The following is a 56,311-nucleotide window of genomic DNA, read 5'->3' as shown; positions in this document are numbered from 1 at the left end:
GGGGGCGGTTCATGATCGGCAGTGTAGGTGTGCATACGCACAGCGTCAAGTTCAATTGCAGCACTGCAGTGTTGCAAAAACGGCAAGCGGCGGTTTTTTGGCGAACATGCGCGCACACGCGAGCGAATCCGCAGCGGCGGACAAGCGGCTTGCCGAACCGAAATGAAGTATGGCGAGAGGCTAAAGCGCGAGAACGGTCACGCCCACTTCCACCCGATGCGCGCCGCCGCCGAGAATCATCCCGCGCAGCAAGGACACGTCGCTGTAGTCGCGGCCGATCGCGAGCGTCACGTGATCCCTATCCGCGAGCACGTCGTTGGTGGGGTCGAGATCGATCCAGCCGCTCTCGGGACAATGCACCGACACCCACGCATGCGACGCATCCGCGCCGATCAAACGCGGCTGCCCCGGCGGCGGATCGTTGCGCAGATAACCGCTCACATAGCGCGCCGGCAAACCGAGCGAACGCAGGCAGCCGATCATCACCTGCGCGAAATCCTGGCACACGCCGCTCTTCAATTCGAAGGCGCGCTCGGCCGGCGTGTCGAACATCGTCGCCGAAGGTTTGTATGCGAAGTCTTCGTGAATCCGGTGCATCAGATCGATCGCCCCCGCGGCGATCGGCGTGCCAGGCGCAAAGCTCGGCAACGCATACGCGCGCAGCGACGGCCGCGGCACGATATTCGGCGACGCGAAGCAGAACTCGACCTCGGGCCGGAACTGTCCGCCCACGCGAAAGCGCAGCGCGTCGGCCACGTCTTCCCAAGGCGGCGTCGCATCGGGATCGAGATCGGTCCAGCGCGGCATGAGCGCCACCGTCGTTTCGCTGACGAGTTGCAGCCGCTCGTGCGGCGCATCGAGCGCGAAGTACAGCACGTCGTTGCCGAACGCGTCGATCCGGCTATGCAGATACGACGGTTCCGGCTCGATGCGTTCCTCGTGCGAGACCACGCGTTGCCAGGCGCACGCGATCGGCCGGATGGTCGCGAGATGCTGCGCCGTTTCCACATACGTGGAGTAATGGTAGGTCGTGCGATGCGAGACGGACAGCACGGTCGGCGTGTGCTTCATGACCACACCTGCGACGCCACCGTACTCGCGTGACTGAAATAGCGCGCGCTGATCTCATGCGCGGCGGCGCCGACAAAACCGCCGATCTGATCGCACATCGCAATCAGCTCGACGTAGGCGCCGTTTTCATCGGTTGCGCACAGAGCTTCGAGCGTCGGCAGCGACGCGGCGTGCGGCATCAGTTCCGCGAACGGACGATGCCGCACGCTGCCCGCCGCCACCGCGATCTCATCGAGCTTCTTGCGCAAACGCTCATAGACGCCGTAGATACCGCGCGGATTGGTCGGCTCGATCACCAGCAGATCCAGCAGGGCCGGCACTTCGAAACGGCCTGGATAAAGCGAGCGATACGTCAGCGTGCAGTCGAAGAATTGCAGCAGCAGATCGAAACCGGCGGGCGTCGCGAGCTGCCCCTTATCGGCGACCACGCGGAGAAACGACGTCATCGCCGACACGCGTTCGATGTGCCGCCCGACGAACAGCAAACGCCAGGCTTCGTCGCGCGTCATGCGGTCGCCTTGCGCACCGCTGATCGCCGACAACTGCACCGAGAGATGTTCGAGCGCGTTCATCAGCGTCACGCGGTCGTAACGATCGTAGCGTTCGCCGCGGCCATTCAGGCCGCCGTTGCCCTGTCCGTTGCCGGACCCGTTGCTAGACCCGTTGCTATTGCCCTGCGACGCGCCGCCGCTGAAACCAGGCGCCGGCATCAGCATGTGCAACGCATCGCGAAAGTCGTTGCGCGCCGCGAGAATCGTGCGCCAATGATCGTTCGACAAACGCCCGCGCACTTCACCATTCGAGCGCGCCTGACACTGCAGGTTCTGCCCGATGCTCGACGCGCCGGTGCTCTCGCTCAGATTCGCGACCAGCGCGCGCTCGAAAGCTTGCGGCGAATGCGGCGAGAACATGTCGCCGGACTGCACGAGCCCGCAGTAATTCGCGAGCTCGACGAGCGTGGGGAACATCGCGTCGGCGTCGTTGCCTTCCAGCGAGCCGAGAATCAGCCGCAGCAGCCGCACGTTGTTTTCCGCGCGCTCGCCATAACGCCCGGCCCAGTAGAGGTTTTCCGCCGCGCGGCTCGACACGGTGCGATGCTTGCGCGCGAGATCGGCGGGCTGCATCGGCGAAGGCAGCAGCGTGAAGGTCGAGGTCGGCTGGCTCGACAGCACCCACGTATCGACACTGCTGCCGCCGTATTGCATCGAGACCGTCGGCTGGCGCTCGGCGGCCATGCGCGTGAAGCCGCCCGGCATCACGTGCCAGCCGCCGTTCACGTCGGCGATCGCATAGACGCGCAACACCGACGGACGGCGGCCAATGGTGCCTTCCTCGTAACGCGGCGTGCAGGAGAAACGTTGCGACTGCTGGATCGTGTAATTGTCGGGCATGGCTTCGATACGTTCGCGCCATGTCGAAAGCCGCTGCCTGCCGTGCTCGATGCCGGGCGGCGCGTCGCGCGCGGCGAGCGGCCACGTCGGCACGATCAACGCTTCGTCCAGGCGCGCGAACGCGTGTTCGCGCGCCGCCTCTTCGCCGCACCACCAGGTCGCCACGCTCGGCAGCAGTAGATCCTCGTCGAGCAGCACTTCCGCGATGCCCGGCAGAAACCCGTGCAAGGCCGGCGATTCGACAAAGCCCGAGCCCGGCACGTTGGAGACGATCACGTTGCCCGCGCGCATCACCTGCAACAAGCCGGGCACGCCGATGCTCGAATCGGCGCGCAGTTCGACCGGGTCGCAGAACGCGTCGTCCAGACGGCGCAGCACGACGTGCACGCGTTCAAGACCGGCGAGCGTCTTCAGATAGAGCATGTCGTCGCGCACCGTGAGGTCCTTGCCCTCCACCAGCGTGACGCCCAGATAACGCGCGAGAAACACGTGCTCGAAGTAAGTTTCGCTGAACGGCCCCGGCGTGAGCAAGGCGATATGCGCCGACGTCTCGGCGCCGTCATGATCGTGCCGCATCGTGGCCTGGGCCGCCTGCGCGAGCGTCGCGATCAGTTGCGAATAGGTCGGCGCGAGGCGGCTCACGCGCATCGCGCGAAACGGATCGGCGAACAGCGCCGACACGATCAGCCGGTTTTCGAGCGCATAGCCGAGCCCGGAGGGCGCTTCGGTGCGATGCGCCATCACGGTCCAGTCGCCGCCGGGCATGCGCGCGAGATCGACCGCCACCACTTGCAGGAATTGCCCGCCGGGCGGCGCATAGCCCTTCACCGAGCGCAGATAGCCGGGATGGCCGAACACCAGCGCGGGCGGCAACTGCCCGCGCTCGAGCAAGGTCTGCGGCCCATAGATATCGGCGACGATCGCATTGAGCAGATGCGCGCGCTGCGTCACGCCGCGCTCCATATGCGCCCACTCGGCCTCGCTGATCAGGAACGGCAGCAGATCGAGCGCCCACGGCCGCGGCTCGCCGTTGTCCGCGTAGACGTTGTAGCTGATGTCGTTATCGCGGATCTGCTGCGCGATCGACGCGCAGTGATCGTCGAGCCGCGCGATGCCGTCTTCGCCCAGCCGCTCGAAGAACTGCCGCCACGGTTCGCGCAAGGCGCCCGACGCGTCGCGCAACTCGTCCCAGTGTCCTTCGTGGGCCGGCAACAGCCGCAGCAAGGACGAAGCGTCCGCGCGCGCCGCGGACGTTTCGAAGGGAAAAGTCGATTGAAAGGCCAAGGTCGTGTCGTTCTTTAGTGTGCCGCGGCGTGCTGGATATGCCGCGGCGTGTCAGTCTACCAGGTTACCAATAGCGCAGGTCCAGCGTGAACGGAAACTCGAGGCTGCGCTGCGGCGTATCGACCGCGAGCGGCCCCGGCGTATGCCCCGATGCGAAGAACCGCGCACGCCGCCGGCTTTCCGCCTCGTAAGCGTTGACCGGGAAGGTCTGGTAGTTGCGCCCGCCCGGATGAGCGACATGATACTGGCATCCGCCGACCGAGCGGCCGCTCCATGTATCGACCAGGTCGAACGTGAGCGGCGCATCCACGCCGATGGTCGGATGCAGCGCCGATGGCTGCGACCACGCGCGAAAGCGCACCCCGGCCACATATTCGCTGACGCGCCCAGTGGGTTGCAACGGAACCGGCACGCCGTTGACCGTCAGCACATGGCGGTTATCGTTCAAACCAAGCGCGCGCACCTCGAGCCGCTCAACGGACGAATCCACGTAACGCACCGTGCCGCCCGGCGAACCCTCCTCGCCCATCACGTGCCAGGGTTCGAGCGCGTTGCGGATCGTCAGCGAGACGCCGTTCACCGTCGCCTCGCCCACCAGCGGGAAGCGGAATTCGAAGTGCGGCGCGAACCAGCCGCTGTCGAACGCGAAGCCCGCGCGGTTCAGTTCGTCGAGCACGTCGTCGAAATCCATCTTCACGAAGGTGCCGAGCATGAAGCGGTCGTGCAGTTCGGTGCCCCAGCGCGTGAGCCGCTGCGTGTACGGCGTGTGCCAGAAGCGCGCCACCAGCGCGCGCAGCAGCAACTGCTGCACGAGACTCATGCGCGCGTGCGGCGGCATTTCGAAGCCGCGCAATTCGAGCAGGCCGAGGCGCCCGGTCGGGCCATCGGGCGAATAGAGCTTGTCGATGCAGAACTCGCTGCGGTGCGTGTTGCCCGTCACGTCGATCAGAATGTTGCGCAACGAGCGGTCGATCATCCACGCCGGCAGGTTCGCGCTGTCGCGGCCGCCGAGCAGATCGATCTGCCGCTGCAATTCGCGGAACGCGACTTCCAGTTCATACACCTGGTCGTTGCGGGCTTCGTCGATACGCGGCGCCTGGCTGGTCGGCCCGATGAAGAGCCCCGAGAACAGATACGACAGCGAAGGATGGTTGTGCCAGTACGCGATCAGGCTCGCGAGCAGATCGGGACGGCGCAGGAACGGACTGTCCGCGGGCGTCGCGCCGCCGAGCACGAAGTGATTGCCGCCGCCGGTTCCGGTATGGCGGCCGTCGGTCATGAACTTCTCGCTGCTCAGATAGCTTTCGGCGGCGGATTGGTACAGGTACTCGGTGTGATCGACCAGTTGCTCCCAGTTCGAAGCCGGATGAATGTTCACCTCGATCACGCCGGGGTCCGGCGTCACCTGCAGCACCTTCAGACGCGCATCGCGCGGCGGCGGATAGCCTTCGATCACCACCTGCATCCGCAACTCGGCCGCCGTGGCCTCGATCGCGGCGAGCAGTTCGAGGTAATCGTCCAGTTCGGTGAGCGGCGGCATGAACACATGCAGGAGCGTGCGGCCGCTGCCGAACGTCTCGGCTTCGGCCTTCGGTCCGGCGGCACGTTTGGGATCGCGCGCCTCGACGCAGATCGCCGTGCGAACCGTGTCCTTCGACGACTCGCCGCGCGCGGGCGGCGACAGGTTTGCCGCGTCGGCGTCGGCTGCATGGCCCAGCGCGCCGCTGCCCGCCATGCCGCTCAACAACTCCGCCGCCGATGACGACAACCCCGCCACGCGCCGCGCGTCGGCGGTGGTCATCTTGCGGGAGTCGCCGTCGAACTGCATGCGCAACTGCGCGGCCGAACGCAACGGCACCGGCGGCGCAAACGGATCGTGCGCGTGCTGATACGGATAGTCGGTTTTCGACACCCACGGCAGCGAGTCGAGCGGCAGCCGATAACCCATCGGCGAGTCGCCGGGAATCAGGAACATGTGCTCGTCGCGCAGAAACCAGCGGCCGGTGACCCACCGGGGCGGCTCGTGCGGCACGTCGCGCTCGCGCGCGAGCGGCAGGACATAGCCGGTCGCGCCGCCCAGGCCCGCGTCGAATACGCGCCGCAGACGCACGCGCTCCAGTTCGTCGTCGAGTCGCGCGTCGAGCGGATCGACGTTGACCGGCAAGCGGCGCTCGCGCCACAGGTAGTACCAGACGTCCTCGAAACCGGCGTGGATGCAGTCCTTGTCGAGCTCCAGCTTCGCGGCCAGGTGCGCGAGGAAGCGTTTCGCGTCGTCGGCGGTATAGGTGCCGGGCTCGCGTTCGTCGGCGAACAGCGTGGCGTCTTGCCAGCACGGCTCGCCGTCGGCGCGCCAGTACAGCGACATCGCCCAGCGCGGCAACTGCTCGCCCGGATACCACTTGCCCTGGCCGGTATGCAGAAAGCCGTTCGCGCCGTAGCGCGAGCGCAGCTTCTCCATCAGCGTGACCGCGTAGCTGCGCTTGGTCGGGCCGAGCGCGTCGGCGTTCCATTCGGCGGCGTCGCGGTCGCGCACCGAGACGAAGGTCGGCTCGCCGCCCATCGTCAGGCGCACGTCCATTTCGGCGAGGCGTTCGTCGACCTGCGCGCCCATCTTCAGCACGTCGCTCCATACGTCGTCGCTGAACGGTTTGGTGACGCGCGGCGTCTCCAGCACGCGTTCGATCGACATGGTGTGCTCGAACTCGACCTCGGACTCGTCGACCGCGCCGGAGATCGGCGCGGCGCTGCCGGGCTCGGGCGTGCAGGCGACGGGAATGTGCCCTTCGCCGGCGAGCAGGCCGGAAGTGGGATCGAGCCCGATCCAACCCGCGCCCGGCAGATACACCTCGCACCACGCGTGCAGGTCGGTGAAGTCGACTTCGGTGCCGCTCGGGCCGTCGATGGATTTGACGTCCGGCGCGAGTTGCAGCAAATAGCCGGACACGAAGCGCGCCGCCAGCCCCAGTTGCCTGAGCGTCTCGACCAGCAGCCAGCCGGAATCGCGGCACGACCCCGCCGCGCTCACCAGCGTCTCCTCGGGCGTCTGCACGCCGGGCTCCATGCGGATCAGGTAGCGAATCTCGCGTTGCAGCCGCTGGTTCAGCGCGACGAGGAAGTCGGCGGTGCCTGCCGGCGTGCGGTCGATGCTCGCGACGAATTCCCTGAAGCGCGGCGTCATCGCGCGCTTGACGCGGTACGGCGCGAGTTCGAACGCGAGGTCGGGCGAATAGTCGAAGGGAAACTGCTCGGCCGATGGTTCCAGAAAGAAATCGAACGGGTTATAGACGGCCATCTCGGCGACCAGGTCCACGGTCACCTTGAATTCGCGCGTTTTCTCGGGAAAGACGAGCCGCGCCTGATAGTTGGCGAACGCGTCCTGCTGCCAGTTGATAAAGTGCTCGGCCGGCTCGACCCGCATCGAATAAGACAGAATGGGGGTCCGGCAATGCGGCGCAGGCCTCAGACGCACGACCTGGGGCGACAGCGAAACCAGCCTGTCGTAGCGGTAATGTGTGACATGATTCAACGCGACGCGTATGGACACACGGACTCCTGGACGAAGGATGGCAGCCCGCCAAAAAGCAAGCTTCATGCCGTTTGTGGAACAAGCGCGAAAAACCGCGCGAACCGTCTGCTTTGCTCCGGATGACAGCCTGCTGCAAAGTTTGCCGCGTGCGCCGATCGTCCGGTCGATCGAACAGCGCGTCTTTCCACTGCCTTTTACAAGGCGGCGCACCAAAGCGGCGCAGCGCCGATGCACGATCATGCACGTAATGTGCGTTAAAGCAGTGACCTGTGGCAAATGCGGTACGACGATTGCGACGCTCGAGAAGCGCCGCGGCCGCCGCGCGCCGCCCGCGGCCAAAGCACGCCATGCTCACCATGACCGCCACTCACTACTCGGGCTCGACCCATGAAAACCTTCCACTGCAACCGCTGCTCGCATCTCGTCTTCTACGAAAACGTTCGCTGCGAACGTTGCGAGGCGTTGCTGGGCTACGTGCCTGAACTGGCCGAGATCAGCGCGTTCGAGGACGCCGGCGAGGGACGCTGGCGCAGTCTGCATCCGGGCGCCGAAGGTGCGTTGTTCCGCCAGTGCCACAACTACGCCGTCGAAAACGTCTGCAACTGGATGATCCCCGCCGACTCGCCGGACACGCTGTGCCGCGCCTGTCAGCTAACCCGCACGATTCCGAATCTGAGCGCGCCGGAAAACCGGCTCTACTGGTATCGGCTGGAGGTGGCCAAGCGGCGTCTGCTTTACACGCTGGCCGCGCTCGGCCTCGACGTCAAATCGCGCGAGACCGATCCCGAACGGGGGCTCGCCTTCGAATTCCTCGAGGACAGCGACGACGGTTCGCGCGTGATGACCGGCCACGACAACGGCCTGATCACGCTGAACATCGCCGAAGCCGACGATGCCTACCGCGAGAAAATCCGCAGCGCGATGGGCGAGCCTTACCGGACGCTGCTCGGCCACTTCCGTCACGAGACGGGCCATTACTACTTCAGCCAGCTCGTGGAGAACAACCCGCGCTGGATCGAGCCGTATCGCAAGCTGTTCGGCGACGAGCGCGCCGATTACGGCGAGTCGCTCACCGCCTACTATCGCGACGGCGCGCCGGCCGAATGGCAGGCGTCGTACATCAGCGCGTATGCCACGATGCATCCCTGGGAAGACTGGGCGGAGACGTGGGCGCATTACATGCTGATCGTCGACGTGCTCGACACCGCGACGTCATACGGTGTCGCGTTGCTGCCCGACGACCCGAGCGAACCGACCCTGACCGACCGCACGCCGGTGGAAGACGCGAGCTTCGATAATCTGATGAAGCGCTGGTTTCCGCTCACGTATGCGTTGAACAGCCTGAACCGCAGCCTCGGCATGCCGGATGGCTACCCGTTCACGCTGGCCGCGCCGGTGGTGGGAAAGCTGCGCTTCGTGCATCGGGTGATCGCGGAGGCCGGCGACAAGTCGCAGCCGCGCGAAGCGGCGGCCCCGCCGACGAAGGCCACGCCGCCGTCAGCGCCGTCCGCGACGCAAACTGCTGCGCAGCCGGTGACGCAGGCTGTGGTGCGGACGGACGTGCGGACGGTCGCGCCGCATGCGCCGTTGCCATTGCCATTGCCTTCGGCAAAGCAGCCGGCAACGCCGCTGTCGAACGCGGAACCGGTCGCGCCGACGATCGTGGTGCAGGCAGCGGATCGAGCGGTAGTGTCCGAAGCTTCCGTACTGGCGGCACCGCCGTTGCAATCGGAAGACGCCGCCGCCGTCAAGGGAACACGGCCCAAGCGGACAGCGCGGCGCAGCTAGGCCAAAGAGACGCCTTCATGCGAAGCCTTTCATGCGACACGAAAGCGGCGACATGAATCGTTTCGCCCAATAAAAATGCCGCGGACAACTCGGAGTTATCCGCGGCATCGGCTTACCTTCTTCACGATGTCGACGCGATCGAACGCGCGGGCGCCGGCTACTTTTTCTGCTGCTCGAGGAGCGACTTGAGCTCCGCAACATTTTCCTCGACGCGCTTCGCGATCACCGCATACGACTCGGCTTGCGTCTGATAGGCGGCTTGCGCGAGTTGCTGCATGTCGGCGAGCGACTTGTGCAGACTCTGCTGGATCAACTCCGCCGCTTTCGGCGACGGCGCGCCGCCGGCGGACAACTGCCCCGTCAGCGACTGCAATTCGCTCAGCGTGGTGCGCAACATGTCGGCCTGTTTCTGCGCGAGCGACTGCATGCCCTGGAAGGCCGTCTGATTCGCCTGAACCAGTGCTTCCACGTCCTTGCGTCGCGCTTCCATGATGGCGGGTACGTCGAAGCCGGGGAGCTTGAACTGCTCCAGCATTTTGGTGAAATCGCCAAACGGATTGGCGGCGTCAGGTCGGTCCATGCGAAATCCTCCTTCACGGTTGAGTACTCGCCCGCGGTGCATCGCCGCGATGTGCTTCTCTCACGCATGCACCGATGGCATCGTGTGCGCCGCGCGCCCCGCCGACGCGTGAACGTTGTGGGGTCGGACGGCACATTGCTTCAATCATGCGCCATCCAGGATGATTGCGCCAGCGGGCGCACCCTGGCCTCGATGCCGCGCGCTTCACGGCATTCGCGGTTGCGGTTGCGGTTGCGGTTGCGGTTGCGGTTGCGGTTGCGCGCATGCAAGGTTCGGTAAGCGATCGGCGCCGCTTTGGTAACCCGGCAAACCGGCACGTCGCTTATCGTTGCTCCCATGCCGACGCACTGTTGCGTCGACGCTGTCCAGAGGGAGCGACATCATGAACAAGAGATTTGCGAGCGCGGCACTGGCCGCCCTGTTGACCGTGTCGGCGACGGCCGCGCTTGCCGAGGAAGCCTCACCGCCGCCAGCCATGTTCACCCCTGCGCATGGCAAGACGGAGCGCGGCGACGGCCCGCCGCATGGATCGATGGGTCCGATGATGGGACCGATCGGTCCTGGCTTCGCGGTGATCAATGACCTGGAGCAGTTGCGCCGCCTGTATGCCATGACCGGCCGCGAAGCCGACATCATTGCGGTGTATCACGAGGTATTGAACAAGACGCAAGATCCGATGCTGCGTCACTTCGTGTACGACTCGCTGGCTCGCGAGCAGTTGAAGCCCGCCAATCCTGACCAGGCGATCGCGACGCTGCGCACCAGTCTCGCGGAAGATCTCGCCGCGGCGAACAAGCTGCCGCGCGGCATGCCGCCAGCGATGCAGCCGCCGGCTCAATCGCAGTGAGAAAACATGCGCGATGAGGTTGCGCCGGAACCGTGCCGCAGCCTGTTTGCGTCAGCGCGGCGTCCACGGCAACGCCTTGAAACGAGCCAGGCGCAAACTGGAAGCGCTCCCGCCAACACGCTGCGCAGCCCGTTCGGCGCGCAGCGTTAGCTGTCCCACATAGCCGCTTCACTGCCCACTTTTCATCTTCCGTCAGGTGATTGACGATGAAAGCACTTTAACGTTAGTGCCTGGGTGAAGAAGAATGCGCTACCCACTGAACATGGCCGTTGCCGCCGCCCTACTCATCTTCGTTCTTGGCTGCATCATCAAGCTCGCCCTGAAGTGATGCCCGGAGCCGCTTGCGCGATGACATCGCGCGAAATAATTGTTGAATGGAGTTCGACGAGCGGCTCGCCCATACTTCGTTTCGCTGCCGGCGCGTACAAAACAGAACGCATGAGATCAAGGGTGTTTCACGTGCGAATGAGCTCGACTACGATCAACGATCCCACGGTTGCCCGATCATCGAAAGCGTCATTCGAAGGCCTTCGACGGAGCATCGTGAGCGGTTGTGAAGCGCGGTGGGTTGAGTGATGGGTTTCAGCGATGGGTTTGGGCGGTGGGTCTAAGCGGCTGGTCCCCAGCGATAGTTTTAAGCGGCAAAAGCGCGCGGCGCAGCGAAGCGAACCTCACTGCGCCGCGCGCTTTTTTGCGCTCTCGTATCCCTCGGGGCGAACCTATATCGCGCTCCGCTTATTAGCGAACGACAGCGCCGGAGCCATGAACGGGCATCCCATGCGGCCGCGTGCAGTCACGCCCCGGCAAGCGATTTGCGCTCCGGCTTACGCCACCGCGTATCGTTCGAGCCAATGCGCGTACGGCGCCGGCAGTGTCCACGAAGGCCGTTCGATGCCGAGCTTGCGCGCCGCGTGATACGGCCAGTGCGGATCGGCCAGATGCGCTCGGCCGACCATCACCAGATCCAGTTGCCCGTTCTTCACCGAGCGGTCCGCCAGTTCCGGCGTATCGATACCCCACGCCGACGACACCGGAATCCCGGCCTCGCGGCGCACGCGCTCGGCGATCGGCGCGAGGAACGCCGGCGCCCACGGAATCGCCGCGCCCGGCGTGGAGAAGCCGACGCTCACGCTCAACATGTCCAGCCCTTCGCGCCGGAAATTCCTCGCCAGTTCGATCGACTCCGCCAGCGTTTCCTCATCGCGCCCGTCGTACTCGATCACGCCGAAGCGCGCGGTCAGCGGCAGATGTTCCGGCCACACCTTGCGCACCGCCGCCAGCGTTTCCAGCAGAAAGCGGCTGCGGTTTTCGAGGCTGCCGCCGTACGCGTCGTCGCGTTGATTCGAGTGCGTCGAGAAGAAGCTCTGGCCCAGATAGCCGTGCGCGAAGTGCAGTTCGAGCCATTCAAAGCCCGCGTCGCGCGCGCGCCGTGCTGCGGCGACGAAGTCTTCGCGAACCCGGGCGATGTCGTCGAGCGTCATCGCCTTCGGCACCTTGGGCAGATTGCCGCCGAACGCGATCGCCGACGGCGCGATGGTCTGCCAGCCGCGGCTGTCGCCCTCGGCGATATGGTCGTCGCCCTCCCACGGACGATTGGCGCTGGCTTTGCGGCCCGCGTGACCGATCTGGATGCCCGGCACCGCGCCCGCCGCCTTGATGGACGCGACCACCGGCGCGAAGGCCTGCGCCTGCTCGTCCGTCCAGATGCCGGCGCAGCCCGGCGTGATGCGGCCTTCGGGCGACACCGCCGTGGCCTCGACGATCACGAGGCCGGCGCCGCCGCGCGCGAGACCGGCGAGGTGCACGCGGTGCCAGTCGTTGATCAGACCGTCTTCGGCGGTGTACTGGCACATCGGCGGAATGGCGATGCGGTTGCGCAAGGAGACGTCCTTGAGCTTGTAGGGCTGAAACAATGCGGACATCGGGCTAAACTCCTGTGTATAAGCTCGTACGGTAGTTCGATAAACATCGAACTATGAGTATCGCAGAAACCTTTACCATCTGCACAATGCGCACCTATAACCATCCCGCCGCCGAGGACTTGACGCTCGGACGGCTGTTCCATGCTCTCAGCGACCCCGCCCGGCTCGATATCGTCCGGCGGCTCGCCTTGGTCGAAGAAGCCACCTGCGGCGAGCTCGACGGCGGGCGCCCCAAGTCGAGCGTGTCCCATCACTTTCGGATCCTGCGTGAAGCGGGGCTGGTACGCACGCGCGTCGCCGGCACCGTGCATCAGAATTCGCTGCGGCGCGCGGAACTGGACGCCCGCTTTCCGGGCTTGATGCAGGCGATTCTCGAACAGATCGTGAGGGAGCCGGCGTTGAGTGAGTCGGCTTGAGATGTCGCGGTTTGAACTAGCTGAAGGGTTCGAACTAGTCGAAGGGGTTGAACTAGCCGAAGGGGTCGAACGGGTCGAAGAGGCCGAACTAGCCGAAGGGGTCGGGCGAGCACCGAGCCTTGCGCTCAGCCTCGTCCCATCACGCGCATGAACGCGAAGAACGCGCTCGCCGCAAGCGCGAAGCGGAAGCCAAAGCCAAAACCAAAGCCGCCGGTCACGCCCGCGGCGAATTTCGTCACCAACCCGCACTCGATGAAATCAGCCCTGCGGCCCACAGCGCGCACAGAGACCGCCGGCCCGACATAACCGAAATCGAACAGCAAAGCGCTCCCGAACACCGACGCGATACAAACGTGGGATGCGCGTCGAACAAGGCGCCGCCTTACCCCCCAACCTACCGCGCCGCCGTCGACCCGCGAATCACCAACTCGCCTGGCAGAACCAGCGAACGCGTGGACATCGACGGGTCCGCGAGCCGCTGTGTCAGCAACTGCATGGCGATCTTGCCAATCTCGTACACCGGCTGCGCGATGACGGTAATGCCCGGCGTCACGAGATCGGTCCACGAGTCGTTGTCGAAACCGGCGAGCGCGATGTCCGCGCCGGGCGTCGCGCCGCGCGCCCGCATTTCACGGTAAGCGCCGAGCAGCAGCAAGCCGTTGCTCGCGACGATCGCATCCGGCCGCGACGCCGGATCGTCGGCGAGCCACGCGCCGACATGCCGCAGCGCGCTCTCCGCATTCGGCTCGACGAACTCCGCCCGCACCGGCAAGCCATGCCGACCCAGCGCCTGCGCAAAACCGTCGTGACGTTCGCGGCCCGTGGTACTGGCGTTGCCGAACAGCCCGGCGATGCGCCGATAGCCCCGCTCCACCAGATGCTCGACGAGACGCGCCGCCGCGTCGCGGTTATCGAGCACCACCGCATCCGCGCTGCCCGCGGGACCGGCGCGGTCGATCATCACCACCGGGAAATCGTAGGCTTGCGCCTTGAAGCGCTGCGCGGCGTCGTGAGTCGGCGAATAAATGCAGCCCGTCACGCGCTCCTCTTCCATGAGCCGCAGATACATCGCCTCCTTTTCGCTGTTTTCGTCCGTGTTGCAGAGAATCACGCGCAGCCCCTGCTGATACGCGGCGTCTTCCACCGCGCGGCTGACCTCGGTGAAGAACGGGTTGCGCACGTCCGACACGATCAGGCCGATGGTGGCCGTGTCGCCCGAACGCAGGCGGCGCGCGGCGGCGTTCGGGCGATAACCCAATTGCTCGATGGCGCCGAGCACCCGCTGACGCACCGCATCGCGCACCGGCCCGTTGTTCGACAGGACACGCGAGACGGTCGTGACCGACACTCCTGCCGCTTCGGCAACATCCTTGATTCGTAGATTCATGAAGTGGTATCGATTCCTTGAACCGCTCGGTATTTTCCCTGGATTGCATTCATGCCAGCGAATTCGCCGCGTCGCGGCGAGTACCGGCCAATTGGCGTTTTCCGACCATTCTACCTGGCTTTCCGCGATTTTCACTGAAATCCGTAACACCGGTTCAGGCTTGACGCGCAAAGTGGTATCGATTCCAATAAGCACACTTCAACGATTCGATTTCAGGAGACGCGATGCCGTCGCTGCTTACCGCAGAGCTGGTTCGACTGAACGCACGTGCAAGTTCGAAACACGAGGCGATCGTCCAGGCCGGCCAGTTGCTGGCCGCCGCCGGTTATATCGAGCCCGCTTACGTCGACAGTCTTCAGGGCCGCGAAAAAGTCTCGAACACGTATCTGGGCAACGGCGTCGCGATTCCGCACGGCATGCAGGAAGACCGCCATCTGATCCGGCGCACCGGCGTGGCCGTGCTGCAATTGCCCGAAGGCGTCGAATGGCACGACGGCGAGCGCGCCAATCTGGTGGTCGCGATCGCCGCGCAATCCGACGAACACATCGCGCTGCTGCAACGTCTCACGCGTCTGATCGGCGATCCGCGGCAATTGCAGGCGCTGGTCGAAGCGCGCGATCCACAGGTGCTGGTCGACGCGCTGAACGGCGCCGCCGCCAACGCCGCCGCCGCGGTGATCGACGCGACGCCCGCGGATTTCGAGCAGCGCGTCGAACTGGTGCTGGACTATCCGCACGGCTTGCACGCTCGCCCGGCCAGCGCCTGGGTGGCGACCGCCAAGCGCTATCAGGCCGCCTTGCGTGTGCGCAACGGCAAGCTCGCCGCTGACCCGAAGAACCTCGTCAGCCTGCTGCAACTGGGCGCGACCGCGAATGCGCACCTGGTGTTGTCCGCGCAAGGCGTCGATGCGGCGGACGCGCTGGCCGCGTTGAAACGCACCATCGAAGCGTTGTCGGCGGAAGAACACGAGCGCGCCGCGGCGGCTCGCGCGCGCCGTCAAAAAGCACAGCCGGTATCGTGGACGCCGCTCGACCCGGCGACGGTGTTCGAAGGCGTCAGCGCCGGTCCCGGCTTTTCGATCGGACCGGTGCGCGTGCTGCGCACCGCGCGCCTGGAGATTCAGGACCGCCCCGGCGAGACCGTCGAAGCCACGCATCGGCTCGACGAAGCGCTGCGCAAAACCGCCGACGAACTCGACGCCCTCACCCGCGACACCGCCGCGCGCCTCGGCGCGGCGGAAGCCGAAATCTTCGCGGCCCACCGCGAACTGCTGAACGACACGGACCTGTTCACCGAAGCCGCGCGTCTGCTGCTCGACGGCCACGGCGTGGCCTGGTCCTGGCATCAGGCGGCCGAGCAACAGGCCGCGCGCCTCGCCGCCCTGCCCGATCTGCTGCTCGCCTCGCGCGCCACCGATTTGCGCGACGTCGCGCGGCGCGTGCTGAAGCACCTCGGCGAAAACGTGGCGACCGACACGCGGCTCGACACGCCCGCCATTCTGATCGCCGAAGACCTCACGCCCTCCGACACCGCGATGCTCGACCCGGCCGTCACGCTCGGCTTCTGCACGGTGTCGGGCGGACCCACGTCGCACACCGCGATTCTCGCGCGCACGCTCGGCGTGCCCGCGGCGGTCGCGTGCGGCGCGGCGTTGATGGAGATCGCCGACGGCAGCGACGCGGTGCTCGACGGCAGCGGCGGTCGTCTCTATGTCGGCGTGTCGGCGCGGGACCGCGAGCGCGCGCGGCAAACGCAATTGCAACTGGCCGAGGAAGCGCAGCGCGCGGCGGCCAACCGCGCGCTGCCCGCCGCGACGCTCGACGGCCACGTGCTGGAGATCGGCGCGAACATCACGCGGCCCGACCAGGTGCGCGACGCGCTCGCCAACGGCGCGGACGGCGTCGGACTCATGCGCACCGAGTTCCTGTTTCTGGAGCGCCACGACGCGCCGAGCGAAGACGAACAATACGATTGCTATCGGCGCATGGTCGAAGCGAGCGGCGGGCGTCAGTTGATCATTCGCACGCTCGACATCGGCGGCGACAAGCAGGTGCCGTATCTGAACCTGCCGCACGAATCGAATCCGTTCCTCGGCGTGCGCGGCGTGCGCCTGTGCCTGCGCCGCCCGGACCTGTTCGTGCCGCAATTGCGCGCGCTCTACCGCGCCGCCAAGGATGGCCCGCTGTGGATCATGTTCCCGATGGTCTCCACGCTCGACGAGGCGCGCCAGGCCATCGCGCTCGCCGAAACCGTGCGCGCCGAACTCGACGCGCCGAAGGTGCCGCTCGGCATCATGGTCGAAACGCCGTCGGCGGCGGCGTTCGCGGATCACTTCGCCGCGCTGGTCGATTTCTTCTCGATCGGCACCAACGATCTGACGCAATACGTGCTGGCCGTGGACCGCGAGCACCCCGAACTCGCGCGCATGGCCGAGAGCCTGCACCCCGCCGTGCTGCGCATGATCAAGCAGACCGTCGACGGCGCGCGCCGCCATCGCAAATGGGTCGGCGTGTGCGGCGGCCTCGCGGGCGATCCGCTCGGCGCGTCGATTCTCGCGGGTCTCGGCGTCGACGAACTGTCGATGAGCTCGCGCGATATTCCCGCCGTCAAATCGCGGCTGCGCGCGTCGCGGCTCGACGCGATGCAGGCACTCGCGCGCCGCGCATTGGATTGCGAGGACGTCGACGCGGTCCGCGCGCTGGATAACACCGAGATCAAGGCGGCGGCATGAAAACCGTCGTCACCGTCACGCCGAATCCGGCGCTCGATCAAACCGTGCGCGTCGCCAACCTTGCGCTCGGCGAGGTGAATCTCGCGGCGTCGCTCGAATTCAACGCGGGCGGCAAGGGCGTGAACGTCGCAGGCTGTCTCGCCGACTACGGCATGACGACGATCGCCACGGGCCTGCTCGGCGCCGAGGACGCCGCGGCTTTCGACGCGATGTTCGCCGACAAGCACATCGTCGACCGCTTCGTGAGAATCGCGGGGCGTCCGCGCATCAACGTGAAGCTCGTCGATACCGCGCGCAACGAAACCACCGACATCAATCTCGCGACCTCGCTGCCGAGCGCGGCCGATGTCGACGCGTTGGAGCGGCGCGTGGTCGAACTCGCCGAGCCTGGGCGCTGGTTCGTGCTGGCGGGCAGTCTGCCGCCGGGTGTCGACGTGTCGTTCTATCGACGCGTCACGCGTGCGTTGCATGCGGCGGGCGCGCGCGTCGCGCTGGATACGAGCGGCGCGCCGCTCGCCGACGCATTGCGCGCCGGCGAGCCGGACGGTCTGCCGGATCTGGTGAAGCCGAATCGCGCGGAACTGGAAGCGGCGCTCGGCCGCTCGCTCGCCGACGACGACGCGCTGATTCACGCGGCCTGCGAGCTCGTGGAACGCGGCATCGCGTATGGGGTGGTTTCGCTGGGCGAGCGTGGCGCGCTGGGCGTGACGCGTGCATCGGGCGACCAGGCCTCTTCCTACCAAGGCTGGCGCGCCGCGCCTTTACGCGTGCCGGTGTCCAGCACGGTCGGCGCGGGCGACGCGCTGGTGGCGGGCCTCGTCGCGAGTCTCATCGAAGCGCGCCCGTGGCCCTCGGTCGGCCAACGGGCCACCGCGTTCGCGGCAGGCAAGCTCGCGCGGGTCGGCCCGCACTTGCCCGATCACGCGAGCCTCGACGCCCTCGCCGCGCAAGTCGAACTCGTCACCTTCAGCGTCGCCGCGAATCCGCCGCGCGTCACCCAACATCAAGCCGTGTAAGCCAGAGAGAGCAATGGACAAGCTGATTGGACTGGTATCGTCCCCGCAACAAAGCGCGTCGCCGATGGTCGCGGCGCAAGCCTTGAACCGCGCGGCGCAAAAACGCGGCGCCTCGCTCGCGGTGGAAACGCGCAGCGCGCTCGGCGTTCACGAGCCGTTGAACGCCGCGCAGATCGACGCGGCGCACGCCGTGCTGATCGCCGCCGACGCGGGCGAGCGCGTCGACGAAACGCCGTTCGCGGGCAAGACGATTCATCGCATTTCGCTCGACGATGCGATCCGCGAAGCCGATGCGGTGCTGGCGCGCGTGGCGGCGAGCGTCGGCGCGGATGCGCCGAGGAACGCCGCGGCCGCGCAAACGGCGACTCGCGCGCTCAAGATCGTCGCGATTACCTCGTGCCCGACCGGCATCGCGCACACCTTCATGGCCGCCGAGGGACTCGCGCAAGGCGCGAAGTCGCTGGGACACGACATTCACGTCGAAACGCAAGGCTCGGTCGGCGCGCAGAACACGCTGAGCGACGAGCAGATCGCGGCGGCGGACCTCGTGGTGATCGCCGCCGATACGCAGGTCGACAAGAGCCGCTTTCGCGGCAAGCGGCTCTATGAAACGGGCACTAAAGGCGCAATCGGCAAAGGCGCGGCGCTGATCGAAAGGGCGATCGCTGAAGCGACCGTCGACGGAGCCGCACAGAGCACAGGCGCGGGCGGTGGCGCCCTCGCGGACCAGGTCGCGGCGGCCAAGAAACAACGCTCGGCGAAGTCGTCCGGCCCCTATCGTCACCTGATGACGGGCGTGTCGTTCATGCTGCCGTTCGTGGTCGCGGGCGGTTTGCTGATCGCGATTTCGTTCGCCCTGGGCGGCATCTACGCATTCGACGACGCCCACAAGGGCACGCTCGCGTGGGCGCTGTTCCAGATCGGCGCGAAGTCCGCCTTCGCGTTGATGGTGCCGGTGCTGTCGGGCTACATCGCGTATTCGATCGCCGACCGGCCGGGCATCACGCCGGGCATGGTGGGCGGCATGCTCGCCGCGAGCCTCGGGGCAGGTTTTCTGGGCGGCATCATCTCCGGCTTTCTCGCCGGGTATACGGCCTTGCTGATTAGCCGCAAGCTGAAACTGCACCGCAATCTCGAAGGACTGAAACCCGTGCTGATCATCCCGCTGGTGTCGACGCTCGTGGTCGGCCTGCTGATGATCTACGTGGTCGGCACGCCGGTCGCCACCGCGCTGCACGGCCTCGAAAACTGGCTGCGCTCGATGCAGACCGGCAGCGCGGTCACGCTCGGCCTGCTGCTCGGCGCGATGATGGCGTTCGACATGGGTGGTCCCGTGAACAAGGCGGCCTACGCGTTCAGCACCGGCCTGATCGCGAGCCAGGTGTACACGCCGATGGCGGCCGCAATGGCCGCCGGCATGACGCCGCCGCTCGGCATCGCGCTCGCCACGTGGATCTTCCGCAACCGTTTCGTCACCGACGAACGCGAAGCCGGCAACGCCGCCGCGGTGCTCGGCATGGCCTTCATCACGGAAGGCGCGATTCCCTTCGCCGCGCGCGACCCGATGCGGATCATCCCGGCGTGCGTGATCGGCTCGGCGATTACGGGCGCGATTTCGATGGCGTCGAGCGTCGAACTGAAGGTGCCGCACGGCGGGATTTTCGTGCTGCCGATTCCGAACGCGGTCACGCATCTGGCCATGTACGTGGTGGCGATCGCGGCGGGCACCATCGTGACGGCGCTTGCTGTGGGGCTGCTCAAGCGGCCCGTCGAGGCGGCGGCTGCCGTCTGACGCTCACTCTTCCTGACGACGGCTCGAACATGGCGCAACAACTCAACGAAACGTATCGCGGATTTCATGTACTGATCGAAGCCGTGCCGCACGACGGCCACGGCCACGGCGTGCGCTTGCGCCGCACGATCACGCGGCAGTTGGGCGGTCGCCTGATGGCCGTGCGGGAGCGCGGCGGGACCGGTTTTTCCCACCTCGCGTCGAGCAGCGAGTCTCTGGCCGACGCGTTGCGCGACGCTCGGGAGGCGATCGACCGATTGCTCGGCGGCTGGCATCCGGCTTATGCGCAAGAGCCGGCCCATACGAACAACGCTCCGCGAGTGAACGGACCGGCTGCCGAAACCCGCATCGGCCTGTAAGGCCGGTTCGCGCCTCCCGGCGCGCTCTCGCGCTGCCCGCGCGCATACCCGCTCTCGCGCTGCCCGCGCGCATACCTTGAACACGGTTCGAGGATGGCGATTCGCGGGCTCAAGGGTCTGCGGGACGCCCCACCAAAGATCGCATCCCATGCGATCTCCTCTTGCCGCCTCTTTCTGCTACGCTGACCGCCAACTTTCAGACCGCCGCGCATGCATGCCGGCTGCGTAATCGGTTATTCCATTGCTCGTAAGGGGTATCGACCACAAATGTTTCGCATTTGTATGGTTAACCCCGATTTATACGTAAACGAACAAAAAGGAACATCTTATTTGTTGTTTTGATTTCCATTCTGAACATAAGTACCCGCCTCGCATACAGAGCAGCGGCATAAAAAAGCCGGAGACAAATGGATGAGCAACACCACCTCAAGCAAGGTTCCAGCCCGCAACTTTTCGCCTCACGGCGCGCTGAAAGTTCGTTTCGCCCACCGGGCGCGCAGGCGAATGCCGCCCGCTTGAACGGGCCGTGAACGCGCACGCCGCCAGCGCGGCTATCTGACGTCCAGCAGCAACCGCAGCACCGAAAAGCGACACAAAAAAGGAGAGCAATTTGGTCTTGGAACTGGAGCGGGTCACCGTCGTTTCGGGCGGGCAGACGCATCTGTACGGCGTCGATCTGAGGCTCGTCCCCGGTGCCATCAACGTGCTGCTCGGGCCGACCCAGGCGGGCAAGACCACGCTGATGCGCGTCATGGCAGGACTCGACAAGCCGGCCACGGGCCGCGTGCTGGCCGACGGCCGGGACGTGACCGGCGTGAGCGTGCGGCAACGCAACCTCGCGATGGTCTATCAGCAGTTCATCAACTATCCGGCGATGACGGTGTTCGACAACATCGCATCGCCGCTCAAACTGCAAAAGACCGCCGCCGAGGAAGTGACGCGGCGCGTCAATGAAGTCGCGGCGAGGCTGCATATCGAACATCTGCTGCAACGGCGTCCGGCCGAACTGTCCGGCGGCCAGCAGCAGCGCTGCGCGCTCGCGCGCGCGCTCGTCAAGCGCGCTTCGCTGGTGCTGCTCGATGAACCGCTCGTGAATCTCGACTACAAGCTGCGCGAGGAATTGCGCGTGGAACTCGCCACGCTCTTCGCCGACGGCAAGACGACCGTGGTCTACGCGACCACCGAGCCGCTGGAGGCACTGCTGCTCGGCGGCTATACGGCGATCGTCGACAAGGGACGCGTGTTGCAGCACGGCCCGACGCTCGACGTCTACAACGCGCCCGCCAGCGTCGAAGTGGCCGCCGTTTTCAACGATCCGCCGATGAACATGCTCGTCAGCGATCTAACCGCCCAGGGCACCGCGCGTCTGCCGATCGGCATCGAGGTGCCGGTCAGGCAGGCGGCGAACGGCGCCGGCACGTGCCGCATCGGCATTCGCCCGGGCCACTTGCGGCTCGCGCCGCGCACGGCGCAGTCGGTCGCCGTGCCGTGCCGGCTCGAACTCGCCGAACTGAGCGGTTCCGAAACCTTCCTGCACCTGCATACGCACACCGGCGGCATCGACCTGATCGCGCAGTTGCAGGGCGTGCATCAGATCGAACTCGGCACGCAGCTCGACGTGTTCATCGACCCCGACGAACTGTTCATATTCGGCGCGGACACCAAATTGCTGTCCGGCCCGGAGGCGACTCATGGCGCGCATTGAGTTTCAGAATCTCGCGCACGCTTATGGTGTGAAACCCGGTGTGAAACCCGGCGCGCACCACGGCCCCGCTCCCGCCTCGCTCGAGGATTACGCGTTGCAGCCGATGAGCATGGTCTGGGAAGACGGCGGCGCGTATGCGCTGCTGGGGCCCTCCGGTTGCGGCAAGTCCACGCTGCTGAACATCGTCTCGGGACTCGTCACGCCGTCGGAAGGCAAGGTGCTGTTCGACGGACGCGACGTCACCGCGATGAGCCCGCGCGAGCGCAACATCGCCCAGGTGTTCCAGTTCCCGGTGATCTACGACACGATGAGCGTGTTCGACAACCTCGCGTTTCCGCTGCGCAACCGCAAGATCGCCGCCGCCGAAGTGCGCAAGCGCGTGCATGAAGTCGCGGAGATTCTCGACATGACGCGCGAATTGCCGCGCAAGGCGAGCAATCTCTCGGCGGACGCGAAGCAGAAAATTTCACTCGGGCGCGGGCTCGTGCGCAAGGACGTCGCGGCGATCCTGTTCGACGAACCGCTCACCGTGATCGATCCGCACATGAAGTGGATCCTGCGCCGTCAGCTCAAGAAGATCCATCAGCAACTCAAGCTCACGCTCATTTACGTCACGCACGATCAGGTCGAAGCGCTCACGTTCGCCGACGAAGTGGTCGTGATGACCAATGGCCGCGTCGTGCAGAAAGGCGGACCGGAAGCGCTGTTCCTGCGGCCCGATCATTCGTTCGTGGGCTATTTCATCGGCAGTCCGGGGATGAATCTGTGCCCGGTCGATCTGGATGCCGATGGCGTGAAAGTCGGCTCGCAGCGCCTGCAACTCGACGCGAACACGCTCGCCACGCTCAAGCATGCGAACGGCACGCTGACGCTCGGCATCCGCCCCGAGTTCGTGCGCCTCGCCGACAGCGGCGAGGCCGGCGCGGTGAAGGCGCAACTGCTGCGCACGCAACAACTCGGCAACTACCAGTTGGTCACCGCGCAATGCGACGGCAATGTGTTCAAGGCGAAGGTGGATCCTCATGTGCAACTGAATGAAGGCTCGCTCTGGCTGCGTCTCGCCGCGCCCGAAACCGTGTTCTTCGCCAACGACGAAAGGATCGCACGATGAACAAGCCCATCAACCAGAAGGCGTGGCTGCTGGTCGTGCCGGTATTCATCTGCGTCGCGTTCTCCGCGATCCTGCCGCTGATGACCGTGGTCAACTATTCGGTGCAGGACATCATTAGCCCGACGCAGCATGTGTTCGTCGGCACCGAGTGGTTCCGCGCGATCATGAACGACGGCGACCTGCGCGGCGCGCTCGGCCGGCAGATCATCTTTTCCGCGTGCGTGCTGCTGTTCGAGATTCCGCTCGGCGTCGGTCTTGCGCTGGCGATGCCGGCCTCGGGCTGGCGCGCGTCGGCGGCGCTCGTCGTGCTCGCCATGCCCCTGCTGATTCCCTGGAACGTGGTCGGCACCATCTGGCAGATTTTCGGCCGCCCGGATATCGGCCTGCTCGGTTACGTGCTCAACGTCTCGGGCATCGAATACAACTACACCGCGAGCCCCACCGCCGCGTGGGTCACCGTGCTCGTGATGGACATCTGGCACTGGACGCCGCTCGTCGCCCTGCTCTGCTACGCCGGTTTGCGCGCGATTCCCGACGCGTTCTACCAGGCCGCCGAAATCGACGGCGCGAGCCGCTTCGCCGTGTTCCGCTACATCGAGTTGCCGAAGATGCGCGGCGTGCTGATGATCGCGGTGCTGCTGCGCTTCATGGACAGCTTCATGATCTACACCGAGCCCTTCGTGCTGACCGGCGGCGGCCCCGGCGATTCCACCACGTTCCTGAGCCAGTATCTGACGCAAAAGGCGGTCGGCCAATTCGACCTCGGCCCGGCCGCGGCCTTTTCGCTGATCTATTTCCTGATCATCCTGCTGCTGTGTTTCATCCTTTATAACTGGATGGAGCGCGTCGGCAAGGGCGGCCCCGCCACCACGGGCACCGCGGCCACGACCGGAGACGACCATGCGCAATGACCGCCGCTGGACACGCACGCTGGTGCTGCTCGTCTACATTCTGTTCGCGCTGATTCCGCTCTACTGGATGCTGTCGATCTCGTTGCGCACCAACGAGGAAACGATGTCGACGTTCGCCATCTGGCCGCATCACGTGACCTTCGAGAACTACAAGGTGATCTTCACCGATCCGTCGTGGTACTGGGGCTACATCAACTCGATCATCTACGTGCTGATGAACACGGTGATGTCGGTGCTGGTCGCGCTGCCCGCCGCGTATGCGTTCTCGCGCTATCGCTTTCTCGGCGACAAGCACATGTTCTTCTGGCTGCTCACCAACCGCATGACGCCGCCCGCCGTGTTCCTGCTGCCGTTCTTCCAGCTCTATTCGAGCGTCGGTTTGATGGACACGTATATCGCCGTCGCGCTCGCCCACATGCTGTTCAACGTGCCGCTCGCGGTGTGGATTCTCGAAGGCTTCATGTCCGGCGTATCGCGTGAAATCGACGAGACCGCTTATATCGACGGCTATACGTTCCCCGCCTTCTTCGTGAAGATTTTCCTGCCACTGATCAAATCGGGCGTGGGCGTGACGGCGTTTTTCTGCTTCATGTTCAGTTGGGTCGAACTGCTGCTCGCGCGCACGCTCACCACCGTCAACGCGAAACCGATCGCCGCCGTGATGACGCGCACGGTGTCGGCGGCGGGCATGGACTGGGGCGTGCTGTCGGCGGCGGGTGTGCTCACCATCGTGCCGGGCGCGCTGGTGATCTACTTCGTGCGCAACTACATCGCCAAGGGCTTCGCAATGGGGAGAGTGTGATGCTGACGTGGATGTACTGGACGCCCGAGGTGGCGATCTTCTTCGGCTGCGTCGTGCTGATGCTGGCCGGCATGACCGTGTGGGAACTCCGTTCGCCCACCATCGAACGCAAGGGTTTTCTGCCGATCGCCACCACGCGCGGCGACCGGCTGTTCATTGGCCTTCTCACCGCCGCGTACATCAACCTCGCGTGGATCGGCATCGGCGCCGAAGGCGCGAACGCGTGGCCCGGCTTCGCGGCCTCGATGCTCGTGCTTCTCGCGATCATGTGGAAAGGCTGACGCCGCGGCGCAACTGAAAAAATACCGGCTCCCGTTGATGCCCCGGGCGGGCGCAGGAAGATGATCCAAGGGGTGTGGAGACACAGGAGAAGACCATGCAACAGAGGAGACGGATCGTCGCGCTCGCGGTCGCGGGCATTGTCGCGGGGGCCTTTGCGAACCACGCGGCGCGGGCCGGCATGCCCGAGGCGCAGAAATGGGTCGACAGCGAATTCCAGCCGAGCACGCTGTCGAAGCAGCAGCAGATGGACGAAATGAAGTGGTTCGTCGACACGGCCGCGAAACTGAAATCGCAGGGCGTGAAGGAGATTCACGTGGTGTCGGAAACCATCGACACGCACATGTACGAATCGAAAACGCTGGCCAAGGCGTTCACCGAAATCACCGGCATTCAGGTGAAGCACGACATCATCCAGGAAGGCGACGTCGTCGAAAAACTGCAGACGTCGATGCAATCCGGTCAAAGCATTTACGACGGCTGGATCTCGGATTCGGATCTGATCGGCACGCACTATCGCTATGGCGTGATCGTGCCGCTGTCCGACTACATGGCGGGCGAAGGCAAGCCGTACACGAATCCCGGTCTCGATCTGAAGGATTTCATCGGCACGAGCTTCACGACGGCGCCCGACAAGAAGCTCTATCAGTTGCCCGACCAGCAGTTCGCCAACCTCTACTGGTTCCGCGCCGACTGGTTCGCGCGCAAGGACTTGCAGGACAAGTTCAAGGCGAAATACGGCTACGAACTCGGCGTGCCGGTGAACTGGTCCGCGTATGAGGACATCGCCGATTTCTTCACGAACGAGGTCAAGACGATCGACGGCGAGAAGGTCTACGGGCACATGGATTACGGCAAGAAAGATCCGTCGCTCGGCTGGCGGTTCACCGATGCGTGGCTCTCGATGGCGGGCGAAGCCGACAAAGGCATTCCGAACGGCATGCCGGTCGACGAATGGGGCATTCGCGTGACGCCGGATGGCTGTCATCCGGTCGGGGCATCGGTTTCGCGCGGCGGCGGCACCAACAGCCCGGCCGCCGTCTTCGCGACGACGAAGTACATCGACTGGCTGAAGAAATACGCGCCGCCCGAAGCCTCGGGCATGACGTTCAGCGAAGCGGGCCCGGTGCCGGCGCAAGGCAAGATCGCGCAGCAGATCTTCTGGTACAGCGCGTTCACGGCGTCGATGCTCAAGCCCGGCAACGTGACCAATGCCGACGGCACGCCGAAGTGGCGCATGGCGCCGTCGCCGCACGGTCCGTACTGGAAGGACGGCATGCAGAACGGCTACCAGGACGTCGGCTCGTGGACGTTCTTCAAGTCCACGCCGCCGAACCAGCGCGCCGCCGCGTGGCTGTATGCGCAGTTCGTGACGTCCAAGAGCGTGTCGCTGAAGAAGTCGATCACCGGTCTCACGTTCATTCGCGATTCCGACATTCATAGCGATTACTTCACCAAGAACGCGGACAAGTACGGCGGTTTGATCGAGTTCTACCGCAGCCCGGCGCGGGTCGCGTGGACGCCGACCGGCAACAACGTGCCGGACTATCCGAAGATGGCGCAATTGTGGTGGAAGAACGTCGCGACCGCGGTGGCGGGCGAAAAGACGCCGCAAGCCGCGATGGATAATCTCGCGAAGGAAATGGACCAGGTCATGAGCCGGCTGCAGCGCGCGGGCATGAAGGTGTGCGCGCCGCAGTTGAATGCGGAAAGCGATCCGTCGAAGTGGCTGTCCGATCAGCACGCGCCGTGGAAGAAGCTCGCTAACGAAAAGCCGAAGGGCGAAACGGTGAAGTACGAGCAGTTGCTGTCCGCGTGGAAGGCGGGCAAGGTGCGGTAACCGCGGCGGTATGGCGGGAAGGTTTGAGGGGGCGGCACTTTGGGTGCCGCCTTTTTTTGTTGGCTGAAGCGCACGTGGGCTTATGCTGCACCGCGCACATTCCCCAACTCGGGCAAACCAGCGTTGTGACGCCACATGTTCCATTCGTTTACTTCGCCTCGTTTCCCATAGCATCTCGCGCGCTCGCGCTGCCCATGCATTTTCATTGTGTGGACACGGGCCGCCAGCGTTGCGCGCCGCAGCGCCGCGCGGCATGTTACAAAAAATCGCTGGCGGCGCGGTTCGTACGACCTAAATTCTTTTCAATCCCTGATGGTTGTCGTTAGCGCAAATGGACGCCAAGGCGGACGCACGTCCATAGGCCAGCAACGCAGACCGTGTTCGTAACGAAGTCCGTAGCCGACGCGCTGACGGTATCCAGCGCTTGCTGGCCCGTAGCATTGAAGCGGCAGTAGAAGCGACGAAAAAAACGGCGAACCAGGCGGGCGCTTTCGAGACGTTCATCGCGGGCGTATCAGCCGAGCCGAGCAATGCGAATCTCTCCTTTCCAGGCTGCGTGGAAGCTGCCGCTCCAACTGTTATGGGTCGCATATAAAAAGGAGTCTTTCATGCGACGCAACAAGTCTGTTCAGTATCTGGCCGGAATTCCGTTCGCCGTCATGCTGGCGGCCAGCACCACGAGCTGGGCTGCGCCCACGCTTGTTTCGGGCGCCAGTCCGTTTGCAAGCTGCAACATTGGCGGGCCCGGCACGCTCTACGTGAACGCCGAGGTAGAACCGTGGCTGGCCGTGAATCCCACCAATCCTTCCAATCTCATCGGAGTCTGGCAACAGGACCGATGGTCGAACGGCGGCGCGCATGGACTCGTGGCAGGCTTCTCGTTCGATGGCGGCCTGACGTGGAGGCAGACGCCGCTGCCCTTCAGCGCCTGCGCCAACGGTCTTGGATATGAGCGCGCTTCCGACCCGTGGGTCTCCATCGGTCCCGACGGCACCGCCTACTCCGTGTCCATTTCATTTAACCAGTCCAACAACAGCAATGCGGTGGGCGCGGCGGTTTCCCGGGACGGCGGCCAGAGCTGGGGGAATCTGAGCGTTCTCATCGCCGACAATGAGCCGACACTGCAATTCTTCAACGACAAGGAATCGGTGACGGCGAATCCCACCAAGGCCGGGGTGGCCTACGCGGTCTGGGACCGGCTCGAACTGCCGAACGGCAACCCCTACGCCAATCTGCATACCGCCGCCTTCCGGGGCCCGGCGATGTTCGCGAGGACCGTCGACGGCGGCGTGACCTGGAGCTCACCGTCAGTCATCGTGGACACCCCCGCGCGCCAGCAGACGATCGGCAATCAGATCGTGGTCAACTCGCAGGACGGCACGCTGTACAACTTCTTCGATCTGATCAGCCCGCCGTTCAGCAAGGCGGCCGGCAAGGTCGCGTTCGTCAGGTCGACCGACGACGGCGCCACATGGAGCAAGCCGCAGATCATCTCGGGTCTGCAAACCGTATCGGTCACGGACCCCAACACGGGACAGCCGGTGCGCACCGGCGACATCATCCCCGAACCGGCGATCGATCCGACGACAGGGCAACTCTATGTCGTCTGGCAGGACTCGCGTTTCAACGGCGGCCAGTACGACGAGATCGCACTGTCGACGTCGACGGATGGCGGGCGGACGTGGAGCGCACCGATTCGCGTGAACACGCCCTCCGGAAAACCCGCGTTCAATCCGTCGGTTCGCGTCAATTCGGCCGGAACAGTCGCCGTCACGTATTACGATTTCCGCGACCTCGCGGCAGGCAACACGACGACGCTGCCGACCAACTACTGGCAGACCACCTCGACCAACGGCGGCGCCAGTTTCGGCAGTGAGTTGAAGCTGTCCGGTCCGTTCGACATGATGACCGCGCCCGTTGCCGGGGGATTCTTCCTCGGCGACTATTCGGGCCTGGATGCAAGAGGCACGTCGTTCCTCTCGTTCTTCGTTCAAACCAACTCGGGCAACACGTCCAATCGCACGGATGTCTTTTTCGTGGCGCCCTAGTTCCTGTCAGTCTGACGAATCGCCGACCGCCCCCATGCAACTGGGCGGCCGGTGCCTTGCATGAGCGCCGATAGGAAGGAAAGCCACGCCGCCGTCTATGCCATGATCCCGTATATCAAACCGAATAACGGAGATCAGGATGAACGGCAAATGGTTTTCGAGGTTCTCCAGCTACCTTTCGACAATGACTGGACGGCCCACCACTTTTGTCGTCGCCGTTGGGCTGGTGGTTGCCTGGGGATTGACCGGCCCGCTGTTTCACTTCAGCGACACATGGCAACTGGTGATCAACACATCGACCACGATCGTCACGTTCCTGATGGTGTTCCTCATTCAGAACACGCAGAACCGCGATACGGCTGCCATGCAGATCAAGCTCGACGAACTGATTCGCGCAATGGAAGGCGCGCACAACGCGCTGCTCGATCTCGAGGAACTCGACGAAAAAGATCTACGCCGTTTCCGCAAGCAGTATGAAAAACTGGCCGAGGCCGCGCGCACGGCGCTGAGCGAAGGCGGCACCGACACCGATTCGCCGTTCATCGACAACAGGGATGCCGATGAGCATAAGGATGGCGATGAGCGCCGCGACGACGAGGGCCGAGATCGCAAGCCGGGCGCCCCGCCGCCACGCCGCTAGGCGACGCGCCGCGCGTCGCCCGTGCTTCTATGGACAAGCGACATGATCGCTTTTCGAGCCGACATAGATGCTGTCCACCTTGCATCGGGAAGTGGACTTCGCGCCGTTGACCGTGAAGTGCGCGTCGCCGGGTTGATGACAGCCTTTCGTCACTTCCAGCACGCAGGCCTGTGGACCGTCGATGATCTTCTGAAGCGCCGTGCTCTTGTTCCGCAAATACTCCGTCGCCTCCGACTTCGTGTATTGCGCGACGTTGCTGTTCTCCTGACTGTCCCAACCGTCCTTGAATTGAATCGCCGCGTAGCCGGGCGTGCCGGCGAAAAGCAGTGCAGCGCAAAGAAAGATAAATCTGAGCATGTCGTTCTCCTGGTGGTTGACGCGTCTTTATTGTCTTTTGCGTCGCGGCGCGTTTCCATGGAGCAAACGACATGGGGCGACTACCCATGCCGGGCGACATACTCGTCGATGAAAGGAGAAGATCATGCAAGGGAAGCGGACAGATCCGGCGCGGACCTGGAAGCGGCAGCACTCGAGCAATGCTCCGGGCAAAAGCCCAACGATTCGTGACCGTTACAACCGCGCGTAAGGCTGCGATAACGCCTTTGCGGAACGAATGAGATCTTCCAGCATCGTCGCGCGCTTTTCCGGCGCGGTGTCGCGGCTCGTCATGAAGCAAAGCGCGGCTACGGCCAGGCCCGAGCGGTCGCGAATGGGCGCAGCCATGCAGTAGCGAAACGTATGCGAGAGCCCTTCGGTGCAGCAGTACCCCAGTTCGGCCGCGCGTTCGACGTCGCTGAGAAACGCCTCGAATTCAACGCGCCGGCCATTGTCGAGCACGAAGTCCTCATCTGGAATCAACGCGCGAATCTCGTTCGCGCGCAGGTGCGCGAGCAATAGGCGGCCCGTTGCGGTCCACGGAATCGGCACCTTCACGCCGATGTCGGAACTGATATTGAACGGCCGAGAACTGTTCTCCGACAACACCACCGTGTACTTGTTGCCTTCGAGCATGCACAGTTGCGCGGTCTCGTCGTGATTGCGGACCAGCGCGAGAATCGCCTGATGCGCGCGGCTGATCAGATCGTTGTGCACCGCATAGTCGGACCCGTAGTAATGCATCTCGCGGCCGAAAAACACGCTGCCGTCCGCGGCGGTTTCGAGCCATCCCGCTTCCGTGAGAATCGTGACCAGTTCGTAGATGCTCGAACGCGGCGCACCGGTCGCTTCGATCAACTCGCGCATCGTCAGCGGACGCCGCGCGATATGCAACTGCTTGAGTATGCCGACAACGCGGTCGACTCCCCTCGCCCTCGATGATTCAGGTGCAGGCATGCATTCAACTCCGTCGGCGACAGGTTTTCGTTAGTGGTCGAGTACGCGATGCAGGAACTGGCGCGTGCGCTCGTTCTGCGGATTCACGAAAATCTGTTCGGGAGCGCCCTGCTCCGCGATCACACCCTTGTCCATGAACACGACGCGATCAGCGGTCTTGCGTGCGAAGCCCATCTCGTGCGTGACGACAACCATCGTCATGCCGTCGCGCGCCAAGCCGCGCATGACCTCGGTGACTTCGCCGACCAGTTCGGGGTCGAGCGCGGACGTGGCTTCGTCGAAGAACATGATGCCGGGCTCGACGGCCAACGCCCTCGCGATCGCCACGCGCTGCTGCTGTCCGCCCGAAAGCTGGCTCGGGTAATGCTCGGCGCGATCGGCGAGACCCACGCGGTCGAGCGCTTCGAGCCCACGCCTGCGCGCGTCCGCCGCGCTCATCTTGCGCGCCTTGATGAGCGCGAGCGTCACGTTGCCGAGCGCGGTCTTGTGCGGAAACAGGTTGAACTGCTGAAACACCATGCCCACGTGGCCGCGAATGTCGCGCGCGCGGCGCGCGTCGTGCAGCGGTACTTCATTGACCCAGACCTCGCCCGCATCGGCGGTTTCGAGACCGCTCATGATGCGCAGCACCGTGCTTTTTCCGGAACCGGACGCGCCGATCAGCACGAGGACTTCTCCGGGGCTAACGTCGAGGTCGATGCTCTTCAGAACCTGCGTGGCGCCGAACGACTTGCTGACGCCGGCAAGATTGATGATCGGTTTCGACGTAATGACGCTGGTCATGACAACACGCTCCTTCTTCGATCATGGTGGCGCACCCACTGCGATAGCGGAAAGCACACGATGAAATACAGCACGGCGACCAGTCCATAGATTTCGACCGGCTTTCCGGCCCGGTCGACGATGGCCTGGCCGCCGTGCATCAACTCCGACATGCCGATCATGCTGACGATCGACGTATCCTTGATGAGCGACAGATACTGGCCGATGAGCGGCGGCATGACGATCTTCCCGGTTTGCGGCAGCGCCACCGAAAAGAACGTTTGCGTCTTGCTGAGGCCGAGAATCTGCGAGACTTCCCATTGGCCCTTGGGGACCGCCTCGATACCCGAGCGGAACACCTCGGCGATATAGGCGCCTTGATAAATGCTCAGGCCCAACGCTCCCGCCGCGAACACGTCGATTGCATAGCCGAAGTACGACACACCGAAATAGATCAGCATCAGCGTGATCAGCACGGGCGTGCCGCGAAACAGTTCCGTGTAGAGCCGCGCGATGCGTGGCGTGCCCCACGGCCCGAATGAGCGCAATACCGCCGCGAGCAGTCCGATCAGCGTGCCGCCGACAATCGATGCCGCTGAAAGCAGCAACGTCATCAATAATCCTTGCAGCAGGATCGACAGGCTGGTCAACAGCAAGTCGCTAGACATGTTCGATCTCCGGTTGAGGCGCTTACGTGCGGTCGGCTTGCCGCGCGGCGAAGAACAGCCGGCGCGCGCGCTTCTTCATGACGAGCGGCGGATGAAAAATCCGCGCGCCGAGCTGGCCCGCCGCCCATGACAGCACGTTGCTCAGCACCAGATACGCGGCGAGCGTGATCGCGAACGTTTGAATGTAGAGCAGCGTGCGCGCATTGATGACGGTCGCGGTTCCGCTCAACTCCGGCAACGCGATTGCGGACAGCAGCGAGGTGCCGAGCAAAAGCTGGATCAGGTTATTCACGATCGCCGGATAAACGGCGCGGGCCGCCTGCGGCAGCACGACCTCCATGAAAATCTGCGAGCGTTCCAACCCGAGAATCGACGCGGCCTCCAACTGGCCGCGCGGCACCGACTGGATACCCGCGCGAAACACTTCAGCCAGATAAGCGCCGACGTTGACGCCCAGCGCGATCACACCGGCCGTATAGGCGTTAAGCGTGACGCCGAGCGAAGGAAGACCGAAGAACACGATGAAGATTTGCAGCAGCACCGGCGTGTTGCGAATCGCCTCGATATAGACACGCGCGGCCACTCGCAACAACCTGATGCGCGCTGCGCCTGCGAGCGCCGTCAGCAAGCCGAGCAGCATGGCGATGGCGAAGGCGAGCAACGTGACCTGGAGCGTCAGCCACGCGGCGCGAACGAAATCGTTCGAATAACCCGCGAGGGTCACCCATTCATAGCTCATGGTTCCTCCGTCTCTCGCGCGGCATTCGGCCCACCGCCGATCAGTATTGCGGATTCAGCGGAAAGCGCGGCTCTGCGCCGAACCACTTCTTGTAGAGTTGCGCGTTCATCTTCGACGCGTTGATCTGGAACAGGAACAGGTTCAGGTAGTTGAGCCAGATCTGATCGCCCGCCTTGACGCCGAATGCGTTGTATTCGAGCGGAACCAGCGCTTCGTCGGTCACGGTCAGGTTCGGATCGAGCGATGCCTGATACGCGAGAAAGTTGTTGTCCTCGATCATCGCGTCGGCCTGGCCCTGCTTCACCGCGAGGATCGCGGCTTGCGAGCTGTCGAATTCCTGGATCTTCACCTTCATGTTCAGCGAGCGCACTTCGTCGCCATTGGTCGAACCCTTGACGGTGGCAATCGTGCGATCCGCCATGTCGTTGACGGACTTGATGCCGCTGCTCTTCTTCACCAGCAGCGCTTCGCTCGCCACCACATACGGATTGGTGAACGCGATTTCCTTCGCCCGTTCCAGATTGCGAGTGAAGTTGCAGAACACCACGTCGACCTTGCTGGTTTGCAGATTCGGAATACGGTTCGCGCTCGTCGTATTCACGACTTCGAGCTTCACGCCCATCTGCTTCGCCAGTTCTTTCGCGAGATCGACGTCGTAGCCATCGGGCTGGCCGTCCTTGTCATAAAAGCCGAACGGCGCAAACGTCAGGCAATCGCCCACTCGCAACGTCCCGCGCTGAAGCACCTGTTTCAGCGTCGAATCGGCCGCGGCCCCAGGCTGATCCGACGGCGCGACCTTCGTGCAACCGGCAAACACCAGCAGACCGGTCACAGCGAACAAACAAGCGAATCTGGCGCTTTCTCTGACAAATCTCATTTTGGGTTCCGCTCGGAAAGAAAGAAGGTCGGCGCGATTGAATCGACGCTGAGGCGCTCATGCGCGGCTGTCCGATATACCGGAATGCAATCCGGCACAGCAGATGGAGCGCAGTGTTTCACGGAAAAAAAACCGTTGCAATGGGGTGGACAACGGGTACGCGATGCCCGCGCAACGCGTGCGAAGCGCGATGCGCTAACGCGTGCTGTCGGCCTCGGCTTCCGCGAAACGGCCGCGCAGAAACTCCAGAAACAGTTGCACGACCTTCGGCAGCGTGCGGCCGACGAGCGTCTGCAATTCGATGCAGCGCGCGTCCATGCCGAGGTCATGAATCGGGATCACCGCCAGTTCGCCGCGCAGTTGCCGGTGTCGAACCGTGACTTCGCCCGCGATCGAAATGGCGTCCGACGCAAGCGCGAAATTATGGAGCGACACGATGTAGTTGCTCACCACGACAGGCTCGATCACGAGGCGCAACTGGCTCGCGACGATATCGAACACTTGCCGGATCGTCGTGCCGGTGTCGGGCAGTGCGAGCGGATAAGCGCTCACTTGCGACAGCGATACCTGTTCGAAGCGCGCGAGCGGATGACCGCGGCGCATCACCGCCATGACGGGCGCCGCCTGCCGGTGCTCGACCTTGATCTCGCTCTGTGGCGTCCGGCTGAACGTCACGCCGATGTCCGCTTCGCCCTTGCGCACGCGCCGCGTCACCTCGGCCGGCGCGCTCACCAGGAGTTGGAAGATCATGCCCGGATACTTTTCGCGGAAGTCCGAGATCACCTGCGGCAAAAACTCGATCGCGAATCCCTCCGAGGTCGCGACCCGCACCAGGCCGCGCCGCAAGCCTTGCAGCGCATCGACGTCCTGCACCAGCCGGTCCGCCTCGAGCGCCATGCGAAACGCGTAAGCGGCGAGCATTTCGCCCGCCGCGCTCGCGACCATGCCGCGCGGCCGGCGCTCGAACAGCGGCGTGCCGAGCGCCTGTTCGAGGTTGGCGATCTGGCGGCTGATCGCCGAGCCGGCAACATTCAACCGCGTCGACGCTTCACTGATCGAGCCGCATCGCACGACCTCGAGAAAATAGCGCAGCGAGGTTTCCTGAAGATGGTGATGTTTCATGCCGGTCGTCCCATGCTGCGTGTGCGATGCCGCGTGTGCGATGCCGTTTCGGCAACGGAGATTTATTGTTTCGATAATAGTCGCAACAAAATTCCCCGATTAGTCTTCTCCTGTGATCGCATGACGTGAATCGTCGCGTCGTGGCGGCAACCTCTTCACGGGAGCTTGCAATGAATCGTCGTGCCGAACCCTTGCGCCTCGCGCTGCTCGCTGTTTGCCTGTCGGTTTCGCTGCATGCCCATGCGGGCAAGTCGAACGACACGCTCATTTACGCGTCCGACAGCGAGCCCGAGAACATCTCGCCCTATCACAACAATTTGCGCGAAGGCGTGATCATCGCGCACATGGTGTGGGACACGCTGGTCTACCGCGACCCCGCCACCGGCAGCTACAAGCCGGAACTGGCCACCGCGTGGAAATGGGAATCGCCGACCGCGCTGCTGGTCGATCTGCGCCGCGACGTGTCGTTCCAGAACGGCGACAAGTTCACCGCCGACGACGTCGTCTTCACGCTCAACTACGTCGTCTCGCCCGACTCGAAGGTCGTCACGCGGCAGAACACCGACTGGATCAGGAGCGCGGAGAAAGTCGGCGACTACCAGGTTCGCATCAACCTGAAGGCGCCGTTCCCGGCGGCGCTCGAATATCTCGCCGGCCCCACGCCCATCTATCCCGCGGCCTACTTCAAGAAGGTCGGCCTCGAAGGCTTCAGCAAGGCGCCGATCGGCACCGGTCCGTACAAGATCACCGCCGTCACGCCGGGCGTCGGCGTGACGATGGTGAAGAACCCCGCTTACTTCAAGGGCAGCCCGCTCGGCACGCCGAAGATCGGCACCGTCAAGTTCGTCGTGATTCCCGATCCCGAAACGCGCTCGGCGCAATTGATGACCGGCGCGGTGGACTGGATCTGGCGCGTGCCCGCCGACCAGGCCGATTCGCTCAAGGCGTCGCCGGATCTGACGGTGATCGGCGGCGAGACCATGCGGGTCGGCTATCTGTCGATGGACGCCGCCGGCACCTCCGCGCCGAACTCGCCGTTCAAGGACGCCCGCGTGCGCCAAGCGGTCAACTATGCGATCAACCGCGCCTCGCTCTCGAAGGACCTGGTGCGCGGCGGCAGCCAGCCGGTCTACGCGGCGTGCTTTCGCACGCAGTTCGGCTGCGATACGTCGGGCGTCGTCAAATACGAATACAACCCCGCGAAAGCCCGCGAGTTGCTGAAGGCCGCCGGTTATCCGAACGGCTTCGAAACGGATCTCTATGCGTATCGCGAGCGCGAATACGCGGAGGCGTTGATCGGCGACTTGCGCAAAGTGGGCATCAACGCGCGGCTGCATTATTTGCAGTACGCCGCGTTGCGCACCGCGCAGCGCTCCGGCAAGACGCCGCTGACGTTCCAGGCGTGGGGTTCGTTCTCGGTCAACGATGCGTCAGCCTTCGTGAGCGTCTATTTCAAGGGCGGCCCCGACGACAGCGCGAAAGACGCGACTGTGGCGAAATGGCTCGATACCGCCGATACGTCGAACGATCCCGCGGTCCGCAAGGCGGATTACGCGCAGGCGCTCAACCGCATCAGCAAGGAAGCGTACTGGGCGCCGCTCTTTTCCTATTCGACGAACTATGCGTTCACGTCGTCGTTGAACTTCAAGGCGTATCCCGACGAGTTGCCGCGCTTTTACGAGGCGAGCTGGAAATAAGCCGCGCGCGCGTTTTGCCGACGCGCTGTTTCGTTACCTCACTTTGCTGGAGCGCTCATGCTTGCCTACGTGCTTCGCCGGCTCGGTCTCGCAATCGCGGTCGCGCTGACCGTGTCGATCGTCAGCTTCGCGCTGCTGCACTTCTCCGGTGACCTGGCGACCGCGATCGCGGGACCGGAAGCGACCGCGGCCCAGGTCGACGCGCTGCGCGTGCAATACGGCCTCGACCGTCCCGTGACCGCGCAATATGTCGACTGGTTGTGGCACGCGGTTCATCTGGACTTCGGCCGCTCGTTCTTCTTCCAGTCGTCGGTGATGGAACTGATCGCCGAGCGCCTGCCGATCACGCTGAAGCTTGGCGGCATCGCGCTGCTGATCGCGGTGCTGGTCGCGATTCCGCTGGGCGTGATCGCGGCGCTCTACCGCGACAGTTGGGTCGACCGCCTCGCGCTGCTGATCGCGGTGATCGGCCAGGCCATGCCGAGCTTCTGGTTCGGCCTCACGCTGATCCTGGTCTTCGCGGTCGGCCTCAAATGGCTGCCGGTGGCGGGCAACGCCAGTTGGCAGCATTTCGTGTTGCCGGCCATCGCGCTCGGCTACTACGCGACGCCCGCGATGATGCGGCTCACGCGCGCCGGCATGCTCGACGTGCTCGGCGCGGACTACATTCGCACCGCGCGCGCCAAGGGTCTGAGCCCGGCTCGCGTCGTGTTCAAGCATGCGCTGCGCAATGCGCTGATTCCGGTGGTCGCGCTCGCCGCCGTGGAACTGGGCTTCATGCTCGGCGGTTCGGTGGTGATCGAATCGGTGTTCTCGCTGCAAGGTCTCGGCCAGCTCGCGTGGGACGCCATCGCCCGCAACGACTTTCCGGTCGTGCAGGCCGTCGTGCTGATCATCGCCATGTTCTATATCGCGCTGACCTTTCTCGCCGACGTCGCCAATGCGGCGCTCGACCCTCGCATCCGCACTCGCTAGGAACGGCTCATGGCATCGCATTCCCCCACCTTGCCCGCGCTGCGCGTCGACACCGCGCCAGTGCCGCCGTGGCGCCGCGCGCTGCGCCGTGTGCTCGGCCAGCACGGTCTGACGATCGGCGCGACGCTCCTCGCGATCATCGTCATGGCCGCGCTGTTCGCACCGCTGCTCGCGCCGCACGATCCCTACGGCCAGGATTTGTCGCGCCGTCTGCTGCCGCCGGTGTGGCACGCCAAGGGCAGTTGGCTGCATGCGCTCGGCACCGACAAACTCGGCCGCGATTATCTGAGCCGGCTGCTGTACGGCGCGCGCGTCTCGCTGATGATCGGCGCGGCCGCGGCAGCCATCTCCGGGCTGATCGGCACGACGCTCGGCGTGCTCGCCGGCTATTTCGGCGGCCGCGTCGACGGCCTGATCAGCTACGTCATCACGACGCGGCTCGCGATGCCGGTCGTGCTGGTCGCGCTCGCCATGTCGTCGCTGATCGGCGGTTCGCTCAAGACCGTGATCCTGCTGCTCGGCCTGCTGCTGTGGGACCGCTTCGCGGTCGTATCGCGCTCCGTCACGCAGCAGTTGCGCGACGCCGAATTCATCGCCGCGGCCAAGGCCGTGGGCGCATCCACGTTCTACATCCTGTTGCGCGAACTGCTGCCGAACATCATGAGCGCGCTGATCGTCGTGGCGACGCTCGAAATGGCGCACGCGATCCTGCTCGAAGCCACGCTGTCGTTTCTCGGTCTCGGCGTGCCGCCGCCGATGCCGTCATGGGGGCTGATGATTTCCGAAGGCAAGGCGTACATGTTCTTCCAGCCGTGGGTGATCCTGATTCCGGGCAGCGCGCTCGCGGTGCTGGTCCTCGCCATCAATCTGGTGGGCGACGGCATGCGCGATCTGACGACCCCCGACGGCCGCTAACGAGGAGACAGACGATGGACGTATTGCTCGACGTCAACAACCTGCAAGTCGATCTGCCCACGCCAAACGGCATGCTGCACGCGGTGCGCGGCATCGACTTCCAGATCGAGCGCGGCGAGATGCTGTGTCTCGTCGGCGAATCCGGCTGCGGCAAATCGATGACCTCGCTCGCGCTGATGGGCCTGCTGCCGCGTCGCGCGACGCGGCGCGCGAACCGGCTCGCGTTCGACGGCATCGACTTACAGACGCTCGACAACCGCGTGATGAGCAAGCTGCGCGGCAACCGCATCGCGATGATCTTCCAGGAGCCGATGACATCGCTGAATCCGTCGTACACGCTCGGCAACCAGCTTTGCGAAGGACTGCGGCAACACCGCAACGTATCGAGCCGCGAGGCGCGCGACCGCGCTGTCTATCTGCTCGAACGCACGGGCATCGCCAACGCCGCCGAGCGGCTCGGCCAGTATCCGCATCAGCTCTCGGGCGGTCTGCGCCAACGGGTCATGATCGCGATGGCGCTCATGTGCGAACCCGATCTGATCGTCGCCGACGAACCGACCACCGCGCTCGACGTGACCATCCAGGCGCAAATCCTGCGCATGCTGCGCGATTTGCAGCGTGAATTCGGCACCGCCGTGCTGTTCATCACACACGACCTGGGCGTGGTCGCGCGAATCGCCGATCGCGTCGCCGTGATGTACGCGGGACAGGTGGTGGAAACCGCGCCCGTCGCGCAACTTTTCGCGCGGCCGGATCATCCGTACACGCGCGGCCTGCTCAACAGCATTCCCGTGCGCGGCAAGACGGCGCCGGGAAGTCATCTCGATGCGATTCCCGGCGTCGTGCCCTCGCTCGTCGGCGAGATCGACGGCTGCGCGTTTCGCAACCGCTGTTCGCTTGCTCGCGAGGCTTGCGCGCAAACGCAGCCGTTCGTCGAAACGGAGGCCGGTCATCACGCCCGCTGCATGTTGGCCGAAGCGTGCGCCGAGGAGGTGTTGCGATGAATGCCGTCATACCTTCTCCCGCCGCATCAGCGGGAAACGCTGCGCGAAACGACATCGCGCTCGAGTTGTGCGCGCTTGGCCGCACCTTTGAACTGGGCCGCGGACTGTTTCGCGCGCCGCGCCTGTTCAAGGCCGTGGACGATGTGTCGCTGCGGCTCCATCGCGGCGAGACGCTCGGTCTGGTCGGCGAATCGGGATGCGGCAAGAGCACGCTCGCGAAGATGCTGCTCGGCCTGCTCGCGCCCACCACCGGCAGCGTGTTGATCGACGGCCAGCAGATCGACCCGCGCGCGTCGCTGCAAATGGCGCAAAAGATCCAGCCGATCTTTCAGGACCCGTATTCGTCGCTCAATCCGCGCAAGACCGTCGCGCAGATCGTCGGCCTGCCCTTGCTGCTGCACCGTCGCGGCACACGCGCGAGCCAGGCTGCCGAAGTGAAACGGATGCTCGACCTCGTGGGCATGCCGGAACGCACGCACCGGCAGTATCCGAATCAGTTGTCCGGCGGACAGCGGCAGCGCGTCGCCATTGCCCGCGCGTTGATTTTGCGGCCCGGCATTCTGATTTGCGACGAACCGACTTCCGCGCTCGACGTCTCCGTGCAGGCGCAAATTCTCAACCTGCTGCTCGACCTGAAGGCCGAGTTCGGCTTGAGCTATTTGTTCATCAGCCACGACCTGGGCGTGGTCGAACATCTCGCCGACCGCGTCGCCGTGATGTATCGCGGCAGCATCGTCGAACAGGCGAGCCGCGAAGAAATTTTCGCCAATCCGCGCAATCCGTACACGCGGACCCTGCTGTCCTCCGTGCTGACGCCGGAGCCGGGCCTCGGCCTGCCCGAACTGAACCGCGACGCGGCCTGAACACCTAATTTTTCCTGGAGATCGACACGATGAACCGCAGCCACGCCATCGACATGGCTACCTCCTATTTCGACGACGGCCGCTTCATGCACGTACTGGCCGAACGCGTCGCGCTGCATACGGAAAGCCAACTGGCGTCGAGCCGGCCTGCACTCTACGCGTACCTGCATGAGCAGATGGTCCCTGAACTCGAAGCGCTCGGTTTCACCTGGCAGATCGTCGACAACCCGATTCCCGACAAGAGCCCGTTTCTGATCGCCGAAAGAATCGAGGACCCGTCGGCGCTGACCGTGCTGACTTATGGACACGGCGACGTGGTCCCCGGTTACGACGCGCAGTGGCGCGCGGGGCTCGACCCGTGGCGTATCGTCGTCGACGGCGACCGCTGGTATGGACGCGGCACGGCCGACAACAAGGGGCAGCACACGATCAACCTCGCCGCGCTCGCGCAGGTGATCGACGCGCGCGGCGGCCGGCTCGGCTACAACGTCAAGGCGATCATCGAAATGGGCGAGGAAACCGGCTCGCCCGGCCTCGCGAGCGTGTGCGCCGACCATCGCGAGGCGCTTGCGGCGGACCTGTTCATCGCGTCCGATGGTCCGCGCGTGGCGGCGTCGCGGCCGACGATCTTCCTCGGCTCGCGCGGCAATTTCAACTTCACGATGCGGCTGGAATTGCGCGAGGGCGCGCATCATTCGGGCAATTGGGGCGGCCTCCTGCGCAGCCCCGGCATCCGCCTCGCCAACGCGCTCGCCACGATGGTCGACGCGCACGGGCGGATTCTCGTCAAGACGCTGCTGCCGGAATCGCTGCCGCAAAGCGTGCGCGACGCGCTGCGCTCGATCGAGGTCGGCGGCGGTCCGAACGATCCCGAGATCGATCCGAACTGGGGCGAGCCGGGACTCTCGCCCGTCGAGCGGCTGATCGGTTGGAACGCGCTCGAAGTGCTGGCGTTCAAGACCGGCAATCCCGAGTCGCCGGTCAATGCGATTCCGGGCTATGCGTTCGCGCACTGTCAATTGCGCTACGTGGTCGGCAGCGATAGCGAAAACCTGCTGCGGCACATTCGCGAGCACCTGGACATGCACGGTTTCACCGATATCGAGGTCACGACGAGCGGCACGCCGATGCAGGCGACGCGGCTCGATCCCGACGATCCGTGGGTGCGCTGGGGACTTGCCTCGATTCAGGCGACCACAGGGGAGGAGCCGGCGCTTTTGCCTAACCTGGGCGGGTCGCTGCCGAACGACGTGTTCGCGGAGATTCTCGGTTTGCCGACGCTGTGGGTGCCGCATTCGTATGCCGCGTGCTCGCAGCATGCGCCGAATGAGCATTTGCTGGGTAGCGTTGCGCGGCAGGCGTTGCAGATCATGGCGGGGTTGTTTTGGGATCTGGGGGAACAGGGGGCGGGGGTTCGCGAGGGAGTGCGGGTGGCGGGGGCGGCGGTGGGTTAGGCGGGGAAGCGGCTGCGATTCATCCAGGGAGTAAGGGATGGGCAGGACGGAGAACCCTGGCGCAGACAACGCCGCCAGGGCGCAGGAGATTGGGCAGATCCCATTCCCTTCATCATGCTCCCGGCTGGTCGCGTAGCACCCCGTTTTGCCAGGAGCGTGTCCTCGTATGGATTCGGATTTACATCCCTGTTTTGAACGACGCAGAACAATTCAATTAATGAATGCCATTGCTCTGGTATAGACCCAATCCTGACCAAAGATTCGGTTGAAGTTCGGCGGTCCCCCACGTCTGAATTTTGTGTTTGCATTTAGGTTGGCAGGTCGGATAGGCATCAAGCGCAACTGATTCCCTTGGCGCTTATAAATGTCCTGCTGGTTGTTCCGGTCGGAACGACTTCGAGGTTATTTGTCGTATCGGTAAGCAGGACATCGGTGTAGCTTACGCACGCCAGCACTGAACTCTGTCCGGATGGGCAAGAAAAGCTTCCCGGCCCCGGCGGCTCTACTGTGATGCTGGATACGACACGGCCATTCTTTACTTTTACGTTTGTGAGACTGGCGCTGATAGGCGATGGGCCCACCTTATTGGTGGATTGGGGATGGTTGCCGCCGCCATTGATGCAGGCATACACGGCGGTACCGCTCGCCGTCAGCGTATAGCTGACATCGGCGTTGCCCAGCCCGCGTTCGTCAAAGGCCACGGTCAGTGCTCCGTTGGAACCGACACTCGCGTCCGCACTGAAGAAAAACGCTGCTAAGGCTGAAGCCGCGACAACGGAAAGAGCCGCTGCTACTATCACTTTTTTCATTTCAACCTCACTCGAAAATGAAAATGGAAAGTCCTGTATTGTGCTCAACTTCCAATCTGTGTTGCTTTCTGCGCTTGCGAAATTCGTCAAAGCTTTTCCCTGCGGCCTAGCGATAGGCAACGCACAGTCGTCGACACTGCTGTCGGAATGAATAAAAGGCTGGTGATAATCTAAATAACGCGAATTGCTGGTCTCCCCCTTTTTGTATTAAAAATATAGATGCTTGTATTTATGGGATTTGCTACGGATAATTTAATTTCCGTCGCCTATATTTCATGACCCAGTATAGGTTTATTGGAAGACGTCTTTTACAGTCGCCTTCGGACAAATCCCCCGTCTGCGACGCCGCTTGTGGCGATGCCGAGCGGCAGCTTCGGCCGATTCGCGATGGCCGCTTATGCGAGTTGCGGAGGTGACTCCAATGGCGATCGAGTACTTTGCTGGGACTAATTCAGGCACAAGAACATTACATTGCCGCGCTCGCAGGTTGGCATGGCGTGCGCGCTTACGTGCGTGACGCTACCGATTGCTTTTCGGACCCATTCGCCGTTTCATTCTCTTCTGACGATCCTTGGGAGAAGCGCATGGAACATCCACTTCCCGACGCGCCACAGCGCTTCGTTATCAGCCATGACGCCGAGACCGACTTCAAGACCGGCGGCCTGCGCGACTATTCCGCTTATCGAGACCTCGGCGTCGCGGCGGCAACGAATGGGCTCGTCAAAGCGCATGTGATCCGCATGATCGCTCCGTTCCGTCCGGAACTCAGCGTGCGGCATCATCACAACGTGCAATTCCAGTGGGTCTACTGTCTGAAGGGTTGGTTTGAAACCGACTTCGAAGGCATTGGGCCGCAAGTAAGCGTCATTTCGTGGCCGCATGGACAGAGCTGAAGCCGGTGTCCAAAGTGATGTCCGTTACTTCAAGTGATGGGGACTACTTTGGACACACGGAATGCGCGATCATCGAACCGCAAGGGCCGACCGAACTACACACCAGAGTACCGGCGGCAAGTTGCCGTCGCGGCGTGCGAGCCGGGTATTTCGGTGGCCAAGCTCGCGCAGGCGCACGGACTGAATCCGAATATGGTGTTCAAGTGGCGCCGGCAACTGCGGGCGGGCCTGTTTGAAGGGGTGGCGCACAGCGCAGCGGTGTTGCTGCCCGTAGCGCTACCTGATGCACCGACCGGCGATGCCGCAGACCCGGCGTCGCTCGCTCTACAGCCTGTCGAGCCACATCGCGAGAGCGTACCGGCAGCGTCGGGCATCGAGATCGAACTGAACGGTGCCCGTGTACGCGTCACGGGCATGGTCGACCCCGTGCAGCTGCGCCTCGTGCTGCGCTGCCTGATGCCAGCATGATTACGCCGCCAGGCGGTACCCGCGTATGGCTGGCAGCGGGCGTTACCGATATGCGCCGTGGCATGGATGGACTTACCGCGCTGGTGCAGTCAGCACTCGGACGTGATCCCTTCTCGGGGCACATCTTCCTGTTTCGTGGGCGTCGCGGGAGTCGTGTGACATAGTGCATCCTCCGGTTAGAATCCAGGTAACTTGAGCGACTTCTCGGCGTCCTGCCGGGCCTTGAAGTGAGCTGGCCGTCGTTCCATGATATCGCGCACGCCTTGCCTGACGGCCTCAGAGTCGAGGGCTGCGACCGGAATCTGCCATGGGGCGGAAGGCATGAGTTGGGTTGCAGGAAGAATTCCTTCGCGAATTAGCCGGTGAACCGAACTCGTGTAGATGTTCAGGCGCCGAGAGGTTTCTTCCACGCTGATGGTTTCGACCCGCGGTACAGTTGGATCGAACGGTTTGATCCCCAGGCGCTTGCGCAACTCGGCGACTCTGACGCTCGTCCATGATTGCCCATCAGCAGCCTTGCATCGCATCCGATTCATGGTGACAGCCAGATCGACATCCGGCCAATGACCGCCCAGTTTGCGTAGGACTTCTACAGGACCCGGGCGCCGGTCTTCGGGATATCGACCGACGCTCGTGCGGGCGACGCGAACCTCAGTGTGTCGGCCTCCCGTCCAGTGGACCGTAACGATTGCTTCGTTCGTGCTGTCGTCGAGATCGATTACCACCTCCTGAATGATGATGCGCGTCAAACGTTGCTTCGTACGAGCGTCCGTTCCAGTCGCATTCCATGCCGCCTGCAAGTCGGTTGCGAGCGCCATGAGACCCGCTTCATCAATCTTCGGGCGCGATGCAGCGTCGGCGTCAAGCTGTGCCAGGCGCTCTTCAACCTGTGCGACCCGCTCCAATGCGGCGTTCCAGCGCGCCTCGAGTTCACGCGCAACGAGCCTTTTTGCGGGGTCTACAGCCTCGTAGCGGCGCGCGGCCAGTGAGGCCTCGTAGCGTGCGTCATCGAGTTCGAGCTGCAACGCCCGTTTTACGTCATCTCCCGCCGCGTTAGCACGACGTGCGGCTAGCATTGCAGCCTCCACCGCATGAGGCGAAACGGCTTCCACAATCAAGGCAGCGACAGCCTGATCAATGCGGACGCCGCCAATGCCGATGCAAATCCAACTCGCTGCGCGCTCCTGGTCGCCTCGGCAATGGTAGCGGTGAGCATGCCCGGCTCGCATGCCGTACGTCACCCGCATCATGCGACCGCATCGGCCACACCGCACGAGGCCAGTCAGCAACGCTCGCCCACCTCTCGCGGATTTGCGTGATGCCCGTTTCTTCATGTGTGCGTTCTCGGAGATCATGCGTTGATGTTCTTCGAACTGGTCCCAGGTGATATAGCCGGGATGGTGGTCCCGCAGAAGAACATTCCAGTCCTTCATCGCCTTCGAATGGCCGAAGGTCTTGCGGGCACGTCCGTCTACGACCGAGGTACGCTGCGCCCTGCGGCCAAACACATAGGCGCCTGCGTACATCGGGTGCTGCAGTAGCTGGATCACAGTATGGTACGCCGGCAGCTTCCACTCAACCCGTGTACCAGCAACGCCACTGCGCATGACAGGCAGACACGTCTGCGATTGTATGGCCCATAACAGGACCTGGCGAGCACTGCCGAATTCCATGAATTTGGCGAACACGAGTCTGATCGCTTCGGTGACCCGCTCGTCGGGATCCATCTCGATCTGCCCGAGTTCGTTCCAGCAATAACCCGGCGGTAACGCGAAACGCAATTCGCCGCGACTGGCCTTCGAATCCCGTGCGGCCAGTCCGCGCTGCCGCAGCAGGCTCAGCTCGTATTCCGACATTGTGCCTTTCAGGCCAAGCAGAAGCCGGTCGTTGACAAGTCGTGGATCATAGGTGCCATCGTGATCGATAACGAGCGTGCCGACCAGTGCACATAGATCCACAAGGTGGTGCCAGTCTCTGCCGTTTCGAGCAAGCCTGGATGCTTCAAGACAGAACACCGCGCCGACGGATCCGCCACAGACGGCCGCGACGAGTTTCTGGAAGCCGGGTCGTTCGACAGCACCCGAACCGGAACGGCCGAGATCATCATCGATGGTTACAACCGATGCAAATCCCAACGCACGGGCAGAATCAGCGAGCGCATATTGGCGGCGCTGGCTTTCGGTATGCTCCACGACCTGAGTCATCGTCGACTGACGGACATACACGATGGCGCCGCGACCAAGGTGGTCAGACGTGATCTTCTGGCTCATTTGGGCCTCCCTGATCGTGTTGTGCCTGTTCGTTTCTCTCCTTGCCCAGCGCCTCCAGCAGGAGGTCCGCCAGAGCCGCTATCAACTCGTCGCGGCGAGCGCCGAGGAGGCTCTCGCACCACACCGGATCGCTCTCGAGTATCAATGGCAGCTGAACGCCCGGTCTTCTGTTCGCACGTTTCATCGCAATTGCCCTCCTTCATGAGGAAACTCGATGATCCGCCGATTGCCAATCGATGTTGGCGAGCGGACAGATTGGCGCGAAGTTCGTTGAGTGCCGACAGGCTCAGCTGCGGTGAACCAGGGGACATCGTCGAGCATATCGACGCATCCAGCATCCACGCCGGCAGTTCGCGAGAGAGCCCGCCCGGCACGTCAAGATGAACGAGCTGGTTGCCCCGGCGCCCGCTGTGTCGCGTCACCCGGAATTGCTGACCGTGCGCGGGGTGCCATGGATATGCGATGACCGCAACCTGCGAACGGTATGTTGAATGTCGTGTGGCTCGGTGACCTCATCAAGATTTTATGGTGGAGCGGTGACGGCATGAACCTGTACGCGAAGCGACTCGAGCGTGGACGTTTCGTGTGGCCGCAGGCGGACTCGGGAACAGTCCATCTGTCAGCCGCCCAACTGTCGATGCTGCTCGAGGGGATTGACTGGCGGCATCCAGAGCGGACGTGGCAGCCGACGCACGCCGCGTAACGCCGGGTGCGGGAACGCACAAGCGCGTGGGCTTCATTTACACTGGCATGCATGCCAGCCAATCATCTGCCCGATGACATCGCCGCTCTCAAGCGCATCGTCGCCTCGCGCGACGAGACCATCGCGCAGTTGCTGGCCGAGATCTCGCGACTGAAGCGATGGCAGTATGGCCGCTCATCGGAGCGCATGACAGAACTGATGGACCAGTTGCAGCTCGCGCTCGGTGAGCTGCCTGTTCCTGAACCAGATATGGCAGCACCGGCGAAGGCGCCTGATGCCGACGCGACTGCGGATACGTCGGCCACCACGAACCTTATTCCACTGCGCCGCAAACCGCGGCACTTCCCTGCCCATTTACCTCGCGATACGGTTGTTCATGCGCCGTCAAACTGCGGATGCCCGGAATGCGGCAAACAGATGCGTGCGCTCGGCGAAGACGTCTCGGAGGTGCTCGACTATGTGCCCGGCTACTTCAAGGTACTGCGTCACGTACGTCCGAAGCTGAGCTGCCCGCGCTGTGCTGCAGTGGTGCAGGAGCCTGCACCTTCGCGACCGATAGCGCGCTCGATGGCGGGTGCGGGGCTGCTCGCACAGGTCGTCGTCGCGAAGTACGCTGACCATATGCCGCTATACCGGCAGGCCGGCATCTATCGCCGCGCGGGCATCGAACTGGACCGGGCAACACTGGCTTCGTGGGTGCGTGAAGCGGCTGCGCTGCTGCAACCCCTGTCAGACGCACTCGGTGGTTACGTGCGCGCCGCAGACAAGATCCATACCGACGACACGCCCGTGCCGGTGCTGGAGCCGGGGCGTGGCAAGACACGCACGGCGCGCCTGTGGACCTATGTGCGGGATGACCGCCCGGCAGGGAGCCGCGCGCCACCAGCCGTCTGGTACAGGTACTCACCCGACCGCAAAGGTGAACGACCTCGGGAACATCTGGCGGGCTACACGGGAATCCTGCAGGCAGATGCCTTCAGCGGGTATGACGCGCTGTATCGTGACGGCACGGTCATCGAGGCCGGGTGCTGGGCGCATGCGCGGCGCAAGTTCTACGACCTGTACAAGCTGGACAGCTCACCAACTGCCGAGGAAGCACTGCGCCGCATTGGGGCGCTGTATGCCGTTGAACGCGAGGTTCGCGGCCAGACGCCGGACGTGCGCCTGTCTGCGCGTCAGCTGCGCTCGGCCCCATTGCTCGCTGAACTGAAGGCCTGGTTCGAACACACGCTGTCACAGGTATCGGCGAAGTCGGGGCTGGCGAAGGCGATCAGATACTCGCTGGGGCACTGGCATGCACTCATACGCTATTGTGAAGACGGGCGCGTCGAGGTGGACAACAATACGGCGGAGCGCGCGATCAGGCCGCTGGTTCTCGGCAGGCGCAATTATCTGTTCGCAGGCTCCGACGGCGGTGGCCAAAGCGCGGCGGTGATCTATAGCCTGATCGGTACGTGCCTATGCCGGATGCGGCATAGGCACGTTCATGCCGAATCCCGTGCTATGCCGAACGGCTGATGCTGATGGCGATTTGGGCACCGCAAAAGCGACCTCGCTGCCGATCATGCATCGGTCGCGCTCGGCATAGTCGGACTCTTCACAACGCGGTTAGGAACTCAAGTAGTTTATCGCCTGCACGGTATCGACCCAATGGCTTACCGTTCGAAGACTTGACTTTAGCCAGCGCGGCTTCCTTGAGGGCTAAATGAGCGTGCAAATAGACCTGAGTGGTTTCGACCGATTCGTGTCCTAACCACAATGCAATGACGGAGCAGTCGACGCCGGCATGAAGTAGTTCCATTGCAGCGCTGTGCCTGAGGACGTGTGGCGTGATTCGCTTACGTGTCAAGGACGAGCAGCAGGCACTCGCGGTGGATACATACTTGCCCAGAAGATGTTGCACAGAGTCAGAGCTGAGCCGACCACCACTTATATTAGGGAATAACGCGTGCGCGCCGTTGCGCGGGGGCTCTTGCAGCCAGGCTTTGAGCGTGGCGATGGTATGCGTTGTCAATGGCGTGCATCGTTCTTTGCGCCCCTTGCCAAGGCAGCGAACGTGTGCGCCGCAACCCAATTGCACCGAATCACGATCGAGCCCTGTCAATTCGGAGAGTCTCAACCCGGTCTGAATCGCGAGCAATAGCAGAGCATAGTCCCGACGTCCAAGCCACGTTGTTCTATCAGGAGCAACAAGAAGCGCTTCGATCTCGGTGCGTGTCAGAAACTGAACGAGTTGCTTATCGTATCGCTTGGTAGGTATCGCGAGCACGCGCTGGATGTGGGCGGCGTATGCAGGCTCCTCGAATGCGGTGAAGCGGAAGAAGGACCGAATTGCGGTTAGACGAAGGTTGCGTGTCCGTACGCTGACTGATCGCTGCGTCTCCAGATCCTCGAGAAACGCGGCAATCAGCGGCGCGTCAAGATCGCACAGGTCGAGACTGGATGGGGGCTTACGCAGGCAGACTTGTGCGAACTTGAACAATAGACGAAACGTGTCTCGATACGATGCGATAGTGTGTGGGCTGACGTGGCGTTGCCGCATCAATCGCTCTGTGAAGAAGCGTTCGATCAACGCAGGCAAGATGTGGGTTGGTCTCATGATGGGGCTCCCCAGCGCACGTCGAGCCTTCGCGCGGCGAGCCCCATCAATTCGGGACACGCCGACAGATACCAGTACGTGTCGCGCACACAGGTGTGCCCCAGATACGTGGACAGCACGGGTAACCATGATTCGACGCTTTGACCCGATCGATACCAGGTGAGCAGCGTCTGAACTGCGAAGCGATGCCGGAAGTCATGCAGACGAGGACCGGAATGGGCATCGGGGCTTCGAAGCCCCGTTCGCCGCGAAAGCTTCAAAAATACCGGATGAACGTATTGGTGCAACAGTTTGCCACCTTGCTCAGCGATGAAAAAGTATGGACTGTGCGGCGGCCAGATGTGCGCGTCTCGTCGTTGCGCATAGTGCGCCAATACGGCTCTGGTTGTGTGGTGGACCGGGACAAGGCGTGACTTACCGAACTTGGTGTCGCGGATCGTGATAACGCCGTCTTCCAGATCAACGTCTTCTCGTCGCAGGTTAAGTACTTCACCGATCCTCAGTCCAGTCACGGCCAGCAGTCCGAACAGACAGTGATACGTCCACCGACGCAAGCCATCTGCCGGAGGAAGTTCTAACGCAGCCGTCAACAACTTCTGTATCTCTACGTCGGTGTAGAGATAGGGTCTCGGGCGTGAGGGACCAACAAGAATGCCCAACGGTGGCACTTCCGTCCTGATTTCCGCAATGCGCCGATAGCGTGCAAATCCGCGCACGTCCGTTAAACGTAACGCCCAGGACGCGCGCCCGTCTATAGGCAGCATTGCCCACTCAAGAGCGAGCTTGTGCGTGATAATGGTAGCGGCGCGGCCATCCATAAAACGGACAAAGCTCGTTAGCCGCCTCTCCTGGTTCTCAAACTTGAACCCAAAACCACGACGCATGAGCACGTACTGCCGAAGTGCTTGCGAGAGAGTGTTCATCGCACACCTCCCGGCCATGGCAGGCCAAGCGTGCGCAGCGAGGCGATATCGACCTTCGCATAGATTCGGGTCGTGTCATGATCCTGATGACGGAGAACTTGACCGATCTGTGTCAATGACGCACCGGCTCGGAGCAACTGAGTCGCGAGGCTATGCCGGAAGAGATGTGCGCCCTTGTGCGAAACATTATCGATTCCCGCGCGTGTGAGCGCCATCGTGGCGATCATGGAAACCGCCGCCGACGATGCAAACCCTATGTGCGGAGCCAGATGCCGGAGAAACACGCGTCGGCTCCCGGATTGCGGCCGCCCGTGCTTTAGGTAGTCCACCATTGCGGCGCCAACCTCCGCCGGCAACGGTAGCTCAGCTCGTCGCCTTCCCTTGCCGTGAACGGCGAGTTGGCCAATACGCCAGTCAATATCATCGAGCGTCAGCAACGCAATCTCATTTGCTCGCAGTCCAAGGCGAGCAAGCAACAACAAGATCGCGTAGTCTCTGCGTCCGACGGGAGTATGCCGGTCACAGCCGTTGAGCACGGTTTGAACCTGGTCGGGCAGCAGATAGGTAGGAAGCGATGTGAGCTGCCACGCTCTCACACCTGGTACGCAGCTCGCAAGATCGGCGGCAATGTAATCTCGGTATTGCAGAAATCGCATGAACGCGCGAATGGCCGAGCACATATGTTTCGCGGATTGCGGACTGTGGTCTCTTGCATGACGTTCGATGAATGTCATGACGTCCGAACCAGTCAGGCTGGTGATTTGCGGATAGCCAGACAGGCAATGCTCCCGCAGAAACTGCCGAGCGAAAGGGACATGGCGAACGGCAGACACGCGCGCCAATCCGCGCTCCTGGATCAGATATCGGTCAAAATCCTGCACAACCTGTTCGAGCTCGTCCAGTGCGAAAGGTGGCTTGGCAGGAATTGCATCGATCTCTCGAAGCAGACCGAGCAGTCTGATCAATGCAGGACGATCACTAAGAAATGGACATCGACATCGGCGACGGAACTCCTGATACTCTTCTATCGATTGCTCGTTGATGTCGTCAAGCTCAAGCCGTTTGCGTGCGAGCCAGTGACTGAAGTCGCAAGCCACGCGAAGATTGCGCCATGCTCCTTGTCGACAATGCCCCTCTCGCAGCAGCCGCGCTGCGAACAGATCGATATGAGCTCCCAACGGCCCTTCGTGAAGCCGTTTAAGCATCTTGGGACTGTCGTAATACGCTTCGATGGTCATGTCTACTCCTTCCCGCCAAAATGACAGGAGAGAGCCTCAGACTATGCCGAATGCGCAAACCGCATCGCATGACCAGGAGTGAATGATACGAACTGCTTCGGCATAGCGCGGGATTCGGCATGAACGGCGCGCCTGAACAGCATCGAGCCGTTTGCCTACCTGCGCACGGTGTTTGAGCGCATCGCCGATCATCCCATCAACCGCATCGACGAGTTGCTGCCGTGGCGCCTGATGCCGGCTGCACACATCGAGCAGCAAGCCGCCTGACAATCAAGCCGATGGTCCAACCCCGCAAACCTGCCGTGCGCCTGGTCAAGGCGCCAGTGCCCGATTACGTACTGCGCGCTGAGCTGAAGTACATTAAGCCGGCGATCTGGCGACGAATCATCGTTCCCGGCTCGATCCGGCTGGACAAGCTGCATGTCGTGCTGCAACTGGCCATGGGCTGGGAAGGCGGGCACCTGCACGAGTTCGTCTTCGGCGAAACCAACTATGGTGAACCTGATGACTTCGGATTCCAGAGCAATCCACCGATGCTCAATGAAGCACGGGTCACGCTGGCGAAGGCGCTGGGCGGGCTGAAATCATTCACCTATATCTACGACTACGGTGACAACTGGCAGCATCGGATCAAGGTCGAGAAGGCGCTGGTGCCTGATCCAGACATGAGCCGGCCGCTATGCCTAGACGGGCAGAATGCGTGTCCGCCGGAAGACGTCGGTGGAGTGCCAGGATATGCCGACTTCCTCGAAGCGATCACCGATCCGACGCACGAGGAGCACGACCACTTCCTCGAGTGGTGTGGCGGCAGCTTCGATCCCGCCGCCTTCGATCTCGTGCTCGCGAATCAGCGGCTCTCAGAGGTCAAGTTCTGATCGTCAAGACGGCCTCAGATTGACGCTTACGGCCGCAACGGCTCGTGGCCGGATCATGCTGGGTTCAGCCACCGGGCATCCGCCATACCGTTGTCGGCTGGTCAGATGATTGCGAATTGCTCGAGATTTTGATGCCGGCGGAGCACGAAACGATCAACGATCGCTGAGCGGCAGGCCGCGTCGTTCGAGATCGACGCTGGACATTCAGGGCGAGCCGATGCGCAATCCGCGATGGCGGGAATGGCCGTTGTACATTGGTTGCCTTCTATCCCTTCAGCACGAGCGACGCTTCCGGGAATTGATCGCACATGAACTCGACAAAAGCGCGAACCTTCGGCGAAGAAAGACGCCTTGAGGTGTGCAAGACCCATAGCGCGGCTTCCACCCCCGAAACCGTGCCCCACTGGACCAACTCCCCCCGACCAAGCTGGCTCCATGCAATGGACTGTGGCAGCAGGGCAGCGCCTCCGCCCGCGACAGCCGCGTCGCGGATCATGAGGAACGAGGAAAGTCTGAGCCTTGGGACGGGTTGCAAAACCAGGCGCCCGTCGTCGAGGATCCAGTTGGTGGGTTCGAAGTTCGAAAACACGATGCCGGGAACCGCGCTGACCGCGCCCGGGTCGGGAATGGGTACCGAGGGCGCGGCCACCACAACGAGCCGGTCCTTGGCGAAGCACCGGCCCACCAGACTGCTATCCGGGCTCGGATTGATCCGGATCGCGACATCGAACTGCTCCTCGACGAGGTCGACGACGCGATCCTCAGCCACCAGTTCGATCGTGATCTCCGGGTAGGCCGCACAGAACCCGGCGCAGATCCGCCCCATCGCGAGCTGCGAGAACAGCATCGGCGCTGCGACACGCAAGCGTCCGCGCGGCGCCGACAGTCCCTCCCTGGCCGCGGTCATGGCTTCGGCCACCTCGTACATCGGCCCTTCGGTTCGAGCCATCAGCATCTCGCCGGCTTCCGTGAGTTTCAGCCCGCGGACGCCGCGCTCGATGAGCCGCACGCCGAGTTGCTCTTCCAGATCGGCAATGCGCCGGGACAGCGTCGCCTTCGACTTGCCACTTGCACGGCTTGCCTTTCCCAGTCCTCCATGTATTGCGACAAGCGCGAAGTCGGCCAGAGCGTTCAGATCCATGGTGTTTCACTTTTGAAACAAGGTGTCTACATTTTCACGTCTTCGTTTTAAGAGTGCAACAGCTTATCTTCTCGTTACCGCAACTCGATAGAGAGCGCAAACGACTTCCGCAGCGGCGAGGTCGTGGCGGACTTCTCGCGCTAATCCATTCCTTTCTGGAGATTCACATGAGCATTCTGGTTACCGGTGCGAATGGCACCATTGGTTCTCTCATCGTTCAACGCCTGGCCGACGCTGGCGCCGAGGTCAAGGCGCTCGTTCGCCAGCAGGGCAAGCGGAGCTTCCCCGCGGGCGTCACCGAAGTGGTCGGCGACCTGACGGACGTACCCTCGATGCGCGCGGCGCTGTCGTCGGTGCGAACGCTATTCCTGCTGAACGCCGTCACGCCCGACGAGTTGACACAAGGCCTTATCGCGCTGAACCTGGCTCGCGAGGCCGGCATCGAGCGCATCGTGTATCTGTCGGTGATCCATGCGGACAAGTACACGAACGTGCCGCACTTCACGAGCAAGCACACCGTCGAGCGCATGATCGAGAGCCTCGATGTTCCGGCGACCATCCTGCGTCCCGCCTATTTCATGCAGAACGAGCAGATGGTCCAGCAGGTGATCCAAAACCATGGCGTCTATCCGATGCCGATCGGCTCGGCCGGCGTCGCGATGGTCGATACGCGAGATATCGCGGACGTCGCCGTCGCGGAACTCCTGCGCCGTGACCGGGCTCCCGCTCCGCTTGCGCGAACCACGTTGGAACTGGTCGGCCCGGATGCATTGACGGGCGCGTCAGCGGCGCGGATCTGGAGTTCCGCGCTGGGACGCGAGGTGACTTACGGGGGCGATGACGTGGCGGCGTTCGAGGCGCAGATGGCCTCGTGGGGTCCCGCCTGGCTCGCGTACGACATGCGCCTGATGATGGGCGGCATCCAGAAGTTCGGGATGCATGGCGCGCAGGACGCGGTGGATCGCTTGCAGGCGATTCTGGGGCGGCCCTTGCGCACGTACGTCGAGTTTGTGGCGGAGGCCACTACTGCGGGCTAGACGGCGCAGGTGAGGTGAGACGCGGGCACGGTCCGTTCAGCTCATGGATATTGCGGCGACAGGTCGTGAACGGGAATATCGGCGTTGCCTGCGGCGCATACGCTGAGCGCGGCGTGAGACGCGTCCGCCGGCGTTTCCTGCGCGTTCCTGCACTAGAATGGATTATTCTTGGCTGCGGGCCGTCGCCGGCAATATCTGGCCAGCACGACGTGCGGGATTCTCGTTGGAGGAATGCCATGCCGACTTACCAGTACAGGTGCGAGAAGTGCGGTGAAATGTTCGAACATGCCGAGCATCTTGCTGAACATGAAACCGCTCATCCGGCTTGCCCGAAGTGCGGCAGCCAGCAGGTTCAGCACACACCCACGCCATTTGTCGCGAAGACATCCAGAAAGAGCTGAAATCCGGCTGGCCGAGCAAAGGTAAAATCCGGCCAGAGCCGGCCGTTCGACATCATGGCCCGGATCGTTATCACTTAGCTGATCCGTTAACGCACGGGGGCTTGCGATGGGCGAACCCAATCTTTCGGAAGTCTATCGGGGCTATATTGCCTGCCTTAACGCGCAGGACTGGTCGAAGCTGGGACGCTTTGTTGGCGACAACGTGAAATACAACGGCCAACGGATCGGCTTATCAGGCTATCGCGAGATGCTTGAAAGAGATTTCCGCGAAATTCCGGATCTACGCTTCGAGATTCAGCTCCTCGTTTGCCAGCCGCCGCACATCGCAAGCCGATTGCATTTTGACTGTACTCCGATCGGTACGTTTCTCGGGCTTCCCGTGCAAGGGAGACGGGTGGCGTTCGCCGAAAACGTCTTCTATCAGTTTCGCGGAGAGAAAATTCAGGAAGTCTGGTCGGTTATCGATAAGGCTGCGATTGAGAGGCAGTTGTAGCGGCGCATGGGCGTCGGCGCCGGGTTGGCTGACTTCGGTCAGGCGAGATTCTCGTGCAACCATACCATCCACCAACGCCACATCGGTACCTGATGATAAAGCTGAGTGGTTGTAATAGACATACAGGTCGTGATCTCAGCGTATTTTCCAGCCACCATTCCGAACCGCGAGTCTGGAACTTCGTCCTCTGACCATTGACACCACCAGTTCTTCGTATCGCCAACAAGACAGTATGGGAAGCGCTGGGGTCGGCTCATATCATTCATCCTCCGAGCCGACACGAAATTCTGATCGAGCTAAAGTCGGAACTGGTGTACGGGGGAGTTAAGGCGGGAGATTGAAGGCGGTGGAGGTTTCAGCTGAGAATCTGATTGTCGAAGTCGGAAACCAGCAAACAACAAACCATCCACCATGAGCAAGTTTACGGAAAAAGAAGTCGTCGGTCTATCGGGGGCCGGTCTGGGTCTGGACGAACTGGTGCGGCAGGGAGCGCGGCAGGTGATTCAGCAGGCCATCGAGGCGGAGCTGTCGGCGCTATTGGAACGGTTCGAGAACGTCAAGACCCTGCACGGCCAGCGTGCCGTGGTACGCAACGGCTATTTGCCG

General features: G+C 63.3%; 52 protein-coding genes and 4 pseudogenes (1 of these 56 cut by a window edge). 33 read left to right on the top strand and 23 right to left on the bottom strand.

The window, feature by feature from the left end:
- The 4 genes from BUE39_RS22070 to BUE39_RS22055 all read right to left on the bottom strand — a co-directional run.
- Positions 1 to 13, bottom strand: partial view of a MarR family winged helix-turn-helix transcriptional regulator gene (locus tag BUE39_RS22070; protein ID WP_073430847.1) — the beginning only. The gene continues 410 nt to the left of window position 1, outside the view; the window shows 13 of its 423 coding nt (coding positions 1-13); its start codon is at positions 11 to 13; its stop codon lies off the left edge, out of view.
- 167 nt (positions 14 to 180) lie between these two features.
- Positions 181 to 1,071: a transglutaminase family protein gene (locus BUE39_RS22065; RefSeq protein ID WP_073430846.1), complete on the bottom strand. Its 891-nt coding sequence runs from the start codon at positions 1,069 to 1,071 to the stop codon at positions 181 to 183.
- Positions 1,068 to 3,746: a circularly permuted type 2 ATP-grasp protein gene (locus tag BUE39_RS22060; RefSeq protein ID WP_073430845.1), complete on the bottom strand. Its 2,679-nt coding sequence runs from the start codon at positions 3,744 to 3,746 to the stop codon at positions 1,068 to 1,070. Before BUE39_RS22060 ends, BUE39_RS22065 begins: the two co-directional genes overlap by 4 nt.
- A gap of 64 nt (positions 3,747 to 3,810) precedes the next feature.
- Complete coding sequence (locus tag BUE39_RS22055; RefSeq protein WP_073430844.1) at positions 3,811 to 7,290, bottom strand: transglutaminase family protein; 3,480 nt, start codon at positions 7,288 to 7,290, stop codon at positions 3,811 to 3,813.
- A gap of 19 nt (positions 7,291 to 7,309) precedes the next feature.
- Here BUE39_RS22055 and BUE39_RS34375 point away from each other — a divergent pair, with 19 nt between their 5' ends.
- Entirely contained in the window at positions 7,310 to 7,663 is a 354-nt protein-coding gene (locus BUE39_RS34375; RefSeq protein ID WP_143031965.1) for a hypothetical protein, read from the top strand.
- Positions 7,660 to 8,724, top strand: a pseudogene (locus BUE39_RS22050) (zinc-binding metallopeptidase family protein); the annotation flags it as partial. The gene BUE39_RS34375 and the pseudogene BUE39_RS22050, both read left to right, overlap by 4 nt.
- 493 nt (positions 8,725 to 9,217) lie before the next feature.
- Here BUE39_RS22050 and BUE39_RS22045 read toward each other — a convergent pair.
- Together BUE39_RS22045 and BUE39_RS34915 are read right to left on the bottom strand one after the other, a co-directional pair.
- Positions 9,218 to 9,640: a phasin family protein gene (locus BUE39_RS22045; protein ID WP_073430842.1), complete on the bottom strand. Its 423-nt coding sequence runs from the start codon at positions 9,638 to 9,640 to the stop codon at positions 9,218 to 9,220.
- Positions 9,641 to 9,780: 140 nt separating this feature from the next.
- A complete protein-coding gene (locus tag BUE39_RS34915) occupies positions 9,781 to 9,957 on the bottom strand; it encodes a hypothetical protein (RefSeq protein ID WP_159442585.1) in 177 nt (58 codons plus the stop codon).
- A gap of 65 nt (positions 9,958 to 10,022) precedes the next feature.
- Between BUE39_RS34915 and BUE39_RS22040 the strand changes: the two genes are divergently transcribed.
- Positions 10,023 to 10,487: a tetratricopeptide repeat protein gene (locus BUE39_RS22040; RefSeq protein WP_073430841.1), complete on the top strand. Its 465-nt coding sequence runs from the start codon at positions 10,023 to 10,025 to the stop codon at positions 10,485 to 10,487.
- An 824-nt stretch (positions 10,488 to 11,311) separates the two neighbouring features.
- On the opposite strand, the gene BUE39_RS22035 is transcribed toward BUE39_RS22040, so the two are convergent.
- Complete coding sequence (locus BUE39_RS22035) at positions 11,312 to 12,409, bottom strand: NADH:flavin oxidoreductase/NADH oxidase (protein WP_073430840.1); 1,098 nt, start codon at positions 12,407 to 12,409, stop codon at positions 11,312 to 11,314.
- 86 nt (positions 12,410 to 12,495) lie between these two features.
- Between BUE39_RS22035 and BUE39_RS22030 the strand changes: the two genes are divergently transcribed.
- The gene (locus BUE39_RS22030; protein ID WP_073430839.1) at positions 12,496 to 12,825 is read left to right on the top strand and encodes an ArsR/SmtB family transcription factor; all 330 of its coding nucleotides are present in this window, start codon (positions 12,496 to 12,498) and stop codon (positions 12,823 to 12,825) included.
- Between the two features lie 125 nt (positions 12,826 to 12,950).
- Here the strand turns inward: BUE39_RS22030 and BUE39_RS22025 are convergent, their stop codons facing one another.
- Both BUE39_RS22025 and BUE39_RS22020 read right to left on the bottom strand, forming a co-directional pair.
- Positions 12,951 to 13,148 (bottom strand): hypothetical protein, encoded by a 198-nt coding sequence (locus tag BUE39_RS22025; protein WP_073430838.1) that lies wholly within the window; start codon positions 13,146 to 13,148, stop codon positions 12,951 to 12,953.
- A 71-nt stretch (positions 13,149 to 13,219) separates the two neighbouring features.
- Positions 13,220 to 14,212, bottom strand: coding sequence for a LacI family DNA-binding transcriptional regulator (locus BUE39_RS22020; RefSeq protein ID WP_073430837.1), 993 nt, complete (start codon positions 14,210 to 14,212; stop codon positions 13,220 to 13,222).
- A 224-nt stretch (positions 14,213 to 14,436) separates the two neighbouring features.
- On the opposite strand from BUE39_RS22020, the gene ptsP reads away from it, so the two are divergent.
- The 12 genes from ptsP to BUE39_RS21960 all read left to right on the top strand — a co-directional run bounded on the left by ptsP (position 14,437) and on the right by BUE39_RS21960 (position 29,447).
- Positions 14,437 to 16,944 (top strand): phosphoenolpyruvate--protein phosphotransferase, encoded by a 2,508-nt coding sequence (gene ptsP, locus BUE39_RS22015; RefSeq protein WP_073430836.1) that lies wholly within the window; start codon positions 14,437 to 14,439, stop codon positions 16,942 to 16,944.
- A complete protein-coding gene (locus BUE39_RS22010) occupies positions 16,941 to 17,960 on the top strand; it encodes a 1-phosphofructokinase family hexose kinase (protein ID WP_073430835.1) in 1,020 nt (339 codons plus the stop codon). The genes ptsP and BUE39_RS22010 overlap by 4 nt, the downstream gene beginning before the upstream one ends.
- Before the next feature lie 13 nt (positions 17,961 to 17,973).
- Positions 17,974 to 19,752, top strand: coding sequence for a PTS fructose-like transporter subunit IIB (locus BUE39_RS22005; RefSeq protein WP_073430834.1), 1,779 nt, complete (start codon positions 17,974 to 17,976; stop codon positions 19,750 to 19,752).
- Positions 19,753 to 19,781: 29 nt separating this feature from the next.
- Positions 19,782 to 20,111 carry a hypothetical protein gene (locus BUE39_RS22000; RefSeq protein ID WP_073430833.1) on the top strand — a complete coding sequence of 110 codons (330 nt, stop codon included), beginning with the start codon at positions 19,782 to 19,784 and terminating at the stop codon, positions 20,109 to 20,111.
- A gap of 610 nt (positions 20,112 to 20,721) precedes the next feature.
- On the top strand, positions 20,722 to 21,816 hold the full coding sequence (locus BUE39_RS21995; protein WP_073430832.1) for an ABC transporter ATP-binding protein: 1,095 nt from the start codon (positions 20,722 to 20,724) through the stop codon (positions 21,814 to 21,816).
- A complete protein-coding gene (locus tag BUE39_RS21990) occupies positions 21,803 to 22,927 on the top strand; it encodes an ABC transporter ATP-binding protein (RefSeq protein WP_073430831.1) in 1,125 nt (374 codons plus the stop codon). Before BUE39_RS21995 ends, BUE39_RS21990 begins: the two co-directional genes overlap by 14 nt.
- Positions 22,924 to 23,838, top strand: a complete 915-nt coding sequence (locus BUE39_RS21985) for a carbohydrate ABC transporter permease (protein ID WP_073430830.1) — start codon at positions 22,924 to 22,926, stop codon at positions 23,836 to 23,838. Before BUE39_RS21990 ends, BUE39_RS21985 begins: the two co-directional genes overlap by 4 nt.
- Positions 23,828 to 24,640, top strand: a complete 813-nt coding sequence (locus BUE39_RS21980; protein WP_073430829.1) for a carbohydrate ABC transporter permease — start codon at positions 23,828 to 23,830, stop codon at positions 24,638 to 24,640. The genes BUE39_RS21985 and BUE39_RS21980 overlap by 11 nt, the downstream gene beginning before the upstream one ends.
- Positions 24,640 to 24,921: a DUF2160 domain-containing protein gene (locus tag BUE39_RS21975; protein ID WP_073430828.1), complete on the top strand. Its 282-nt coding sequence runs from the start codon at positions 24,640 to 24,642 to the stop codon at positions 24,919 to 24,921. The genes BUE39_RS21980 and BUE39_RS21975 overlap by 1 nt, the downstream gene beginning before the upstream one ends.
- Before the next feature lie 95 nt (positions 24,922 to 25,016).
- On the top strand, positions 25,017 to 26,759 hold the full coding sequence (locus tag BUE39_RS21970; protein WP_073430827.1) for an ABC transporter substrate-binding protein: 1,743 nt from the start codon (positions 25,017 to 25,019) through the stop codon (positions 26,757 to 26,759).
- Between the two features lie 608 nt (positions 26,760 to 27,367).
- On the top strand, positions 27,368 to 28,807 hold the full coding sequence (locus tag BUE39_RS21965; RefSeq protein ID WP_073430826.1) for a sialidase family protein: 1,440 nt from the start codon (positions 27,368 to 27,370) through the stop codon (positions 28,805 to 28,807).
- A 139-nt stretch (positions 28,808 to 28,946) separates the two neighbouring features.
- A complete protein-coding gene (locus tag BUE39_RS21960; protein ID WP_073430825.1) occupies positions 28,947 to 29,447 on the top strand; it encodes a low affinity iron permease family protein in 501 nt (166 codons plus the stop codon).
- 27 nt (positions 29,448 to 29,474) lie between these two features.
- Here BUE39_RS21960 and BUE39_RS21955 read toward each other — a convergent pair whose 3' ends face one another.
- The 7 genes from BUE39_RS21955 to BUE39_RS21925 all read right to left on the bottom strand — a co-directional run bounded on the left by BUE39_RS21955 (position 29,475) and on the right by BUE39_RS21925 (position 34,947).
- Positions 29,475 to 29,804, bottom strand: coding sequence for a hypothetical protein (locus BUE39_RS21955; RefSeq protein ID WP_073430824.1), 330 nt, complete (start codon positions 29,802 to 29,804; stop codon positions 29,475 to 29,477).
- A 213-nt stretch (positions 29,805 to 30,017) separates the two neighbouring features.
- A complete protein-coding gene (locus BUE39_RS21950) occupies positions 30,018 to 30,779 on the bottom strand; it encodes an IclR family transcriptional regulator (RefSeq protein ID WP_073430823.1) in 762 nt (253 codons plus the stop codon).
- Between the two features lie 30 nt (positions 30,780 to 30,809).
- Positions 30,810 to 31,562: an amino acid ABC transporter ATP-binding protein gene (locus BUE39_RS21945; RefSeq protein ID WP_073430822.1), complete on the bottom strand. Its 753-nt coding sequence runs from the start codon at positions 31,560 to 31,562 to the stop codon at positions 30,810 to 30,812.
- A complete protein-coding gene (locus BUE39_RS21940; RefSeq protein ID WP_073430821.1) occupies positions 31,559 to 32,209 on the bottom strand; it encodes an amino acid ABC transporter permease in 651 nt (216 codons plus the stop codon). The genes BUE39_RS21945 and BUE39_RS21940 overlap by 4 nt, the downstream gene beginning before the upstream one ends.
- Positions 32,210 to 32,231: 22 nt before the next feature.
- Positions 32,232 to 32,948, bottom strand: coding sequence for an amino acid ABC transporter permease (locus BUE39_RS21935; protein ID WP_073430820.1), 717 nt, complete (start codon positions 32,946 to 32,948; stop codon positions 32,232 to 32,234).
- A gap of 40 nt (positions 32,949 to 32,988) precedes the next feature.
- Positions 32,989 to 33,825: an ABC transporter substrate-binding protein gene (locus BUE39_RS21930; protein WP_073430819.1), complete on the bottom strand. Its 837-nt coding sequence runs from the start codon at positions 33,823 to 33,825 to the stop codon at positions 32,989 to 32,991.
- 195 nt (positions 33,826 to 34,020) lie between these two features.
- Positions 34,021 to 34,947 carry a LysR family transcriptional regulator gene (locus BUE39_RS21925; RefSeq protein WP_073430818.1) on the bottom strand — a complete coding sequence of 309 codons (927 nt, stop codon included), beginning with the start codon at positions 34,945 to 34,947 and terminating at the stop codon, positions 34,021 to 34,023.
- Between the two features lie 170 nt (positions 34,948 to 35,117).
- On the opposite strand from BUE39_RS21925, the gene BUE39_RS21920 reads away from it, so the two are divergent.
- From BUE39_RS21920 to BUE39_RS21895, 6 genes are read left to right on the top strand one after another with little or no spacing between them, the layout of a single operon-like run.
- Entirely contained in the window at positions 35,118 to 36,644 is a 1,527-nt protein-coding gene (locus BUE39_RS21920) for an ABC transporter substrate-binding protein (protein ID WP_073430817.1), read from the top strand.
- A gap of 57 nt (positions 36,645 to 36,701) precedes the next feature.
- The gene (locus BUE39_RS21915; RefSeq protein ID WP_073430816.1) at positions 36,702 to 37,619 is read left to right on the top strand and encodes an ABC transporter permease; all 918 of its coding nucleotides are present in this window, start codon (positions 36,702 to 36,704) and stop codon (positions 37,617 to 37,619) included.
- Between the two features lie 9 nt (positions 37,620 to 37,628).
- Positions 37,629 to 38,534, top strand: coding sequence for an ABC transporter permease (locus BUE39_RS21910; RefSeq protein WP_073430815.1), 906 nt, complete (start codon positions 37,629 to 37,631; stop codon positions 38,532 to 38,534).
- A 14-nt stretch (positions 38,535 to 38,548) separates the two neighbouring features.
- Entirely contained in the window at positions 38,549 to 39,538 is a 990-nt protein-coding gene (locus BUE39_RS21905; protein WP_073430814.1) for an ABC transporter ATP-binding protein, read from the top strand.
- A complete protein-coding gene (locus tag BUE39_RS21900; RefSeq protein WP_073430813.1) occupies positions 39,535 to 40,401 on the top strand; it encodes an ATP-binding cassette domain-containing protein in 867 nt (288 codons plus the stop codon). The genes BUE39_RS21905 and BUE39_RS21900 overlap by 4 nt, the downstream gene beginning before the upstream one ends.
- A gap of 29 nt (positions 40,402 to 40,430) precedes the next feature.
- Positions 40,431 to 41,855, top strand: a complete 1,425-nt coding sequence (locus tag BUE39_RS21895) for a M20 family metallopeptidase (RefSeq protein ID WP_073430812.1) — start codon at positions 40,431 to 40,433, stop codon at positions 41,853 to 41,855.
- Positions 41,856 to 42,187: 332 nt separating this feature from the next.
- Here BUE39_RS21895 and BUE39_RS34370 read toward each other — a convergent pair whose 3' ends face one another.
- Complete coding sequence (locus BUE39_RS34370; RefSeq protein ID WP_143031964.1) at positions 42,188 to 42,754, bottom strand: hypothetical protein; 567 nt, start codon at positions 42,752 to 42,754, stop codon at positions 42,188 to 42,190.
- Between the two features lie 494 nt (positions 42,755 to 43,248).
- On the opposite strand from BUE39_RS34370, the gene BUE39_RS21885 reads away from it, so the two are divergent.
- From BUE39_RS21885 to tnpB (BUE39_RS36085), 3 genes are read left to right on the top strand one after another with little or no spacing between them, the layout of a single operon-like run.
- Positions 43,249 to 43,557, top strand: a complete 309-nt coding sequence (locus BUE39_RS21885) for a cupin domain-containing protein (RefSeq protein WP_176035798.1) — start codon at positions 43,249 to 43,251, stop codon at positions 43,555 to 43,557.
- Positions 43,558 to 43,605: 48 nt separating this feature from the next.
- On the top strand, positions 43,606 to 44,025 hold the full coding sequence (gene tnpA, locus BUE39_RS21880; protein WP_235004923.1) for an IS66-like element accessory protein TnpA: 420 nt from the start codon (positions 43,606 to 43,608) through the stop codon (positions 44,023 to 44,025).
- Complete coding sequence (gene tnpB, locus BUE39_RS36085) at positions 44,022 to 44,189, top strand: IS66 family insertion sequence element accessory protein TnpB (protein WP_084561464.1); 168 nt, start codon at positions 44,022 to 44,024, stop codon at positions 44,187 to 44,189. The genes tnpA and tnpB (BUE39_RS36085) overlap by 4 nt, the downstream gene beginning before the upstream one ends.
- A 12-nt stretch (positions 44,190 to 44,201) precedes the next feature.
- On the opposite strand, the gene BUE39_RS21870 is transcribed toward tnpB (BUE39_RS36085), so the two are convergent.
- Positions 44,202 to 46,295 carry a recombinase family protein gene (locus BUE39_RS21870; RefSeq protein ID WP_073430810.1) on the bottom strand — a complete coding sequence of 698 codons (2,094 nt, stop codon included), beginning with the start codon at positions 46,293 to 46,295 and terminating at the stop codon, positions 44,202 to 44,204.
- Entirely contained in the window at positions 46,273 to 46,479 is a 207-nt protein-coding gene (locus BUE39_RS21865) for a hypothetical protein (protein WP_073430809.1), read from the bottom strand. The genes BUE39_RS21870 and BUE39_RS21865 overlap by 23 nt, the downstream gene beginning before the upstream one ends.
- Before the next feature lie 300 nt (positions 46,480 to 46,779).
- Here BUE39_RS21865 and tnpB (BUE39_RS21860) point away from each other — a divergent pair, with 300 nt between their 5' ends.
- Both tnpB (BUE39_RS21860) and tnpC read left to right on the top strand, forming a co-directional pair.
- Complete coding sequence (gene tnpB, locus BUE39_RS21860; RefSeq protein ID WP_073430808.1) at positions 46,780 to 46,998, top strand: IS66 family insertion sequence element accessory protein TnpB; 219 nt, start codon at positions 46,780 to 46,782, stop codon at positions 46,996 to 46,998.
- Positions 46,999 to 47,049: 51 nt separating this feature from the next.
- Positions 47,050 to 48,453 (top strand): annotated as a pseudogene (gene tnpC / locus BUE39_RS21855) (IS66 family transposase); the annotation flags it as partial.
- Positions 48,454 to 48,595: 142 nt separating this feature from the next.
- Here tnpC and BUE39_RS21850 read toward each other — a convergent pair.
- Genes BUE39_RS21850 through BUE39_RS21840 form a run of 3 tightly spaced genes read right to left on the bottom strand, consistent with a single transcriptional unit; the run spans position 48,596 to position 51,758 of the window.
- Positions 48,596 to 49,597 carry a tyrosine-type recombinase/integrase gene (locus BUE39_RS21850; RefSeq protein WP_073430807.1) on the bottom strand — a complete coding sequence of 334 codons (1,002 nt, stop codon included), beginning with the start codon at positions 49,595 to 49,597 and terminating at the stop codon, positions 48,596 to 48,598.
- Positions 49,594 to 50,520, bottom strand: coding sequence for a tyrosine-type recombinase/integrase (locus BUE39_RS21845; RefSeq protein ID WP_063498244.1), 927 nt, complete (start codon positions 50,518 to 50,520; stop codon positions 49,594 to 49,596). Before BUE39_RS21845 ends, BUE39_RS21850 begins: the two co-directional genes overlap by 4 nt.
- Positions 50,517 to 51,758 (bottom strand): site-specific integrase, encoded by a 1,242-nt coding sequence (locus BUE39_RS21840; protein WP_073430806.1) that lies wholly within the window; start codon positions 51,756 to 51,758, stop codon positions 50,517 to 50,519. The genes BUE39_RS21845 and BUE39_RS21840 overlap by 4 nt, the downstream gene beginning before the upstream one ends.
- Before the next feature lie 123 nt (positions 51,759 to 51,881).
- Between BUE39_RS21840 and BUE39_RS21835 the strand changes: the two are divergent.
- Together BUE39_RS21835 and BUE39_RS21830 are read left to right on the top strand one after the other, a co-directional pair.
- Positions 51,882 to 52,025, top strand: a pseudogene (locus tag BUE39_RS21835) (transposase domain-containing protein); the annotation flags it as partial.
- A gap of 11 nt (positions 52,026 to 52,036) precedes the next feature.
- Positions 52,037 to 52,633, top strand: coding sequence for a plasmid pRiA4b ORF-3 family protein (locus BUE39_RS21830; RefSeq protein WP_073430804.1), 597 nt, complete (start codon positions 52,037 to 52,039; stop codon positions 52,631 to 52,633).
- Positions 52,634 to 52,898: 265 nt separating this feature from the next.
- On the opposite strand, the gene BUE39_RS21825 is transcribed toward BUE39_RS21830, so the two are convergent.
- Positions 52,899 to 53,774: a LysR family transcriptional regulator gene (locus BUE39_RS21825; RefSeq protein WP_073430803.1), complete on the bottom strand. Its 876-nt coding sequence runs from the start codon at positions 53,772 to 53,774 to the stop codon at positions 52,899 to 52,901.
- Positions 53,775 to 53,941: 167 nt separating this feature from the next.
- On the opposite strand from BUE39_RS21825, the gene BUE39_RS21820 reads away from it, so the two are divergent.
- The 4 genes and pseudogenes from BUE39_RS21820 to BUE39_RS21805 all read left to right on the top strand — a co-directional run.
- Positions 53,942 to 54,811, top strand: a complete 870-nt coding sequence (locus tag BUE39_RS21820) for an NmrA/HSCARG family protein (protein ID WP_073430802.1) — start codon at positions 53,942 to 53,944, stop codon at positions 54,809 to 54,811.
- 236 nt (positions 54,812 to 55,047) lie between these two features.
- On the top strand, positions 55,048 to 55,212 hold the full coding sequence (locus tag BUE39_RS21815) for an FmdB family zinc ribbon protein (protein WP_073430801.1): 165 nt from the start codon (positions 55,048 to 55,050) through the stop codon (positions 55,210 to 55,212).
- Positions 55,213 to 55,318: 106 nt separating this feature from the next.
- Complete coding sequence (locus BUE39_RS21810; protein WP_073430800.1) at positions 55,319 to 55,705, top strand: ester cyclase; 387 nt, start codon at positions 55,319 to 55,321, stop codon at positions 55,703 to 55,705.
- Between the two features lie 411 nt (positions 55,706 to 56,116).
- Positions 56,117 to 56,311, top strand: a pseudogene (locus BUE39_RS21805) (IS256 family transposase); the annotation flags it as partial.

Source organism: Paraburkholderia terricola, from assembly GCF_900142195.1.
In the GTDB taxonomy this organism is placed as follows: Bacteria; Pseudomonadota; Gammaproteobacteria; order Burkholderiales; family Burkholderiaceae; genus Paraburkholderia; species Paraburkholderia terricola.
This window is presented reverse-complemented; position numbering and strand designations above follow the sequence as displayed.

Excerpts from the sequence above, each read along its gene's own strand:
- BUE39_RS22020 (WP_073430837.1), bottom strand. The coding sequence starts at position 14,212 with ATGAATCTACGAATCAAGGATGTTGCCGAAGCGGCAGGAGTGTCGGTC.
- BUE39_RS21885 (WP_176035798.1), top strand. The coding sequence starts at position 43,249 with ATGGAACATCCACTTCCCGACGCGCCACAGCGCTTCGTTATCAGCCAT.
- BUE39_RS21900 (WP_073430813.1), top strand. The coding sequence starts at position 39,535 with ATGAATGCCGTCATACCTTCTCCCGCCGCATCAGCGGGAAACGCTGCG.
- BUE39_RS21845 (WP_063498244.1), bottom strand. The coding sequence starts at position 50,520 with ATGAACACTCTCTCGCAAGCACTTCGGCAGTACGTGCTCATGCGTCGT.
- BUE39_RS21895 (WP_073430812.1), top strand. The coding sequence starts at position 40,431 with ATGAACCGCAGCCACGCCATCGACATGGCTACCTCCTATTTCGACGAC.
- BUE39_RS21830 (WP_073430804.1), top strand. The coding sequence starts at position 52,037 with ATGGTCCAACCCCGCAAACCTGCCGTGCGCCTGGTCAAGGCGCCAGTG.
- BUE39_RS21810 (WP_073430800.1), top strand. The coding sequence starts at position 55,319 with ATGGGCGAACCCAATCTTTCGGAAGTCTATCGGGGCTATATTGCCTGC.
- ptsP (WP_073430836.1), top strand. The coding sequence starts at position 14,437 with ATGCCGTCGCTGCTTACCGCAGAGCTGGTTCGACTGAACGCACGTGCA.
- BUE39_RS21910 (WP_073430815.1), top strand. The coding sequence starts at position 37,629 with ATGGCATCGCATTCCCCCACCTTGCCCGCGCTGCGCGTCGACACCGCG.
- BUE39_RS21985 (WP_073430830.1), top strand. The coding sequence starts at position 22,924 with ATGAACAAGCCCATCAACCAGAAGGCGTGGCTGCTGGTCGTGCCGGTA.
- tnpB (WP_073430808.1), top strand. The coding sequence starts at position 46,780 with ATGTTGAATGTCGTGTGGCTCGGTGACCTCATCAAGATTTTATGGTGG.
- BUE39_RS21950 (WP_073430823.1), bottom strand. The coding sequence starts at position 30,779 with ATGCCTGCACCTGAATCATCGAGGGCGAGGGGAGTCGACCGCGTTGTC.
- BUE39_RS21820 (WP_073430802.1), top strand. The coding sequence starts at position 53,942 with ATGAGCATTCTGGTTACCGGTGCGAATGGCACCATTGGTTCTCTCATC.
- BUE39_RS21930 (WP_073430819.1), bottom strand. The coding sequence starts at position 33,825 with ATGAGATTTGTCAGAGAAAGCGCCAGATTCGCTTGTTTGTTCGCTGTG.
- BUE39_RS22045 (WP_073430842.1), bottom strand. The coding sequence starts at position 9,640 with ATGGACCGACCTGACGCCGCCAATCCGTTTGGCGATTTCACCAAAATG.
- BUE39_RS21940 (WP_073430821.1), bottom strand. The coding sequence starts at position 32,209 with ATGTCTAGCGACTTGCTGTTGACCAGCCTGTCGATCCTGCTGCAAGGA.
- BUE39_RS21825 (WP_073430803.1), bottom strand. The coding sequence starts at position 53,774 with ATGGATCTGAACGCTCTGGCCGACTTCGCGCTTGTCGCAATACATGGA.
- BUE39_RS22065 (WP_073430846.1), bottom strand. The coding sequence starts at position 1,071 with ATGAAGCACACGCCGACCGTGCTGTCCGTCTCGCATCGCACGACCTAC.
- BUE39_RS21865 (WP_073430809.1), bottom strand. The coding sequence starts at position 46,479 with ATGAAACGTGCGAACAGAAGACCGGGCGTTCAGCTGCCATTGATACTC.
- BUE39_RS21925 (WP_073430818.1), bottom strand. The coding sequence starts at position 34,947 with ATGAAACATCACCATCTTCAGGAAACCTCGCTGCGCTATTTTCTCGAG.
- BUE39_RS21975 (WP_073430828.1), top strand. The coding sequence starts at position 24,640 with ATGCTGACGTGGATGTACTGGACGCCCGAGGTGGCGATCTTCTTCGGC.
- BUE39_RS22040 (WP_073430841.1), top strand. The coding sequence starts at position 10,023 with ATGAACAAGAGATTTGCGAGCGCGGCACTGGCCGCCCTGTTGACCGTG.
- BUE39_RS22010 (WP_073430835.1), top strand. The coding sequence starts at position 16,941 with ATGAAAACCGTCGTCACCGTCACGCCGAATCCGGCGCTCGATCAAACC.
- BUE39_RS21870 (WP_073430810.1), bottom strand. The coding sequence starts at position 46,295 with ATGAGCCAGAAGATCACGTCTGACCACCTTGGTCGCGGCGCCATCGTG.
- BUE39_RS21970 (WP_073430827.1), top strand. The coding sequence starts at position 25,017 with ATGCAACAGAGGAGACGGATCGTCGCGCTCGCGGTCGCGGGCATTGTC.
- BUE39_RS21815 (WP_073430801.1), top strand. The coding sequence starts at position 55,048 with ATGCCGACTTACCAGTACAGGTGCGAGAAGTGCGGTGAAATGTTCGAA.
- tnpB (WP_084561464.1), top strand. The coding sequence starts at position 44,022 with ATGATTACGCCGCCAGGCGGTACCCGCGTATGGCTGGCAGCGGGCGTT.
- BUE39_RS21915 (WP_073430816.1), top strand. The coding sequence starts at position 36,702 with ATGCTTGCCTACGTGCTTCGCCGGCTCGGTCTCGCAATCGCGGTCGCG.
- BUE39_RS21965 (WP_073430826.1), top strand. The coding sequence starts at position 27,368 with ATGCGACGCAACAAGTCTGTTCAGTATCTGGCCGGAATTCCGTTCGCC.
- BUE39_RS34375 (WP_143031965.1), top strand. The coding sequence starts at position 7,310 with ATGGCAGCCCGCCAAAAAGCAAGCTTCATGCCGTTTGTGGAACAAGCG.
- BUE39_RS21955 (WP_073430824.1), bottom strand. The coding sequence starts at position 29,804 with ATGCTCAGATTTATCTTTCTTTGCGCTGCACTGCTTTTCGCCGGCACG.
- BUE39_RS21840 (WP_073430806.1), bottom strand. The coding sequence starts at position 51,758 with ATGACCATCGAAGCGTATTACGACAGTCCCAAGATGCTTAAACGGCTT.
- BUE39_RS22030 (WP_073430839.1), top strand. The coding sequence starts at position 12,496 with ATGCGCACCTATAACCATCCCGCCGCCGAGGACTTGACGCTCGGACGG.
- BUE39_RS21905 (WP_073430814.1), top strand. The coding sequence starts at position 38,549 with ATGGACGTATTGCTCGACGTCAACAACCTGCAAGTCGATCTGCCCACG.
- BUE39_RS21990 (WP_073430831.1), top strand. The coding sequence starts at position 21,803 with ATGGCGCGCATTGAGTTTCAGAATCTCGCGCACGCTTATGGTGTGAAA.
- BUE39_RS21920 (WP_073430817.1), top strand. The coding sequence starts at position 35,118 with ATGAATCGTCGTGCCGAACCCTTGCGCCTCGCGCTGCTCGCTGTTTGC.
- BUE39_RS21935 (WP_073430820.1), bottom strand. The coding sequence starts at position 32,948 with ATGAGCTATGAATGGGTGACCCTCGCGGGTTATTCGAACGATTTCGTT.
- BUE39_RS22035 (WP_073430840.1), bottom strand. The coding sequence starts at position 12,409 with ATGTCCGCATTGTTTCAGCCCTACAAGCTCAAGGACGTCTCCTTGCGC.
- BUE39_RS21850 (WP_073430807.1), bottom strand. The coding sequence starts at position 49,597 with ATGAGACCAACCCACATCTTGCCTGCGTTGATCGAACGCTTCTTCACA.
- BUE39_RS21960 (WP_073430825.1), top strand. The coding sequence starts at position 28,947 with ATGAACGGCAAATGGTTTTCGAGGTTCTCCAGCTACCTTTCGACAATG.
- BUE39_RS21945 (WP_073430822.1), bottom strand. The coding sequence starts at position 31,562 with ATGACCAGCGTCATTACGTCGAAACCGATCATCAATCTTGCCGGCGTC.
- BUE39_RS21980 (WP_073430829.1), top strand. The coding sequence starts at position 23,828 with ATGCGCAATGACCGCCGCTGGACACGCACGCTGGTGCTGCTCGTCTAC.
- BUE39_RS22000 (WP_073430833.1), top strand. The coding sequence starts at position 19,782 with ATGGCGCAACAACTCAACGAAACGTATCGCGGATTTCATGTACTGATC.
- BUE39_RS22005 (WP_073430834.1), top strand. The coding sequence starts at position 17,974 with ATGGACAAGCTGATTGGACTGGTATCGTCCCCGCAACAAAGCGCGTCG.